General features: G+C 27.3%; 37 protein-coding genes and 1 other annotated feature. Of the genes, 8 read left to right on the forward strand and 29 right to left on the reverse strand.

The annotated features are described in order from the left end of the window. Window positions 1-405: 405 nt before the first annotated feature. The 5 genes from TY07_RS17405 to TY07_RS13095 form a co-directional block, all read right to left on the reverse strand. Entirely contained in the window at window positions 406-2,724 is a 2,319-nt protein-coding gene (locus tag TY07_RS17405) for a HAMP domain-containing sensor histidine kinase (protein ID WP_052330728.1), read from the reverse strand. After that, window positions 2,699-3,409 (reverse strand): response regulator transcription factor, encoded by a 711-nt coding sequence (locus tag TY07_RS13080; protein WP_042400751.1) that lies wholly within the window; start codon window positions 3,407-3,409, stop codon window positions 2,699-2,701. Before TY07_RS13080 ends, TY07_RS17405 begins: the two co-directional genes overlap by 26 nt. Window positions 3,410-3,817: 408 nt before the next feature. Continuing rightward, a complete protein-coding gene (locus TY07_RS13085) occupies window positions 3,818-5,026 on the reverse strand; it encodes a NupC/NupG family nucleoside CNT transporter (protein WP_042400753.1) in 1,209 nt (402 codons plus the stop codon). Between the two features lie 145 nt (window positions 5,027-5,171). After that, window positions 5,172-5,678: a flavin reductase family protein gene (locus tag TY07_RS13090; RefSeq protein WP_042400756.1), complete on the reverse strand. Its 507-nt coding sequence runs from the start codon at window positions 5,676-5,678 to the stop codon at window positions 5,172-5,174. 156 nt (window positions 5,679-5,834) lie between these two features. Continuing rightward, window positions 5,835-6,197, reverse strand: a complete 363-nt coding sequence (locus tag TY07_RS13095; protein ID WP_042400760.1) for a YccF domain-containing protein — start codon at window positions 6,195-6,197, stop codon at window positions 5,835-5,837. 361 nt (window positions 6,198-6,558) lie between these two features. Further along, window positions 6,559-6,891: a binding site (T-box leader), on the forward strand. A gap of 206 nt (window positions 6,892-7,097) precedes the next feature. Here TY07_RS13095 and leuS point away from each other — a divergent pair. Then, window positions 7,098-9,548 (forward strand): leucine--tRNA ligase, encoded by a 2,451-nt coding sequence (leuS, locus tag TY07_RS13100; protein WP_042400762.1) that lies wholly within the window; start codon window positions 7,098-7,100, stop codon window positions 9,546-9,548. Window positions 9,549-9,990: 442 nt separating this feature from the next. On the opposite strand, the gene TY07_RS13105 is transcribed toward leuS, so the two are convergent. Next, window positions 9,991-10,599 carry a VanZ family protein gene (locus tag TY07_RS13105; RefSeq protein WP_042400765.1) on the reverse strand — a complete coding sequence of 203 codons (609 nt, stop codon included), beginning with the start codon at window positions 10,597-10,599 and terminating at the stop codon, window positions 9,991-9,993. Between the two features lie 248 nt (window positions 10,600-10,847). Between TY07_RS13105 and TY07_RS13110 the strand changes: the two genes are divergently transcribed. Continuing rightward, window positions 10,848-11,387 (forward strand): GNAT family N-acetyltransferase, encoded by a 540-nt coding sequence (locus TY07_RS13110; RefSeq protein ID WP_042400768.1) that lies wholly within the window; start codon window positions 10,848-10,850, stop codon window positions 11,385-11,387. 43 nt (window positions 11,388-11,430) lie between these two features. Here TY07_RS13110 and TY07_RS13115 read toward each other — a convergent pair whose 3' ends face one another. The 3 genes from TY07_RS13115 to TY07_RS13125 all read right to left on the reverse strand — a co-directional run bounded on the left by TY07_RS13115 (window position 11,431) and on the right by TY07_RS13125 (window position 13,298). Further along, entirely contained in the window at window positions 11,431-11,739 is a 309-nt protein-coding gene (locus TY07_RS13115; protein WP_042400771.1) for a hypothetical protein, read from the reverse strand. Window positions 11,740-12,040: 301 nt separating this feature from the next. Further along, window positions 12,041-12,403: a DUF5658 family protein gene (locus tag TY07_RS13120; RefSeq protein WP_042400774.1), complete on the reverse strand. Its 363-nt coding sequence runs from the start codon at window positions 12,401-12,403 to the stop codon at window positions 12,041-12,043. Window positions 12,404-12,551: 148 nt separating this feature from the next. Further along, a complete protein-coding gene (locus tag TY07_RS13125; protein ID WP_042400777.1) occupies window positions 12,552-13,298 on the reverse strand; it encodes a polyamine aminopropyltransferase in 747 nt (248 codons plus the stop codon). A gap of 269 nt (window positions 13,299-13,567) precedes the next feature. Here TY07_RS13125 and TY07_RS13130 point away from each other — a divergent pair, with 269 nt between their 5' ends. Then, the gene (locus tag TY07_RS13130; RefSeq protein WP_042400781.1) at window positions 13,568-13,900 is read left to right on the forward strand and encodes a HesB-like protein; all 333 of its coding nucleotides are present in this window, start codon (window positions 13,568-13,570) and stop codon (window positions 13,898-13,900) included. Window positions 13,901-13,969: 69 nt separating this feature from the next. On the opposite strand, the gene TY07_RS13135 is transcribed toward TY07_RS13130, so the two are convergent. The 8 genes from TY07_RS13135 to TY07_RS13170 form a co-directional block, all read right to left on the reverse strand. Next, window positions 13,970-14,626 (reverse strand): hypothetical protein, encoded by a 657-nt coding sequence (locus tag TY07_RS13135; RefSeq protein WP_042400783.1) that lies wholly within the window; start codon window positions 14,624-14,626, stop codon window positions 13,970-13,972. A gap of 210 nt (window positions 14,627-14,836) precedes the next feature. Continuing rightward, a complete protein-coding gene (gene yjbM / locus TY07_RS13140) occupies window positions 14,837-15,631 on the reverse strand; it encodes a GTP diphosphokinase (RefSeq protein WP_042400786.1) in 795 nt (264 codons plus the stop codon). A 78-nt stretch (window positions 15,632-15,709) separates the two neighbouring features. Beyond that, entirely contained in the window at window positions 15,710-16,399 is a 690-nt protein-coding gene (locus tag TY07_RS13145) for a metallophosphoesterase (RefSeq protein WP_042400790.1), read from the reverse strand. A 129-nt stretch (window positions 16,400-16,528) separates the two neighbouring features. Beyond that, window positions 16,529-17,749, reverse strand: coding sequence for a tyrosine--tRNA ligase (gene tyrS, locus TY07_RS13150; protein WP_042400793.1), 1,221 nt, complete (start codon window positions 17,747-17,749; stop codon window positions 16,529-16,531). 225 nt (window positions 17,750-17,974) lie between these two features. Beyond that, window positions 17,975-18,388, reverse strand: a complete 414-nt coding sequence (locus TY07_RS13155; protein ID WP_042400797.1) for a hypothetical protein — start codon at window positions 18,386-18,388, stop codon at window positions 17,975-17,977. Window positions 18,389-18,518: 130 nt separating this feature from the next. Beyond that, complete coding sequence (locus tag TY07_RS13160; protein WP_042400800.1) at window positions 18,519-19,664, reverse strand: AlbA family DNA-binding domain-containing protein; 1,146 nt, start codon at window positions 19,662-19,664, stop codon at window positions 18,519-18,521. 370 nt (window positions 19,665-20,034) lie between these two features. Continuing rightward, window positions 20,035-21,159, reverse strand: a complete 1,125-nt coding sequence (locus tag TY07_RS13165; protein WP_042400801.1) for a Ger(x)C family spore germination protein — start codon at window positions 21,157-21,159, stop codon at window positions 20,035-20,037. Next, window positions 21,149-22,570, reverse strand: a complete 1,422-nt coding sequence (locus tag TY07_RS13170) for a spore germination protein (RefSeq protein WP_042400805.1) — start codon at window positions 22,568-22,570, stop codon at window positions 21,149-21,151. The genes TY07_RS13165 and TY07_RS13170 overlap by 11 nt, the downstream gene beginning before the upstream one ends. A gap of 229 nt (window positions 22,571-22,799) precedes the next feature. Here TY07_RS13170 and TY07_RS13175 point away from each other — a divergent pair, with 229 nt between their 5' ends. The 3 genes from TY07_RS13175 to trpS all read left to right on the forward strand — a co-directional run bounded on the left by TY07_RS13175 (window position 22,800) and on the right by trpS (window position 25,408). After that, the gene (locus TY07_RS13175) at window positions 22,800-23,870 is read left to right on the forward strand and encodes an endospore germination permease (protein ID WP_042400808.1); all 1,071 of its coding nucleotides are present in this window, start codon (window positions 22,800-22,802) and stop codon (window positions 23,868-23,870) included. Window positions 23,871-24,051: 181 nt separating this feature from the next. Further along, window positions 24,052-24,216 carry a zinc-ribbon domain-containing protein gene (locus tag TY07_RS13180; RefSeq protein ID WP_042400811.1) on the forward strand — a complete coding sequence of 55 codons (165 nt, stop codon included), beginning with the start codon at window positions 24,052-24,054 and terminating at the stop codon, window positions 24,214-24,216. A 193-nt stretch (window positions 24,217-24,409) separates the two neighbouring features. Continuing rightward, the gene (trpS, locus tag TY07_RS13185; RefSeq protein WP_042400844.1) at window positions 24,410-25,408 is read left to right on the forward strand and encodes a tryptophan--tRNA ligase; all 999 of its coding nucleotides are present in this window, start codon (window positions 24,410-24,412) and stop codon (window positions 25,406-25,408) included. A 142-nt stretch (window positions 25,409-25,550) separates the two neighbouring features. Here trpS and TY07_RS18385 read toward each other — a convergent pair whose 3' ends face one another. Continuing rightward, a complete protein-coding gene (locus TY07_RS18385) occupies window positions 25,551-25,766 on the reverse strand; it encodes a hypothetical protein (protein ID WP_172676185.1) in 216 nt (71 codons plus the stop codon). 10 nt (window positions 25,767-25,776) lie between these two features. Between TY07_RS18385 and TY07_RS13190 the strand changes: the two genes are divergently transcribed. After that, window positions 25,777-26,682 carry an O-antigen ligase family protein gene (locus TY07_RS13190; RefSeq protein ID WP_172684749.1) on the forward strand — a complete coding sequence of 302 codons (906 nt, stop codon included), beginning with the start codon at window positions 25,777-25,779 and terminating at the stop codon, window positions 26,680-26,682. A gap of 94 nt (window positions 26,683-26,776) precedes the next feature. Here TY07_RS13190 and galU read toward each other — a convergent pair whose 3' ends face one another. Further along, window positions 26,777-27,646: a UTP--glucose-1-phosphate uridylyltransferase GalU gene (galU, locus tag TY07_RS13195; RefSeq protein WP_042400815.1), complete on the reverse strand. Its 870-nt coding sequence runs from the start codon at window positions 27,644-27,646 to the stop codon at window positions 26,777-26,779. Window positions 27,647-28,048: 402 nt separating this feature from the next. On the opposite strand from galU, the gene brnQ reads away from it, so the two are divergent. Continuing rightward, entirely contained in the window at window positions 28,049-29,302 is a 1,254-nt protein-coding gene (gene brnQ, locus TY07_RS13200; RefSeq protein WP_042400817.1) for a branched-chain amino acid transport system II carrier protein, read from the forward strand. A 90-nt stretch (window positions 29,303-29,392) separates the two neighbouring features. Here the strand turns inward: brnQ and TY07_RS18850 are convergent, their stop codons facing one another. From TY07_RS18850 to TY07_RS13250, 10 genes are all read right to left on the reverse strand, one after another. Further along, the gene (locus TY07_RS18850) at window positions 29,393-29,608 is read right to left on the reverse strand and encodes a hypothetical protein (protein ID WP_341349579.1); all 216 of its coding nucleotides are present in this window, start codon (window positions 29,606-29,608) and stop codon (window positions 29,393-29,395) included. 2 nt (window positions 29,609-29,610) lie between these two features. Then, a complete protein-coding gene (locus tag TY07_RS17840) occupies window positions 29,611-30,141 on the reverse strand; it encodes a reverse transcriptase domain-containing protein (RefSeq protein WP_341349580.1) in 531 nt (176 codons plus the stop codon). Between the two features lie 525 nt (window positions 30,142-30,666). Continuing rightward, window positions 30,667-32,532 (reverse strand): polysaccharide biosynthesis protein, encoded by a 1,866-nt coding sequence (locus tag TY07_RS13215; protein WP_042400824.1) that lies wholly within the window; start codon window positions 32,530-32,532, stop codon window positions 30,667-30,669. Window positions 32,533-32,743: 211 nt separating this feature from the next. Continuing rightward, entirely contained in the window at window positions 32,744-33,718 is a 975-nt protein-coding gene (locus tag TY07_RS17410; protein WP_052330730.1) for a glycosyltransferase, read from the reverse strand. 10 nt (window positions 33,719-33,728) lie between these two features. After that, window positions 33,729-35,147 carry an O-antigen ligase family protein gene (locus tag TY07_RS13225; protein ID WP_042400827.1) on the reverse strand — a complete coding sequence of 473 codons (1,419 nt, stop codon included), beginning with the start codon at window positions 35,145-35,147 and terminating at the stop codon, window positions 33,729-33,731. Between the two features lie 14 nt (window positions 35,148-35,161). After that, complete coding sequence (locus TY07_RS17415; protein ID WP_052330731.1) at window positions 35,162-36,187, reverse strand: glycosyltransferase family 2 protein; 1,026 nt, start codon at window positions 36,185-36,187, stop codon at window positions 35,162-35,164. 23 nt (window positions 36,188-36,210) lie between these two features. Further along, window positions 36,211-37,251: an alcohol dehydrogenase catalytic domain-containing protein gene (locus TY07_RS13235; RefSeq protein ID WP_042400830.1), complete on the reverse strand. Its 1,041-nt coding sequence runs from the start codon at window positions 37,249-37,251 to the stop codon at window positions 36,211-36,213. Further along, entirely contained in the window at window positions 37,252-37,959 is a 708-nt protein-coding gene (gene ispD, locus TY07_RS13240; protein ID WP_042400833.1) for a 2-C-methyl-D-erythritol 4-phosphate cytidylyltransferase, read from the reverse strand. A 45-nt stretch (window positions 37,960-38,004) separates the two neighbouring features. Further along, complete coding sequence (locus TY07_RS13245) at window positions 38,005-39,168, reverse strand: CDP-glycerol glycerophosphotransferase family protein (protein WP_042400836.1); 1,164 nt, start codon at window positions 39,166-39,168, stop codon at window positions 38,005-38,007. Window positions 39,169-39,196: 28 nt separating this feature from the next. Then, window positions 39,197-40,615, reverse strand: coding sequence for a lipopolysaccharide biosynthesis protein (locus TY07_RS13250; protein WP_042400839.1), 1,419 nt, complete (start codon window positions 40,613-40,615; stop codon window positions 39,197-39,199). Window positions 40,616-40,747: the final 132 nt, after the last annotated feature.

Raw genomic sequence — 40,747 nt, forward strand, 5'->3', positions numbered from 1 at the left:
CTATTCCTCCTAAAATCTATTCGATATATCTTTAATTTTCTTAATTTCTTATTTACTTGCTCTTTTGTTTTTGTGCTCTCTCGAATCACCTTACATCTATTATTATATAATAATAATTATTAATTACAAGTCTTTTTTGAAAAATTTTTTAAAAATTTTCTAATTGATAATATATATCAGTTAGCATTATTACTAGCTTTATCTATTTATATATAGATATTGATTATCAATTGATAAATTTCTCATTAAATAAAGAGCTATACCTTTTAGTACAGCTCTTCACAAATTTCACTTAAATAGTTACTAGAGATTTATTGATTAAATTCATGTTAATCTTAACTTGAAAGTCACTTATTAGTTTTAATTTAAATATATAATTTTCATTAACTATTATATAAAAATATACTACTTTAATCTTATTATAGATTTAAATAAATCTCCATCGACTTCAATATTAAAGCTTCCACCATGAAGCTCTACTATACTTTTAGCTATAGCAAGACCTAATCCTGACCCTTCTGTGCTTCTTGATGAATCTCCACGTTTAAATCTATTTGTTATTTCATTAGTATCAAAGCTTAATTCATAAGCTGATATATTTCTCATCACTATTATAACTTCTTTTTCTTCTTTATACATATCAATATAAACTCTAGTATTACTTAATGAATATTTAACTATATTAGAAATAAGATTTTCAAACACTCTATATAATCTCTTTCCATCTCCATTAATAAATATCTTTTCTTCTGGAACATTTAATTTAACATTTAAATTGCTATCTTTAAATCTTTCATCATTTTCACCTAATGCTTGCTTTAATAATTGCCCAATATCTATTTTAGCAATATTAAGTTCCATAGCTCCACTTGCTGCCTTAGATGCTTCAAATAAATCTTCTATTAAAACTTTAAGTCTTTGAGATTTTTTATCTAATATATTTACATAATCCATAGCAGTTTCTGGTTGTATATTTTCTCTCTTTAATAAATCAATATAATTAATTATTGAAGTTAAAGGTGTTTTTAAATCATGAGATACATTGGTAATAAGTTCTGTTTTCATGTTTTCGCTTTTCATTTCATTTTCAACAGACTTCTTTAATCCATCTCTCATATTATTAATATCATGAGCCAATTCTCTTAGATGTCCTCTTCCCTTTTCATCTATTTTATAGTTTAATTTACCTTCTGCTGCCGCCTTTGATCCAACCATTATTTTATCTAAATAAACTAAATCTTTAATAAATATTATAATATATACAATAGTTAATATTATTCCTGCAATTATTCCTATTGGCCATATATAAAGCATTGCTGATAAGAAAAATAATACTAATCCCATTGCTACATATAAAGCTGTCATTATTAAGAATGTTCTTATTATAGACCCTCTATTCATTACATCACTTAAATAGTTCCAAACCTTAATTGTAATATTATTTTTTAATAAAGTTCCTTCATTGTAGCTAACAATTATAACTCTAACTAATAAATAATATATTACAACTACTATAGATACCCATATTATTGATGATAAATTTAATCTTCTTATATAATTATTTGAATTATAGTAAATGTGTGGCCCAATATTCCAAATTATCCACCCTATAATTCCAACTCCAATTTTATATTCGATAGGATACCCTTTAACCTTATTTATTATTTTTTCTATTAACGCTACCTTTACTTTATATTTAGCTAAGTATAATAAACAAAATATTGTTAGAACTAAAAATATTACAAATGTAATACAACTTAAATAAAAACTAGTAACATTATGTTGCACCCCCTTAAAGCTTTCAGAAACTACATCCCCTGATTTAAGTTCCTTAGGCATCCATATATATAATGTTATATTATGTTTTTCGCTATAATCATACTTAAGTTGGGCAATAGACGTATTTTCATAACTATAATTAGAGAATCTAGTACTATAGCTATAATTATCAATAAATTTACCTAATATATTATTCTTATCTATTTCCTTACCATTAACATATATTTTTTCAATTATGTTTCCATTATAATCAATATTTATTTCTTTGAAATATCTACTATTTTCTATAATCTCAGTAGAATCAATTTCACTTCCACCAATCCAAACATCATTTAATTTATCATAAGCTCTAAAATTTAAATTAACATAAGATTTTATTTTATTATTTAAATTACTTGCACTATTGCTTTTTCTATTTAAAATATACTCATTCATTTCTTCATCACTTAAAGTATATTTTTCATCTATTTTTTCTCTTTGTTCCTCTAATATCTTTTCTTGCTGTTCATAAGTTAAACTATTAAAGCTATCATCATTATATTTAGAAGTTCTATAATTATCGTATTCATTATTAGCCTTATCTAATAATTCAGCCTTACAAATATCTATATCATTTTGAGTTATATTATCCTTATCCTTAGCATAACTAGCTGATTTATAATATAATGAATAATCCTCTACCAAACTTGTATAATCATTTATATCATTTGCTACTTGAGTTTGTAAATATACTCTCTCTGGTATAACATATCCCAAGTTATCTTTAATTTCTATGCCTAATAGAAATGTACATGCTAATGATATAACAGTTAAAATATAAATTATATATTTGCTATTATTACTACTTAAAATATTTCTTTTGTTATTTTTTATCTTTTTATCTGAAACTATTATTTCTTCTTCATTAATATTTTCTTTACTAGTATTTTTCGATTTTATATCCAATACCCCACACCACCTTTAAATATTTAGGATCCTTAGGATTGATTTCTATTTTTTCTCTAATCCTTCGTATATGTACTGCTACTGTATTTTCTGCATTATAACTAGGTTCTTTCCATACATTTTCATATATTTCATCTATAGAAAAAACCCTTCCTTGATTTCTTAATAATAATTCTAATATGCCAAATTCAGTTGCTGTTAATTTAATTGATTCCCCATCAACTAATACTTCTTTTGTATCTTGATTTAATGAAAGTCCTCCACTACTTATTATTGAATTACTTTCCTCTTCCTTTTTCCCACCATAGTTTCCAAAGACAGTATACCTTCTTAACTGTGACTTAACTCTTGCTATAAGTTCTAATGGATTAAACGGCTTAGTTATATAATCATCTGCCCCCATATTAAGACCTAATATTTTATCTGTATCCTCTGATTTTGCAGAAATTAATATAATAGGGATATTCTTTTCCTTCCTTATTTTCATTGTAGTTCTAAGTCCATCCATATTAGGCATCATTATATCCATTAATATAAGATATACATCATTTTCCATTAAAGCTTCCAATGCTTCTAATCCATCATAAGCTTTAATTACATTAATTCCTTCATTTCTTAAATATATATCAATAGCATCAACTATCTCTTTATCATCATCTACTACTAAAACATTATTTTTCTCCATACCTAAATTGCACTCCCTTCATAATGTATTATTATACCATGCTACTTAACTTATATTTATATAGTAACAAGAAAGTCTTACAAAAAAATTATTATATTTATTACAAATTTATTAAGAAAGCCTCCAAATTTTCAATTTTGCTCCTTGAAGGTACACTTTAGTGTACTCAGCGACCGTTAGGGAGTCGAGTTTCCTTTAAAAAATTATCATGGTAATACGAAAAAAATAAATGGAATATCTACAGGAATCAATATAATCTTCCTTCCGATACTCCATTTATCTTTTTCTTTATTACCAGATGTACGGCATTGAGCCAATTTAATTTTAATTAGTTAATGCTTGTGCTATTAATAATTGTAGCTTGGTGTTAGGTTTAAATTATTTTTTCGTTATTACTCATCAAAAAAATTATATTGTTAATAAAAGTCCTGCAATTGTAGCACTAAGAAGATTTGCTAAGGTTCCACCTAATACTGCTTTCCACCCTAAACGAGCTATATCATGCTTTCTACTAGGTGCCATTCCTCCTATACCTCCAATTAAAATTGCTATAGAAGAAATATTGGCAAATCCACATAATGAAAAAGTTACTACAGCTATTGTTTTAGCTGATAATGTACTCATTATTTCAGAAAGACTTGTAAATGCTACAAATTCATTTAATATTATTTTTTGACCTATTAATGAACCTGCAACTACTGCTTCCTTCATTGGTACTCCTATAATAACTGCTACTGGGGCAAAAATATATCCTAAAATAGATTGTAAACTTAAGTTAGTTATTCCAAACCATCCACCAACCATTCCAATAACACCATTTACAAGCGCAATTAATGCTACAAATGCTAATAATATTGCTGCTATGTTAAGAACTAGTCCTAATCCATCAATAGCTCCCTTAGATGCTGCATCAACAACATTTGCTGAATCATCCTTTACCATTTCAATTTCTTCATTTACTTTAGCTTCTTTTATTTCTGGAATTATTATTTTAGAAATTATAAGTCCTGCTGGAGCTGACATAAAACTAGCAGATACTAAATATTCAATAGGAATTCCTAATAATGAATATCCAACTAATATTGATCCAGAAACGGAAGCAAGGCCTCCAACCATAACTGTAAATAATTCAGATTCTGTTAATTTTTCAACATATGGTTTAATTAAAAGGGGTGCTTCTGTTTGCCCTAAGAATATATTTGCTGACGATGATATAGTTTCTAACTTAGATGTACCTAAAAGCTTCGCTAACCCTCCACCTATAAGCTTTATAACAAACTGCATAATTCCTAAGTAATATAATACTGATACTACTGCTGAAATAAATATAATTACGCCTAAAACATTAACAGCAAAAATACTTCCATCATTAGCTAATGAGCCAAATAAGAATGATATTCCTTCTTTTGCATAATCAATTACAGATTGAACCCCTAATGCAATCTTACTTAATACATATTTTCCAACACTCCATTTTAATGCAGCAAATGCAAATGCAAATTGAATTATAAATCCAATAATCACAGTTCTCCAATTTATTTTTTTCTTATTATTTGAAAATAAAAATGCTACTAGAAATATAAAAGCTACACCTATAATACAATTTAATATTGCCACAAGATACACCATCCTTTGTTAAATACTTTTTCTCATTTAGTTTTATCCAAAATGTAGTCTTATATTCTTTTGCAAATAAAAAGACACCTCTGAAATCAACCCAATATTTAGGTTTATTCCAGAGGCATAAACTATTTCTGTATAATTATTTAATTATATAACTCGATACTATTTCTCCAAAATATATTGTATGATAATCTTCTAAAGGATATTTACTATTTTTTATATCCTCATTTAAATTCTTATCACTCATTGTAGTTTTATAAAGAACTCTACATTCAAAATGCATACCTTCCATATTTAATACAGGAGTATTTATTTTTTCCGATTCTCTAGTATCAATATTTAATTGTGCTAATTTATTAATATCTTTACCACTTTTAGTTCCTAAAAATGCTATTTCCTTATCCACATTTTTATATGGTATTGTAACTGTAAATTCATTTGTTTTTTCAATTATTCCATATGTATATCTTTGTGGTCTTACCATAACTGTAAATACAGGTTTACCCCACATGAAACCAATACTTCCCCAAGCTATAGTCATTGAGTTCACTTTACTTCCACTCTTAGTTGTTAAAAATATTCCTTTACTTAAAAGTTCAATATTTTTTTCTAAATTCTCATTATATGATACAAATCTTTTAATCATTTAACTCGCCCCTTCAACTTATTAATATTAAAACTATATAATATTATACCAATTTTTAACACCTTTTAATACCACTAACCTATTATCAACCTTAAATATAGATAAATTGCCACATTATGATTTAAATATTTAAAATTTCATACCTATATATTAATTTTATATAACTTCTTTTCCAAAAGGCATTAATGCTAGCTTGGCCATTTTAAATGATTGTGCTGCAAATGGAATTCCTACTATTGTTATACATAAAATTAATCCACTTACTATATTTGTAATACATAACTCTAACCCACCAAATATCAACCATAATATATTCATTAGTAAATTCCCACTACTATCACTTACTGTAACAACTTCTTTACCAAATGGCGCAAGCTGTAGTCTTGCCATTTTAAAGCATTGCATTCCTACTGGTATTCCAATTATAGTAATACACCATATTATCCCTATAAAACACCATCCTATTGCACCAATAAGGCCCCCAAATATTATCCAAATAATATTTCCTAAACACGACATAAACATTACCTCCATTAAATTTACTTACATATGATTCTTACTTAGTATATAAGGAAACTTTCCTAATTTGAAATCAATTTAGTATTCTTAAGAATATTTTAATAATTAATTTGATTTGTAAATTTCTTATTTATCAACAACAAGTTAAGAGATAATATTAACTCTAATTTTCTTTTTATTCCACAATGTGTATTTATTTGCCCTAAATAAAAATAAGTTTCTTTTATAATATGTTTTCTATTTTAAAAAGGAACTCTTTTATTTTAATTCATAAAGTAAATATAATATTTACTCTTATTGACTTATTATAGTAGACTAATATATAATTAATAAATATTGAAATCTTTTAATAAATTTAATATTTATTGCATTGAAAAGGAGTAGTACTATAATACTGTAATCTTTAGAGAGCTGTTGGTTGCTGCAAAACAGTGATACATTTATAGGAACTTGCCTTGGAGCTTACTTGTTAAAAGCAAGTACGGAATCCCCGTTACGGATTTGAGTGAGAACCTTTTTAGTTAAAAGTTAGTAGTTTTTAGTTAGTAGTTAATGTTGAAACTCTTAATCAGTTTCTTAAATATATATTTTTTTAATTCAGCTACGACGATTTTATTCAACACCTATTACCTTTTAACTTATAAAATAGTTCTAATAAGAGTGGTACCGCGAAATATAGCTTTTCGTCTCTTAATTGAGATGAAGGGCTTTTTTTATATATTTTTATAAAATTAGGTAAAAATTATAAATATAATTAGTTAGGAGTATTTCGTTTTGAATTGATAGTCTTGAATTAGTAATTGAGGATAAAATATTTCTAAATTCAGCTCAGCTGAATTTATTCCTTAACTATTAACTCTTAACTATTAACTCTTAACTATCCAAAGGAGTGTTTAAACTATGAGTAACTACGGAACTGCCATTGATAAAAAGTGGCAAAAAAAGTGGCAAGAAACTGAACTTTACAAATTTAATCCAGATGCAGAGGGTGAAAAACTTTATGTTTTAGAAATGTTCTCTTATCCATCAGGAAGCCAATTACATGCTGGTCACTGGTTTAACTATGGACCTGTTGATTCATGGGCAAGATTAAAGAAAATGCAAGGATACAATGTATTCCAACCAATGGGATTTGATGCCTTTGGTTTACCTGCAGAAAACTTTGCAATTAAGACTGGAATTCATCCATGGGATTCTACTGAAAAGAATATTAAAACTATGGAAGAACAATTAAGAGCTATGGGAGCTATGTTTAACTGGGAAAATGAAGTTATAACTTGTACTCCAGAATATTATAAATGGACTCAATGGGTATTCTTACAATTATTAAAGAATGGCTTAGCTTACAGAAAGAAAGCTCCTGTAAACTGGTGTCCATCTTGTAACACAGTTTTAGCTAATGAGCAAGTTGTTGATGGTGCTTGTGAAAGATGTTCAACTGAAGTTACTAAAAAAGACTTAACTCAATGGTTCTTTAAAATTACAGAATACGCTGATGAGCTATTAGAAAAATTAGATACTTTAGATTGGCCTGAAAAAACTGTTGCTATGCAAAAGCACTGGATTGGTAAATCTACAGGTGCTGAAGTTAACTTCAAAGTTAAAAATTCAGATATTAACTTTAATGTATTCACAACAAGAGTTGATACTTTAAACGGTGTTACATATGTTGTTTTAGCTCCTGAAAATCCATTAGTTGATGAATTAACAACAGATGAAAATAAGGCTGCTGTTGAAGAATATAAAGAAGCTGCTAAAAAGCAATCAGATATAGAAAGACAATCTCTTACAAGAGAAAAAACTGGTGTATTCACTGGTTCATATGCTATAAACCCTATAAATGGTAAGGAAGTTCCAGTTTGGGTTGGAGACTATGTTCTTGCAACTTATGGTACTGGTGCTGTTATGGCTGTTCCAGCTCATGATGAAAGAGACTATGCTTTTGCTACTAAATTTAACTTACCAATAGATCAAGTTATAACTAGTAAAAAAGGTGAAGAAGTTGAATTACCATACTGTGAATACGGTGTTTTAGTTAACTCTGGTGAATTTGATGGATTAACTACTGAAGAAGCTAAAGAAGCTATTGTTGAAAAACTAGCTAAACAAGGTTTAGGCTCTGCTAAGGTTAATTACAGATTAAGAGACTGGTTAGTTTCAAGACAAAGATATTGGGGTGCTCCAATTCCAATAATCTACTGTGAAGATTGTGGTGCTGTTCCAGTTCCTGAAAAAGATCTTCCAGTTGAATTACCATACAATGTTGAATTTGCTCCAGATGGTAAGTCACCACTTGCTAAGTGTGAAGAATTCGTTAATACTACTTGTCCTTGTTGTGGTAAACCAGCTAAGAGAGAATGTGATACTTTAGATACATTCGTTTGCTCTTCTTGGTACCAAATGAGATATGTAGATAATAAAAATGATAAAATCGCATTCGATAAAGAAAAAGTAGATAAGATGCTTCCAGTTGACAAATATGTTGGTGGACCTGAGCATGCTTGTATGCACTTATTATATGCAAGATTTATAACTAAGGCTTTAAGAGATATGGGTTACTTAAGCTTTGATGAACCATTCAAGAGCTTAACTCACCAAGGACTTATCTTAGGACCAGATGGATTAAAGATGTCTAAATCTAAAGGAAATACTATATCTCCAGATGATTACATCAAAGAATATGGTGCAGATGTATTTAGAATGTACTTAATGTTTGGATTTGCTTACACTGAAGGTGGAGCTTGGAGTGATGATGGTATTAAATCTGTTGCTAGATTTGTAGATAGAATTGAAAGATATCTAACAATGTGCAGAGAAGCTATTGAAGCTGGTACTAACAATAAAACTACTATGGATAAAGCTGAAAAAGAATTAAACTTCTGGTTAAATAACGCTATTAAAGGTGTTACTGAAGATGGAGAAAAAATGCAATTCAATACTGCTATTGCTAGAATGATGGAATTCATCAATGCTTTATCTAAATACATGAAAGAAGAAACTAAAAACTTAGATTTCTTAAAGAATGTATGTGAAAGCTTTATTAAGATTTTAGCTCCATTTGCACCTCACTTTGCTGAAGAGCAATGGTCATTATTAACTGGTAAATACTCAGTATTCAATGAATCTTGGCCAGCATTTGATGCTAAAGCCCTAGTTAAAGATGAAATTGAAATAGCTATCCAAGTTAATGGTAAAATTAAAGCTAGAATCAATGTTGCTTCAGATTTAAATGAAGAAGGAATTAAGGCTGCTGCTTTAGCTGACGAAGCTGTTATAGCTGCTACAGAAGGAAAAACTATAGTAAAAGTTATCGTTATTAAAGGAAGACTTGTAAATATAGTTGTAAAGTAGTATAAGCTAAGTGAGAATCCAAATTTTAATTTGGCTATTCGAACTTACTCCGCGAGTGAAGCGAGTGGAGTTTCCTTAAATAGGAATCCAAATTTTAACTGACACTCTAAATCTTCGATTTAGCTAGTGGAAGTTACCTACTTGGTAATTTGGTTATTCGAACTTGCCTAAAAGTCGAAATTAAAATTTCGCTTCTTGAAGGTACACTGTGTGTACTCCGCGAATACAGTGAGTGGAGTTTGTTAATTGAAATTAAATAGAGACTATATCAAAATAATTTACACACCCGTAATATTTGATATAGTCTCTTTTAATTTACTCATATTAACCATAAAAAAATAATAATTTTAATATAAATATATATTAGCTAATATAACAAATCTTATATTTACTTAATTATAGCTATATAATATATAGATTTGATTATCTGAAATCTTTTCTTCTAACTAAAAAACACACTAATAACTGCAATTCCAATATATAAATAAGGCCCATACTTAATAATTGAATCTTTTTTATTATACTCTTCAACCATAGTTTTATTTGAAAGTTTCTTAAATATAATGCTAAGTATTTTAAATAAAATAAAACCTAAAATAGTTCCTAAAGTATTCATTATTAAATCATCAACATCTGTTGCACGAATAGTGAATAATTGTCCAACTTCAATAATAAGTGAAAATATAAAACCTGCAAATACTGTAGGTATAAACTTTCTAAATTTATTCCATAATGTTGGTAGTAAAAATCCAAATGGCATAAAGAATATTATATTAAGTATTGTTGAAATTTCTATTCCACTGCTGAGTGGTATAAAATTTAATACTGGATCAAATATAGGTACCCCTAACATTACTTTTCTTTCCAAATCACTTAAAGTTGGAAACCCAACTATATCTTTTAATGAAATAACAAGATATAAAATTAAAAAATATCCAAATAAGTAATGTTGCCACTTTATCTTCCCACTGCTCTTTTTATTTAAAATTATATTTATTATTGTTATTAAAACCATCGATACTAATATTGCTAATAAATAACTCTCCATCATAAGGCCAATCCCCTCTTTTGATTATTGTTTTCTACTAGTAATATTATAATCTTAAATACTTAAAAGTAATTTTCAATTTTCTTAAGATATTATTACAAATAAATTCTAATTAACATTTTTAATAATATTATATCAGATTATTAAATCATTAATACTCGTGCATATACTAATCATCTTTAAATAATTGGAAATACAATTTAAAATCTGCTAATCTTAAATTATAATATATAAAAACTGGGGGATTAGTAATGAATATTAGAGTCGCAAAACCTGAAGATGCAGAAGAACTTCTTAACATCTATAAATACTATGTTGAAAATACAACTATAACCTTTGAATATGATACTCCAAGTGTAGAGGAATTTAAAAATAGAATTAAAAATACTTTAGTTAGATATCCTTATTTGGTTGCTGAAGATAATAATAAAATTTATGGATATGCTTATGCAAGTGCTTTTAAAGTAAGACCTGCTTATGATTGGACTGTTGAAACATCTATTTATGTACAAAATTGTGATTCAAGAAGTGGTATTGGTACTTTGCTTTATAATGAACTTGAGAAATATCTTAAACTTCAAAATATAATAAACCTTAATGCTTGCATAACTTATCCTAATGAAAAAAGTGAAAACTTCCATAAAAAATTTGGATATAAAACTGTTGCTCATTTTACTAAGTGTGGCTATAAATTTGGTAAATGGAATGATGTTATTTGGATGGAAAAATTCATTGGAGAACATAGTGCTGTCCCTAATGCTATAATTCCATTTTCAAAAATCTGCCTATAAATTAAAAGCAGCAAGTACATTACTTACTGCTTTTAAAACTATTTTATAATTTTCTTAAAATAACTTGTCCATTTGTATTAACATTAGGTAATGACTTTATATATTTCTCTTCCTCCTGTGGAAAAATTCTTACACTTCCCTCTTCTTCGTTTTCTTCATAACTTTTAACCTTATTATCATCACTTTCAACAATTAAGTTACTTTTATGTTTTTCTTGAATCAACTTACTATTATTATCTATAGTAACTATATTATCTATAGCTTTAAAATTATTTGATAAAACAACAATTGAACTTAGTATAAAAAACATAATCACAACTAAAGCTAAATATTTTCTACTTTTTAAATTCACTAATAATCACCCCTTTTTATACAAGTTTATTAGCATCACATATTAATTATTACATTACTTTCATAGTATAATTTAAATAACTATACTGTTTATTTATATAAAAAGCAACTCTTAATATTTACATTTATATCTAATAAACTAAAAAATAATGAGATTAGAAATAACTATACTTCTAATCTCATTATTTAATATCTTAATTTAAATTTCTTTCTTAAACTATAAAACCTTGTCTTTGCTTAACCTTGTTTCTTTAACAATTATTTTTCTATAATCACTAACATTGATTCTATTTAAAAGTCAATTAACTTACTTTTAAATATATTATCATATTTATTAAATGCATAATATTGATTATAGCATATGCTCCTATCAGCACTTTCCCTACAAATATTGATCTCTTCATTTGAGTTAGATTAGATTTTTCACTTCTCCAATACCAATATATTAATACTAAAGCAAATACACCTATTTTCAAAAAATATGGCTCAATTCCATTTATAATTAATTTCATAAATGAATTTGCTTCTCGAAATAAATCAGGTGCTTTCCATAATAAAAATTTTGTAAAGAATAAATCAGTTAAATTTAATATATATAATGTAATTAAAAAGTTCCCTAACTTTTTTCTACTTTTCCCTCTTATATCAATAACTGCACATTTCATAACATAAACCCCAACAAAAATATATCTTATATATACATTATTTACATTTATTGGTAATAAGTCAATGCTTTTTAGATTATTTTTAACAAATAATTATAAGAGCATCTAAGCATAATTCAAAATATGAACTATTCCTGATGCTCTTAATTTAAATATCATTTAATACTTCTTTGAACTCTTCTAAAACTTGAGAAACTAAATTTTCATCAAGCTTTTCATAATAAGGTAAAAGATTTGATTCTTGAATTGCTTCAAAAGCTCTTCTACTTGATTCCATCCAATTTTCTGGTATATAAACCCATACTATTTCTGTATAACTACAACTTAATAAGAAATGTTCCATTCCAAAGAAACTATATTCTTCGATATTATGAAGTTCATTAAACTTTTTATAATCTTCAACTATTTGTGAAGTTATTTTATATTCATATATATCAGCATAAAAGAAGTCAAATTCTTTTCTTTCTGCTTCATAAGCATTACAACAGACTATATTAATCTTGGGATTTTTAGGAAAATTACTATAATATAAGTCTACAACTTCTTGGCTTATTTCATAAACAGTTATTTCTTCCACCTCAGGCTTTTTAGCCATTTCTTCAACAGCATACCCAAGTCCAAGTCCAACTACCCCAACTTTTCCTTTTGCCATTTTTATAGCAAAATATGAGGCTTGTATCTCTAATGGCGTCAATCTCATCCATACATGTTCTGGTGCATGTAACTCTAATATCCTAACATTTAACTCATCTTCTTTAGAGTATAAATATCCCTGGATCGTTCCTTTTAATCCATCAATTGATTTTATTTCAAAGTCACCTATTTTGTTATTTTTTATTTTATTATTGTATTCTTGTATTTTATCTAAAACATATTCTCTATCAAAAGGCTTCAAAATTAACAATCCTCTCTTTTTAACAATTCATTTGCTAAATTAATAATTAACTATAATATTAATAGTTAAATTTGGTTATATTAAAATTATTATAATAATAGTATCTTCAATACCTTTTATATTATATTGACAATTTATTCAAAATTCAATATGTGATATTTTATTCATTAGGAATATTTTTACATTATGTCCTAAAAAATATATTGCTATTTCCGAGTAATATGGTATACTATAAACATAATTTCAAAAAAATTCGCGAGGTGAACATAATGAGTAAATTTTTAGTAAGTGAAGAAGCATACAAGGAATTCAAAGCTTTCCTTGAAGAAAATGAAGTAGAAAACTACAGCATAAGAATAAACTTAGCTGGATTTGGTTGCAGTGGCCCAGCTTTCAATATAACTGTTGATGAAGCAAAAGAAGGAGACATTTCTGAAAAGATTAACGACATCACTTTAATTGCTGAAGAAAAATTAGTTGATGAATTTGGTGGATTTAGATTACTTTCATCAGAAGAAAACGGTGGTAGAGGATTATCATTAAAGCCTGTTATCGAAGTTGAAGGTGGATGTGGTTCTTGTGGCGGTGGATGTCACCACTAAGATAAAGTAAAAGCTAAGCAGCTTAAACTGCTTAGCTTCTTTTATTAAATTTATCATAATAAATATGCTCTAATAAACAAATTCATATTCTACATATTTATTATTAACTTCTTGCATTCCTTGAAGTATATCTACCCAATAATCTTCCTGTATCATAGTCTTTTCTTTTTTGCTATCAGGTACATTACAATTTTTTGAGTAGAACTCTGTAAAGTAATTATTTAAATCTGTTGCCATATCCTTTAGCTGTTTAAAATCTGTTAATACTTTTCCTTTTAGCTCTATTACATCAATTTTTTCTGTCATATCATTTTGGATATATGAATATAGTAATTCTTCAATCTCTGAATATAATTCATTTTTACTTGTGGTGTTTAAAACAATATTTTTTGAATTACTTCTCTTATTCATAAATATACTATTGTCTGAATTAAGGTAATTACTCCATAAGCTTAACTCGACTTCTGATATCTTACTATAATTTCTATATAAGGTGAATAAATCAATATTGTTTACACTTCCTGCTGAAACACAGCTATCTAATATTGATAGTATAGATTCATTTCTATATCTTATTTCTTCAATTTTATTATAATTTTGCTTTCCAAGCTCATATGTATACTTTTTATTTTCTATGGCTTGATAAATGTTCATTGTAAAGCTTATCATTAAAATAAACACAACAATCAAAAAACAATTGTCTTTGATATTAGTTCTTGATTTCATAAGCCACCCCCATTACCTTAAGTATACCATACAAGGTTACAAGTGGCAAATTACCTTGATAATATCCTATAATTAAAAAGAATTACTTATAAAGTATTAGTTCTTACATATTTAAATACTACTTTCGTATTAAATTATTATTTTTATTTATTATACTAAAATATTCTTTATAAATATAAAAATAAAGTCAGCTTTACGCCAACTTTATTTTTAATTATCTTTATATCTGATAATATCACGTTTAATAGAGTCAAGTAAGTTATTTAATTCCCAAACTTCTCCTTCCTCTATTAACTTATTTAACATTACTTGATATCTACTTGCTTCTCCAGTCTTTCCTAAAGACATTAATGTCATAATATTATTCATTATATTTGTAATAATATCAGACTTAACTTCAAATAATCTTTGAGCATCCTTAATTTCATCCTTTATTTCTAGCATTTGCTCATCTAGATTAAAAGCTGAATCTGCTGCTAATTTAAGTTTATCCTGAATCTCCTTAGGTATATGCTGCTTATATTTATAATTCAATGAATGCTCTATAGTTGCCCAGAAATTCATTGCTAAAGTTCTTATTTGAAACTCTGCTAATATAGGTTTAGGACCATCTGCCATATATACAGTATACTTAATAATCATATGGTAACTTCTATATCCACTTGGTTTAACATTTCTAACATAATCTTTTTCATAAAGTATTTGCATATCTTTTCTAGCTCTAATTAACTCTATAACTGTATCTATATCATCAACAAACTGGCACATAATTCTTATACCAGCTATGTCCTCCATTTCTTCACCTACTCTATCTAAAGGAATTTCAAATTTATTTGCCTTTTCTAAAAGGCTTGAAACTTCTTTAACTCTTCCAGTAACAAATTCAATTGGAGAATATTCATTTCTTTTTCTATACTCTTTTCTTATACTCTTAAGTTTAACCTTTAGCTCATCTACTGCCTGTTCATAAGGCATAAGGAAACTTTTCCAGTTTTGCATCGCCATACACATCACCCTTAATTTTTATACAAATACATTATATCAAAAACACTTAAAACTGTAACCAAAAATTACAAATTCATATTAATCTAAAACTTTAATTGGATCAAAATCTATAAAATCACATGATGTCATTATATATTCAATTCCATTTATTACTCCCTCTATTGCCTTAACATTAGATGGTCCATGTAAATGTCCATATATAACTTTTTCAACATTGTACTCTTTAAATATTTTCATTAGTTCAGATTCCTTATTTTCTTCACCAAAAGGAGGATAATGAATCATAACTATAAATTTATCAAATCCTTGTTTCTTTGCTTCATCTAATGACAGTCGTAATCTAATTTGTTCCCTTGCATATATTTTTGCATCTTTAGAATTAAACTTATCACTACTTGGATCAAGCCATCCTCTTGTACCACAGATAGCATAATCATTATATGTATAAAAGTTATTTTGTAAGAACTTAGTATTATCATACATTGCATTTAACTTCGAAATACTATTCCACCAATAATCATGATTTCCTTTGCTTATAATCTTTTTACCTGGAAGAGAATTTACCCAATCTAAATCCATCTTACTATCTTCATGCTTCATAGACCAAGAAATATCTCCAGCAATTAGTACAGTATCTTCTTCTGTTATTTTATTTTCCCAATTTTTCTTTATCTTCTCATCGTGATTAACCCAATGACCACCAAATATGTCCATAGGTTTATCTGTACTTAATGCAAGATGTAAATCAGAAATAGCATATAGTGCCATAATCATCCCCCTTATCTCGTGTCTAAACTTATTCCTTATATATTATAACCACTTAATCTTAAAATAAAAAGCCTTCAAGGTCAATCCATATATTGGATTAGTCCTTGAAGGCAAATATAGTATTTATAACTATTCAACAACTATTTTATGATAGTTTTTCTTTCCTCTTTTAATTAAAGCAGATCCATCTTGAATGTCTTCTTCATTTAAAGTTCTAGTTACATCTGTAACTTTTTCTCCATTTAAAGATAAACCACCTTGTTGGATTAATCTTCTTCCTTCAGCTTTTGATGGAACGATTTTATTTTCTGCCATTATATCTAAAATAGTAGCTCCTAATCTGTCTTTAGAAATAGTAACTGTAGGAACATTACTCATATCAACTCCACCAGCAAATAATGCTTCTGCAGCTGATTTAGCCTTAGCAGCTTCTTCCTCACCGTGAACAAGCTTAGTTACTTCGTAAGCAAGAACAGCTTTAGCTTTATTGATTTCAGCACCTTCTAAAGCTCCAAGTCTTCTTACTTCATCCATAGGTAAGAATGTTAGTAATGCTAAACACTTCTCAACATCAGCATCATCTACATTTCTCCAGTATTGATAGAAATCGTATGGTGATGTCTTTTCTGGATCTAACCATAAAGCTCCACCTACTGTTTTACCCATCTTTTGACCTTGGCTGTTAGTTAATAATGTACAAGTCATTGCCATAGCTTGCCCTTGAGCTTTTCTTCTAACTAATTCAACACCTGCAATCATGTTTGACCATTGGTCATCTCCACCTAATTCCATCTTACAATTATATTTTTGATTTAATACATAGAAATCATATCCTTGCATTAACATATAGTTAAATTCTAAGAATGATAATCCCTTTTCTAATCTTTGTTTGAAGCATTCTGCCGTTAACATTCTATTTACTGAGAAGTGAACTCCTACTTCTCTTAAGAAATCAACATAGTTTAAGTTTAGTAACCAATCTGCATTATTTACTAATATAGCTTTATCATCTGAAAAGTCTATAAACTTTTCCATTTGTTTTTTTATACAAGAAACATTATGCTCAATTTGCTCTTTTGTAAGCATAGATCTCATATCAGTTTTTCCTGATGGATCTCCAACCATTGCAGTTCCGCCACCAAGTAAAGCTATTGGTCTGTGTCCAGCCTTTTGCATGTGAGCCATAAACATCATTGCTATAAAGTGACCTACATGTAAGCTATCAGCTGTTGGGTCAAATCCTATATAAAAAGTTATTTTCTCCTTTTCTAGCAATTCTCTAGTTTCTTCTTCATGAGTAAATTGCTTTATGTATCCACGATCTAATAACTCGTCTAAAACGTTAGCCATATCCTTACCTCCAATAAAAAATCATATCTTTAGTATATATTTATTAAGTTGTTTTATCAAGAAGATTTCATGAATTCAAACTTCTTCAACTATAGTTAAACTACTAATAAGTTAAAATATAAAATTTTATGTAAAAAAAAGCTACTATAAAGATTTTAGCATTATATAATACTAAAACCTAATAGCAACTTTTTACTATTTATCTAAATTTAATTATTTTCAACCCTATGCTACATATTCTTTAATACAATCCGGTACTTCTTCACTTGTATCAACATTAATATTAATATAAACGTTAATACTAAATCTATCTGTTAATCCAGCAATCTTTCTAAATAATTCAGTGGCATCCTTCATAGTACAATTAACAATATTAGATAATCCATCAATATAAATATTTTCAATATCATAATTAGATGAAATTATCCCACATAACATTCCGTAAAAGCTTTGGCAATCTTCAACATAATATTCATTAGTATCTATAAATCTTATTCCTCTAGATAATTGTAGCATTGGTCTTGAATCATCATCAATATAAACTGAATCACCTTTAGCATCAACCATTTGGTTATTTGCTAATTCAATTAATCTTTTTGTCTTTCCAGAACCTCTTCTTGCACAAAAAACTTGAATCATTGGAACCACTCCTTTTTATATAAAATTATTTATAACATCTTTTTCATAAGAAAAAGATGTGCATTTAACATAAGAACATAAACAATTTACCCATATTTTTATGAAGTTATTATTAGCTTTAAAAAATATATTATTCAGTGTTCATCGGTAATATAACCTTAAAACAATCCTCTAAAGTAGAATTGATTAACCGAACCTTTCTTTTCCCCTTAAATGCTTCCTTTATTCTAACTATTCCATTTCCATCATTAATAAATCTCTTTCCCTCATCTAAAGATATAAGCTTATCGTAAATCCACATATTTCTTTTACTATATCCCATATCTCCAAATATATTATTTCTATCTACTAATTGACCTGGACTAATTACTATTATTGAATTTTTAGTTAAAATAATTTCAATAATCTTATCTATTTTAGAATATTCTCTATACATTACTGAGTTTTTAACTGCTTCCATAACTGCATAAACGGGATATTTACTTGGTAATAACGTATACATTTCTTTCTCAACAATATCTATCATACTTAGTAAATTTCCATTAATCATTTTAGACTTAGGATATTTATCATTATACTTATTTATAATTCTAATAGTATTGTGAGGTATACATATACTATTATTATCAGAAAATACAAGTAATCCTCCAAATGTACATCTAACCTTTCTTGTTCTTTTATCTAAAAAAGTTATCCCTGCACTTTGAAGTAAAAAGCTTTCATTTTCCTTATTAACAATTATCCCCTTGTTTTTAAAATATCTTGCAACTAAATCCATATTTAAAAATTCAGCGCTACTATTGATCATTTGGCAAGTCTCAACTGTCATTAATTGATTTTCTTCAAATGCTGCTACTAATTCTGACTTTCTCATTGTGTCAGTAATTGAACCTCTCCTAATATGAAATGCCCCTGTTTCCTTTATTTGATAAGGTTTTTGTCCCCCATCAAATATAGTTATTATTCCTATATCTTTGCCTTCTATATTAACTATTTCAACAGTTATAGGAATAGGAGGTTCACATCTTGAGCTTACAACCTGTTGAATTTTTTCCTCATCTAATGATTTAAGCTTATTAATTCCAATTATTCTTTTAGTTCTGTCCTCAATTCCAATTATAAGATATCCTCTTCCCCCTCTAGAATTAGCTATAGCACATACATCTTTAGCAAGTTCTTTTTTCCCAGATTCAGATGAAATATCTATTTGTAATTTAAAATCTAGCTTAGTTCCTTCACGTTGCTTAATTAAAGATAGTAGTTTCTTCTTATTCATAGTCCCTACCTTAAATTCTCTCTAATATATCTTATTCAAATCCAAGTCAATTCGTTAACCATATTGGACATATTCACATATGTCTATTTAAAACCTACCTTTTATCTATAGTAAAATTGCTTTTGAAGCTAATAATAAGTCTATAATATAGTATATTTATAGTAATAAAAAAAAGAACAAGGAAAATGACTTTATAACTATCTTTTCCTTTGTTCTTTAACAATGGCTAACTAAATTTTAAGCTAAAAACTATAAATAAGATTCTAACTTTTAATTAATTATATATATAAACTATTCATCTTTTTATAATATATGATACTTTTTATTAATATATTAAATAATTAATTAATAAAGGCTTTTTATTTATTATTTAAAGACTATCTTTAGCAACTCCAGTTCCCTTAATAGTTAATTTAGTTCTTACTTCTAAATCAGCTATACTTAATGGATCTTCTATATCTTCCTTTGGAAAGTACATTTCTGCTAATCTTTTAATATCAAAAATATCTAAATCCTTCTCTTTGTACTTATTAAAAATATATTCCATATATCCATTAATATATTCTTCTTCATTATAAACAATATAATCTAACACTGATTGATCAACTACTAAATTCCCTTGTATTTCACTTATATCTACATCAACATTAACTTCTTTTATTAATTTAAATTTTCCATCTTCGTAATTTAAAGTATCTTTAACACTGCTATCTAATATTTCTAAACTAATAAAATCTGATTTACTATTTGGATTAGTTGCTTCTAATACCCCACTTTTAGCTCCACCCATTAACATATTATACATTAAAGTATTTTCTACATCTATTTTTTCAACCAAAACATTATCTTTGAAAATAGATGCTCCATTTATTTCTATCTTTTTATCTAATGCATCTTCCTTTAAATCAATAGATGTTAATAATGCTGTATTTCCTCCCATTAATGTATTACTTAAATAATAATTAATATTAGATCTTACTGACTTAGAATTATACTTCTCCTTACCAACTAAATCATTTAAAAATAATCCTAAATATTCTTCATCTCCTGATACAGTATCTAATAAATCTTCAACATCTCCATAATAAACAAAAGCACTTGGCTTAATTTGAAAATCACTATTATTATTAATTAAATCTAAAAACTTTTTTATTCCATTTCTTGCAGCCTTTTCAGTAAATATATATGCTCTAGTTTGACTATAATCAAGTTTATAACTAGATACCCTATTAATATCCTCTAAGGCCTCCATAGCTGTTTTTCCTTCACCTTTATAAATAATACGTCTTCCCTTATCTGAACTATCATTAGTACTTCTATAAGGCTTTATACAATCTAAATATAAAATACTCTTTCCTAAATCATCAACATCAAAAATCACACTTGTTGGAAATGTGACTTTATTAATATCATGATAATTAAAACATCCTGTTAGAAGTAATGGCAATAAAATTACACAACATAAAACCCAAGCCTTTATTCGTCTATTTTTCATTAGCCTTATTACCTCCTGCTCCTATTATTTTATTAGAAATTCTATTTAACTTTCCTCTAAAGAATACATCCTTAAATCTATATTCACTTACAGTGCCAAGTGGAAATAAAAATGGATATCCTACAGAATCAAGTTCTACTATTTGAATAACATAAATCATTGAAGCACATAAGAAACCTGGCAAACCTAATAATGCTGATGCTAACATTATTACTATTGACCAAAATGAAACTGCACCATAAATTTTAGGAATTAAGAAATAACTTAATGTACTTATTGCAACTACAATTATAGTAATTCTTGATGCAATTCCTGCCCCTACAGCCGCATCCCCTAAAATAAGAGCAGATACTATACTCATTGCTCCACCAATAGGGTGTGGCAATCTCAAGCCGGCTTCCTTAATGAGTTGAAATGCAAGCATCATTACAATTACTTCAATAAAAGTAGGTAATGGTACTCCAGCCCTTGATACCGCTAACCTAAATACAAATAGGCTCGGAATCATTGAAAAATGATATGTAATTATTGCAACATAAAGTCCTGGCAAAAATGAAGCCATTAAAAATGCAATCCACCTTAAAATCCTGTTAAAATTTGTATAATACCTATTTATATAGTAATCATCAGGCATTTGAAAGTTTTCTAAAAAGAAATATGGAGCTGTTATTACAAAAGGTGTGCCATCTACAATAAGTGCTATACGCCCTTCAAATAACTTTGCTGCCACCTCATCTGGCTTTTCAGTATACCCTATAGTATCAAAAAACGAATGCTGCTTTTTTAAATTTGCTTCAATATAATTAGAATCTAATATAAATCTCATATCTAAATTTTTAATTTTATTTTTCACTTTATCTACTAATTCATTTGGAGCAACTCCTTTAATATATGCAAGTGCAACAGCTGTTTGCGATTCTTCACCAACTACAACAGCTTCAAATTTCAAATTAGGATTTTTTACACGTCTTCTTATTAGTGCAACATTATCTACTATAAGTTCATTAAACCCTTCTCTAGGCCCCTTTAAAACAGCTTCTGTTTCAGGTATTCCTATTCCCCTTCTTGGAAAGTTTTTAACCTCACAAAAGATAATTTCACTAAAATCTTTTAAAACTAATATAGCATCTCCTGACAAAACATGCATAAGTGCATCATCTAAATCCTTCGCCACTCCAGTTGCACTTATATCTAGCACCTTTTCCAATAAATCATTAGGGGTTTTTATAGAAGTTCCCTTTAATTGTCCAAATCCCCTTAATGGTAATATTAAATACTCCATCATCCATTGACCATTACATAAATCATCTATAAATACAATAGTACCATCACCAATTATTGTATTTACATCTTTATACTTTACATCAAAATTCCCTTCAAATCGTTGTTTAATATAACTTAAATTATCCATTTACATCACCTAAGGATATTATTCCTCTACACATGTTTAATATTCATTTTTTTTGAGAATAATAAAATAGACTTAGCTTATCTTATAGTGAATATTATTAATTTCAAATTATATATTCTGGAGTTAATAACACTTCACTCTTAGATAACTTATTCTATGCTTTAGTTTTGATTAAAACCTTACTTAAAGTTAAGAAAGTCAGTTTATATTTAGTGTTGGAGGAATAAAAATGAATAAAATATCAGCAAAACACTTTATACTCTTTATATTTAGTGTTACATATATATCATTAAAAACATATCCTTCTTTGTTTATTAAAGAGGGGGGAAGGGACACTTGGCTATATACATTAATTATATATTTAATATTTTTTGCATTTGCGATGTACTTAATTTATGTTATGGATTCTAAAAAAGTTTATAATATAAATGAGATATTTACCATTGGTCTTTCTAAGACTTTAGGAAATATATTTTTGCTTCTATTTGCATTTGGATTATTTTTAGCCTCATTAGAAGCTACTTCTGTAGAAGCTAATGTTATTAAGTCTTGCTTTTTCCTAGAAACTCCTACGTGGTATATAATAATATTTTTCCTTTTACCATCAGTATTTTTAATAGGAAAAAGTATGAGTACATTATTAACATTTGTAATAATATTAATATCTTCATTAGGTGTTAATACTGCCTTATTAGCTATTATTACTGAAAAATATAAGGATATTAAATATATAATGCCAGTACTATCTGGCAATATCAGTAGTGAATTTTTCTCTACCCTTTTACTTGTTTTATGTTCATTATCTGCTTTTGTTATTGCCTTACCTTATTTAAAATACTTAAATAGTGGAAAAGACTTAAGAAAGCATAGTGTTATTGGATTAGGTATATTAGGTGCCGTCTGCATTTATGTTTTAATTGGTATATTATCTAGTTTTGGACCTATTAGAGCTGCGAATTTGTTTTATCCTGAATTTACTCAAAGTCAAAGAGTTCAAATTGGAGGATTTTTAGAATTTGGAGAATTCTTTTTCTTATATCAAACAGTTGCAGGATTTTTCTTGAAATATATTCTTTGTACTTATGGAATATACATAATATATAAAAAGTATATTAAAAATACTAAATATTTCATAACAGTTTATACACTGGCTGTATTTATATTTTCAAGCTTTATTTCTAGGAATAATTATATTTTATTTTTTATACTAAAGTATTATCAATACATTAATCTAGTATTATTTATAGTAATTCCATTAATTGCTTATATCGCTTTTCAAGTTCGTTATAAAAAGAAATAATTTTACCTTATTTCAACAGTATCTTTGTTGCATTTTTGGTAAATTATGCTATAATAATAGTGTAATAAAAATCATTAGGAAATTCTATGATAATATCATTAAATACCCCTTTTTTCCTTAGTGGGTTAAGTTAGTAGTTTTATCAAGATTAGCCCTATGGATTTTAAGGAGGTAAATGAAAATGGAAGATAAGAAGATCATTTGTAAGGACTGTGGAAAAGAATTTGTATTTACTGTAGGAGAACAAGAATTCTACAAAGAAAAAGGATTTGAAAATGATCCTGTAAGATGCCCAGACTGCAGAAGAGCTAGAAAAGCTCAAAAAATGAATAGAGACAGAAGATAATTATTTAGAATTAAATGTAGGAGCTACTAGTGTAGCTCCTTTTTTATTATACTTTATCATCATATAGCATAATTCATTTGACATAAAATTTTGGTAATTTTATAATAGTAACTATAATTAATCATGTACGACTGAAAAGGTCAAATTATTACTAGCCTTAAAATTTAGAAAAGGGGTGCTATCTTTGGAAAACATAGCAGATAAGAAAAAGATAATTTTCAGCGGAATTCAACCTTCTGGAAATTTAACTTTAGGAAATTATTTAGGAGCATTAAAGAATTGGGTTAAGCTTCAAAATGAATACGATTGTTTTTTCTGTGTAGTTGATTTACATGCAATTACAGTTAAACAAGTTCCTGCAGATTTAAGAAAAAGAACTTTAGAAGTTTTAGCAATCTATATTGCTTGCGGTATTGACCCAAATAAAAATACATTATTTATTCAATCACATGTGCCTGCACACTCAGAAGGTGCTTGGTTATTAACATGTAATACTTATATGGGTGAGCTTTCAAGAATGACTCAATTTAAGGATAAATCTAAAAAGCACGGTGACTCAATCCCTGCTGGTTTATTTACTTATCCTGTTCTTATGGCTGCTGATATATTATTATATAACACTGATTTAGTTCCTGTTGGAATTGACCAAAAGCAACACTTAGAACTTGCTAGAGATTTGGCTACAAGATTTAATAATGCTTACAGTCCAACATTTAAAGTACCAGATCCTTATATTCCACCAGTTGGAGCTAAGGTTATGAGTCTTCAAGATCCTACTAAAAAGATGTCTAAGTCTGATGATAATCCTAATAGCTACATCTTAATTATGGATCCTCCTGAAGTTATAAGAAAGAAAATTTCTAGAGCTGTAACTGATAGTATTGGTGTTATAAATTATACTGATGAACAACCAGGCGTTAAGAACTTACTTGATATTCTTATTTCAATTAAGGGATATAGTAAAGATGAAGTTGTTGAGCTTTACAAAGATAAGGGATATGCTGATTTAAAGAAAGATGTTGCAGATGCAATTGTTGAAGAATTAGCTCCTATTCAAGAAAGAGTAAACAACTTACTTAAAGATAAAAAAGCTTTAGAAGAAATTTATAAGCTTGGTGCTGAAAAAGCAAATTATGCTGCTATTAAGAATTTAAGAAAGATGCAAAAGAAAATAGGGCTTATACCTAGATAAAAATGTCATATATTCTATTATTAAGGATATAATAATAATTATTATATCCTTATTTTTGAAAGGTGTTTAACATGAAAATTTACAGAAAAGTTGTATATATACTATTATTACTTTACATAACAATCTATCCTATACTACCAACCTATGGAATTATCAGTGCTGATACTGTTCTATATCTTTTAGCTTTATTGTATATATTGTCATTATTACTATTTAATGAAGAAAGAATAGAACTAATATCACTTATTAAAAATATTGTTAATAATCCCTGTATTTTAATAATTTCTTGTATCAATATTCTTATGTATCTATCTACTTTTATTGCTACTGATAAGCATATTGCTTTAACAAATAGCATTAGATTCTCAATGTATATATTTGTATTTTATTTAATTGCATATAAACTAAAAGAACTCACTGCTATTTTTAAGTGTCTTATATTTACAGGTTTTTTATCAGGTATATTCAGTATTTCACAAATTATTTACACATTGTATCTAGGCTATTCAATAGATCCTAGCATACGTATACCTTCGTTTTTAGAAAACCCTAATAACTTAAGTGCATATTCTATTTTATTGATTTTTATAGTTATTTCACTATTAATTAATACTAAATATAAAAAGAAAAAATTCTTATATCTAGTATTAATTATATTACTTTTAATAAATATTATTTTTTCTCAATCTAGAAGTGCACTTCTATCAATAATAATTGGATTTATGTTATTTTATATCTTATGGAATAAAAAATATTTAGTGATATCTTTATTTATTCCGATAATATTATTCATTATTCCTCAAAGCAGAGTGAGATTCCTTCAAATTTTTGATACTACTCAAAACAGTTCACGTTTCAAAATTTGGGAAATCACCAAATTAATGATAAAAGATAATTTATTAACAGGAGTCGGTTACGAAAATTTCTCCGTTGATTATCCTATATATATAAATAATTATCCTGAATATTCTGTTCATGATGAATACTTAGCGCTTCATCCTCATAATATCTTTTTAAAAATACAAGTTGAACTAGGCATTTTAGGAAGTATTCTATTCGTTCTTTTAATTCTTTCAATAATTTATACCTTTTATAAAATTATTACTAACAGTGTAAATAATGATATAAAAGTATTAACTATAGGTTTTGGTACATCATTTATAAGCTTTGGATTGATGAACTTAATTGATTGCTATATTGGAGCCTCAAAAGTAATCATTACTTTCTTTATACTCTTAGGAATTTTGACTTATATAAAGAATAATCTTTCCTAAGTTTATTAATAAAAAAGATATAATCAATATAAGTTTGACTTTTCTATTCTCTAAAGTAATCAAACCTTATTGATTATATCTTTTAAATATTTAACTATCTTTCCCAAGGTTTAGTATTTAAATACTCTATAAATGGTTCTCTAAGTTCTTCCCTCTTCATTGCAAACTCAACAGTTGCTTGTAAGAATCCTAACTTATCACCAACATCATATCTTTGTCCTTCAAAATCATATGCATACATAGCTTCATTTTTAATTAATGTTTCTAATGCATCTGTTAATTGAATTTCATTTCCTTTTCCTGGCGCAGTATTTTCTAATATTTCAAATATTTGAGGAGTAATAATATATCTTCCTAATATAGCTACATTACTTGGTGCCTCATCTACTGCTGGCTTTTCAACTAATCTTTTAACCTTATATACTCTATCTTCTATATGAATTCCATCAACAATACCATACTTATCAACATTTTTAGGATCTACTGTTTGAACTCCTAATATAGTAGTCTTATACTCATTAAAGCAGTTAATTAATTGCTTTAAGCATGGAACTTCACTATCAACAACATCATCACCTAACATTACTGCAAATGGTTCATTACCAACGAAAGATTTTGCACAATGAATTGCATGACCTAAACCTCTTGGTTCCTTTTGTCTTATATAGTGAATATCCACCATATCAGAAATTCCTCTAACCATCTCAAGCATTTCTTGCTTTCCTGCTTTTTCAAGTTCTATTTCTAATTCAACTGATTTATCAAAATGATCTTCAATAGACTTTTTATTTCTTCCTGTAATTATTAGTATTTCTTCAATCCCCGATGCTACTGCCTCTTCAATTATATATTGAATTGTTGGCTTATCTACTATTGGAAGCATTTCCTTCGGCTGAGCTTTTGTTGCTGGTAAAAATCTTGTACCAAGTCCAGCTGCTGGTATTATTGCCTTTCTTACTTTCATATTATTCCCTCTCTTACACAAGTAAAATTTTAGTATACTTAACTGAAAATATAAATTTTCAATTTGGCTATTTCAAATTACTCCTTCAACTGTAATGAGAAGGAGTTCTCTATAATATTATAATATCATAATAGGCTATTTAAAAAAAGAATAAAGTAATTTATCCCAATGCCTTTACAAAATTCATATCTACTTCTATTTTATAATTTTTATTATTCCCTATAAAATAACCATTAATAGCTTTTTATGTATAGTTATTTTCAAATATATATAGTTTATTTATTTGAAAATAGCTATAATAAATGTTATTATTAAGTTTGCAATTAATAATTATTAATTTATTAATTAAATCTTATATTAAATTAATAATTTATAAATTATTCTTTAGAAAGAGGTATACATATGAAAAATAAAACAAGAGATTCTATTGTAGTAGGTTTTGCCCTATTTTCAATGTTTTTCGGTGCCGGAAATTTAATCTTCCCACCTGCACTTGGAAATATGCTAGGTGACAAATACTTATTAGGTATAGTTGGATTTGTTCTAACAGGTGTTGGACTACCTTTACTTGCTATACTTGCATGCTCAAGAGGTAATGGTACTTTTGAAGGTATAACAAATAAAATAGGTGTAAAATTCACTTTAATTCTTACAACTGTTTTATTCTTTGCAATAGGACCACTATTAGCAATTCCAAGAACTGCTGCAACAACTTTTGAAATTTCAATATTTCCATTTTTCCCTAATTGGTCGCCAATAATAGTAATGGCAATTTACTTTATTATTAACTTATTCTTTGTATTAAGACGTTCATCAATTATTGATACTATAGGTAAATTCTTAACACCAGCATTAATAATAATATTAGCTATAGTAATTGTAAAAGGGGTAATAAGCCCTATTGGTGAAATTGTATCAACTGATGCAACTAATGTATTATCAACATCTTTACTTGAAGGATATCAAACAATGGATGCATTAGCTGCTTTATTATTTGCAGGAGTAATAACTTCTTCTATAATTGATAAGGGCTATAAAGGAAAAGAAATTAATTCTGTATTATTAAAAGCTAGTATTATTGCAGTTATTGGATTAGCATTTGTTTACGGTGGATTAACGTATATAGGTGCTCATACTGTAAACTTAGTTGATGCAAACATATCAAACACTTCATTATTAGTGTTTATTGCTGGAAGAATTTTAGGTACTTTTGGTGTAGGTTTAATCGGAGCTGCCATCGGTCTTGCTTGTTTAACAACTTCTATAGGACTGTTAACAGCTGGTTCTACTTTCTTTGAAAAAGTAACTAATGGAAAGTTATCTTATAAATTCAATGCAATTGCTATTTCTATAATGAGTTACATAATTGCTTGTCAAGGTGTTGATAAGATTGTTAAGTTATCTGTTCCAATATTAAATGTTTTATATCCTGTGGCTATTACTATTATTATAGTTACTATGTTTAATAAGATTTTAACTAATATAATAGCTATTAGATTGGCTGTTTATACTTCATTAGTATTTGGATTATTATTTGCACTATTTGGTAGTGCCTTAAACTTCCTTCCTTTAGCTAGTGTTGGATTTGGATGGGTTATTCCTACTTTAATTGCTTTAGTTATTGGATGCTTTATAAAACCTAAAAAAGCTGAATAAATTACATCGAGTAGGAGGAAAATAATTATTTTATTTTCCGTCCTCTCACACCACCGTACGTACCGTCCGGTATACGGCGGTTCCTTAAGTTTAATGAATTTTAATATATTGACGCGTTAGGCTTTTCAAGCCTAAGTCGTTAAAGAATTTATTTGTTAGTGTAGTATTTAATATAACACTATTTGCTACTCGCCAATATCCTTTACGGGTGTTGGCGAATTTTATTGCTTGATAGTGATTAAGTCCTAATTTATTAAGGTTTTTATATCTTGTTTTAACCTTCTTCCATTGTTTCCATACACACATTCTTAATCTCCGTTTAATCCATTTATCCAAAAGAATTTCTCTAAGTCTATGTCTACAACCCATGTATAACCTTCGTTAATATAACTTTCAGCTTTCCTTATTGCATCTTTTACACCTCTGCGAGGGCGGAATCCAAAGCTATTCTCTGATAAATTTTCATCATAAATTAGATTTAATTCCTGTGAGATTGCTTGTTGGATAAATCTATCTAAAACCGTAGGTATTCCTAATAATCTAGTTCCTCCATCTGGTTTTGGGATTTCAACTCTTCTAACTGGCATTGGTTTATACTCATTATTAAATATATCTTCTCTAATTTTGAGCCAATTCGTTTGTAGAAATTGTTTAAGTTCATAAACTGTCATTCCATCAACTCCATGACTTCCTTTATTAGATATTACTCTATTCATTGCTTGAAGTAAGTTTTGTCTAGATAATATTCTTTCTAATGAGCCATATTCAAATTCATCGGTTTCTCTTTTTGAAGTTGCCGAGAATTCTCTATGCACTCTTTGCCTATTTTCGAGTTCCACTCTATCTTTGGCACTAGGGCCTAAATATTTAGTTTTCTGCAATCTTTGATTATTCTGCGAAACTTTGAAACTTCAAAACCTCCTTAAGGTTCAGTCCTTCGTCCGCTATCGCGATTAGCGGAGTTACTATGACTTCTGCTGACTTCTGATAGTTCAGCTACATATCGCTATGTAGGTTATTACTTTAGAAATTCATCTTTATTAGTAATATATCTATCAGACCTCCCCAGGTAAGAACAACAACCTTCATCTCATATATCTGCTACATTTACTCCTAAGATTTCGGGTAGTGTTGGACTTTGTTTTGTTATGCAAACTCGTCCGACCTTAGTAAGCCTTGTATGTAGTTCGTATTCCTCAGACCGAGACTTTGCCTCCGACTTCCTTCAGATTCTACCTCACAGTAGACACCCTTGTCATTGGCTAGTGGTTCCCACTACCAAGCCCACAACGGACTTTCACCGTCAAGTTGTTGCCCATGCTGGGCGCACATAAAAAAATGTGCCAGCAATAGCTGACACATCCTTATTCATCTTTTTCAATAGCAACTTCTTTCTCTTCCAAATTGGTATATGTTGGAACTATCGACTTAAGCTTAGCTCTTATTAAGTCATTATCCCCTTGAATTGCTATATTATTAATTTCTTCGATTTCTTCTTTTAATTTATCTAAATCAAAATTTGCAGGCTTTCCTATAAATATTTTCTTATGTGCTGTTTTTTCTAACCCTTCCTCATCCATTAATAATTCTTCATATAACTTTTCACCTGGTCTTAATCCTGTTATCTTAATATCTATATCTTTAAATGGCTCAAATCCAGATAATTTTATTAAGTTTATAGCCAAATCATATATCTTTACTGGTTTCCCCATATCTAATACAAATATTTCTCCACCTTTAGCATAAGTTCCAGCCTGAAGAACTAATTGAGCCGCTTCTGGTATAAGCATAAAATATCTAACTATATCTCTATGTGTTAATGTTACAGGACCACCTTCAGAAATTTGTTTTTGAAATAATGGAATAACTGATCCATTACTTCCAAGAACATTTCCAAACCTTACAGCCACAAAATCAGTTTTGCTTCTAATATTAATAGCCTGAACTATCATTTCGCACAATCTCTTTGTTGCTCCCATAACATTAGTTGGATTAACTGCTTTATCTGTAGAAATCATTACAAACTTATCGCTTTCATATTTATCTGCACATTCAGCAACGTTTAAAGTTCCCTTTACATTATTTTTAATTGCTTCTTGTGGACTTCCTTCCATTAAAGGTACATGCTTGTGTGCTGCTGCATGGAATACTACCTCAGGCCTATATTGTTCAAAAATCTCTTCTAATCTCATTTTATCTCTTACAGATGCAATAATTACTTCCTTATTTACCTTAGGGAATTTTCTAGTTAACTCATTCTGTAAATCATATGCATTATTTTCATAAATATCTAAAATCAATAATTTTTTTGGATTAAATGTTGCTATTTGTCTACAAAGTTCTGAGCCTATAGATCCTCCTCCACCAGTAACAAGAACAACCTTATTAGTCAAATAATCGCTTATTCCACTCTTATCTAACTGAACTTCTTCTCTACCAAGCAAATCCTTTAAATCTACATCTCTTACTTGCTTTAAATCAATTCCACTATCAATAGACTCATAAAAGCTTGGTACTATCTTAACTTTAGCTTTAGCTTCCTTACAAATCTCTAGTATTTTACTTTTTTCGTCTGGTCTCATTGATGGTATTGCTAAAAATATAGTTGTTACTTTTGTTTCCTTAACAATATCTAAAATATCATTCCTATTTCCCAAAACCTTTATACCTTTTAAGTAAGTATGATTTTTATTTGGATTATCATCTATTAATCCTACTATCTTATAATTAAAGGACTCATCTTTTCTTATTTCCTCTATTAATAATTGTCCACAAGCTCCTGCCCCTATTATTATAGCTCTTTCTCCATTACCTATATATCCTCTACCATATATGCTTATTCTTCTTATAATCCTATAAGAAAGCCTTAATCCTAGAATAAATACTATTATAAAGAAACATGAAAGTATAGTTACTACCCTTGGAATTCTAAAAGACATAAATTCTGAGATAACAAAATTTAAAACTCCTGCACTAAAACATGCTGTTGCTCCATAAATTACTTCATCTATTCCAGCTATCCTCCAAATACTCCTGTACATTTTAAATAATGCTAGCATTCCTATATACGTTATTAAAATCAATGGTAAATATCTTACATAAATATCATTATAAATTTCATTATATACTGAGCCAAGCCTTATATAAAAGCTTATTAAATACGCTACATTAATAAGAATTATATCTGCTATTACTAACAACATAACTCTTATCTTTTTTTCACTTCCCATAGCTCCTCTTCCTTTCATAATTCATTGATATTTTATACATCCAAAATTATCATATTAATTATATCAATATATAATTCTATAATCAAATTAATATTTTCTTACATCCTTATTAAATAAATTAATAGTTATTATTTATCTATTCAATATCTTTTATATTATATTCTTATATATAATATAAAAGGGAGTATTATTTATTAATCCCCCTTTTATATTATCTACTTATTTTATTTCTAATGCTCAATAACTTTGAAGTAATAGGTATTCCAAAGAATTTAATTGCCCACTTTATTACTGTAGCCTTTTTACTATTATAATCATCTATTAAGTATAAATTTTCCTTAAGAATCTTAAATAATTTCTTTCTTTCTTCTTTTGAATATTTACTATATTCATTTAATATGGCTATATAATTATGTAATATCCTACTATTTAGATATTCAATCATATTTTTTGAAAAATCACTTTTTTTACTTATATTATATAAACTATTACATATTATAATTTTATCATAACTTTTCTTTGGGTTAACCATTCCCATTATTGAATTAGAATTTCCTAATCTGTAATTATATATTGTTGGCTTTATTACTGAAAAAGTTTCACTCGTACATAATACCCTTGGAGTCCACTGTTCATCTTCATGATATATACCTTCCATAAATCTTAAATCATATTTATAGATAATCTCTCTCCTTATTATGAATCTTACCGCAGCATAACTCACATTACCTAACTGATAAAAATATTCATAAGGCTTCATATTTTCCTTTATATCAAATTTAAAATCTTGATAAATTTCTCTATTTCCATTTGGATAAAAAACTGAATAATTCCCTATTATTAAATCAGTACTCTTCCTTGCTGCATCAAGTATATTTGAAATACTACTATCAGATATATAATCATCACTATCAACAAACCATATATACTTACCTTTTGCTTTATCTATTCCAGCATTTCTTGCTGATGATAATCCACCATTTTCTTTATGAATTACAGTTATAAAGTTATATTCTTTAGCATATTCATCACATAAAACACTACTATTATCTTTAGATCCATCATCTACTAGAATCACTTCTATCTTTTGATCATAATTTTTAATAATACTTTCTAAACATTCGTCCAGATACTTTTCAACATTGTATACAGGAACAATTATGGAAAGTACAATATCATTTTTCATATATATTCTCCTAATTTTCTAATAACTTTTTATCATTAGCTAATGCAACCACAAAGCCCATATATATCCAGAATACAGTTGCCATGAATGAGTTCTGATAAAAGATTTCAGTTAAAAATACAGCCGTAATTAATAAAGAACCTATCAATAATGACATAATACTATATATATAATAGCCTCTATTATATCTTTTATTTCCAAATACAATCTTTACAATATTAATCATTATTAATACCAATAAAGTCATCATTATACTTACTGCTACTATCCCACCAGATAAAAGCATATGAATAAAACCATTATGAACAAATTGCTTTTCTAAAGATGATCCTGGTGTAAATTCTGCTGCCTTTGAAACAATATTTCTATCTCCAAATCCAAATATTGGTGAATACTTTATTAATCTAAATCCATCTCTCCATAATGTCAATCTTCCATTTGATGAATCTATTCCTCCTCCTACATCTGGTCGTTCAACAGTAATATTCCCTGAGTGAGATCCTACATCCGTTCCTGTTGTATTACTTATAAATTCTTGTGTACTAATTGTTAATCTCGGTATATTAGCCAAAAGCTTTCTACTATTTTCAAAAGAAAATACTATAGTAACAGAAATAATAAGTCCACATAACAATCCTACTATAGTTCTTATAACAATTGCTTTTATCTTATTTTTTAATAAATAATCAGTTAAAAGATATATTAATCCAAGTAAGACAAAAATAAAGGCGATTTCTCCCCCCCTTGATCCAGTTAAAATAATAAATATATATTGAATTATAATATTTATTATATTAAATAACTTTATCTTACCTTTAAAGCTTTTATTAGCAAAAATAATAATTATTATTGAACATATTAAAGATACTATCCCTATACTACTTCCTTGATTAGGATCCACATATATTCCCCATAATCTCGCAGCATAATATCCCTGTGGTATTAGTGCTCCATCAGCTCTATTAACCCAATATGAAATGTCTAAACAAAACATTGCAACAGAAATAACTGATATAATAAAAGTACTTATTACTATTACTGATGAAACTTTTATTATATCATTATATACCTTTTTATTATCTTGTGAATACTCATTAATAAACATAACAAGCAACATTATTGCTGACCATATTAGTGTTTTTGTATTTCCAAAAATATTAAGAGAGCTATTAACAACTATCGTAATAACATACGCCGCTAAAAATGCAAAAATTATACAAAAATAACTTTTCTTGATATTCTTTCGTTCCAATACTAAATTTTTAAATAGTATAAGTAATCCCCACAATAATATTATTGGAGAAAAATACCCTGTAATTCTAGGTCCAAAGCTTAATGTATGTACTAATGCCCACGTCATAAATACAATTTTATAATAAACACTATCACTTAATAACTTAGACTTATATACATTGTTAATTATATTCATATTTAAAACTCCAATCATTTATATAGTATTTGTCTAAACTTAACTTTAATAATAAAAATAAATTTACTAATAATCCACACTAATAATGGATATCTTAATGATACCTTTAATACCTTAATCATTGTTCCCATATTATAAGTATTATTTATTATTTCACCATATTTCTCTGTAGACTTTTTTATCAATCTAATCTTTTCATTAAGGCTTAATGCACAATCTTTATTATGCAAATCTATAAAACAAGAATACATCCATTTAATAAAGAGATTATTCAAATTTACTAGTTTTTCATTATTAATATTACACTCTTTAAAATAATCATTACATTTACAATAAATAAAATACATTAAGTCTAGCTTGTTTTCTCTATACTTAAACGTTAAATTTTCTTCAACTTTCATACAATAATGATAATAACATTTATCATCAAAAATAACTTTTTTACAATTTTTTAAATACTCTAAATTAAACAATAAATCTTCACCTAAATCAATTGTTTTATCCATATAAATATTATTATCAATTATTATTGATTTTTTATATATTTTATTTACAGGAGAGTTAATATATGTTCCGTTCAGTCTATCCATTACAGCAACTGCAATATTACTATTTCCTTCTTCTATCTTATATTCAAAAGTTTGCTTTGATGATTTTATCTCATTCTCACTTTCAATATCCAAATATAATCCTGTTATTACTGAATCAGCTTTATTTTTCTCAATCTCTTTTAATGTCTCTTCAATCATATAAGGATCAATAAAGTCATCAGCATCTATAAACTGGATATATTCTCCTTTGGAAGTTTTTATTCCTATATTTCTAGTTTCCGATACACCTTTATTTTTATTGTCTATTACCTTAATTCTCTCGTCTTTTTCTTTATATTCATTAATAATATCTATGCTTTTATCCTTTGATCCATCATTTATAAGTATAAGCTCAAAGTTCTTGTATGATTGATTTAAAATACTATCTACACACCTTTTTAAAACTTTTTCTGCATTATAAATAGGAACAATAATACTTATTTTAGGCATAATAATCCCTCTTCATATATATTCTATAAATTTAACTTCATTATATGCTTACCTAGCTCTCTATTTTCAACTTCCTTCTCAAAAACAGAGTAATAAGCAGATATATCATTCACTTCATTAGTTGATAATACTAATCTCTCTAATTCATCTAATAAATTAGTATTCTCTATTAAATCTACTGCTGTTTTAAAATCTCTTACTGTACTTCTTGTAGTTCCTGTTATTCTAACAGCCTTTTCTAAAATTCTTCTAGTATTAATTAAAGCTCCATTCTCTGATACTCCTGTTAATACTATATCCCCACCAAACTTACACTTTTCAATTATTTGATTAATAGCATTTTCTGCAGCATTTCCTCCAACACATTCAAAACATAAATCAAATACTTCTTTATTTAGCTCAGCAGAGTTAACTAAATAAGTTCCATCAATATTAAATTTATTCAACTTATACTCATTGTTACCAATACAATATACTTTGCTTTCTGGAAATAATACCTTAAGTGTATTTGATAATATATATCCTAGTATTCCATCACCCCATACACCTATTTTCAATCCATTTACATTATCAACTCTTCTAATTGCAGCTACCGCTACAGATATTAACTCTAAAAATACATATTTTTCACTATACTTTTCATTATCCAGCTTAACCATATTCTTACTTGGATAGCTAAGACACTCACATGAAAAGCCATCATAATTACTTGAAGCAAACTTAGCCTTAGGACAATAATTTTCACCTAAAGCCTCATTATCCTTACAATTAAAGTCACAGTTATCGCATTCACAAATATTAGGTACTAAAACAACTTTATCTCCTACTTTAAACTTACCAGTATTATCTTTTAATATGGTTCCTGTAGCTTCATGAATTAATCTCATTGGATATTTTAATCCTAATATTCTTTCATCTCTTTTGCCTAGGTAATATCTTAAATCTGCTTTACATACAGCTATATAATCTACCTTAACAATTGCATTACCTATTTTACTTTTTACAGTATCTACATCAATTTCAAATGTTTTAGGTGAAATTATCTTAAACCCTTTGCTTAACACCTAAATCACCTCTATCTTACTTATCTTTATTACTGATTTTAATAATAATAAATCTTCAAATGTAGTAATTTTAAAATTTAATTTATCTCCATTTACTAAATACACATCTTTATTTAAAGCTAAAACCAGTTGACAATCATCTGTAGCATCTTGAGTTTGTCTTTCTATTGATACTTCATGAGCTTCTTTAATTAATTTATACCTAAAACTTTGTGGTGTTTGTCCTAAGTATAGTTCACTACGCTTTGGAATTGTATCTATAGTTTCATTATTTATGCTTTTTACAATAGTATCAGCAGAAGGTATAACTGTATCTACAGCTCCATGTTCTTTTGCTCCACTAATATTTTCATTAATTATTCTTTGAGATATCAGTGGCCTAGCTGAATCATGTATAACAAGAATATCATCCTCAGTACATTCTCCATCTAAAGCTCTTATTGCATTATATACAGATTCCTGCCTAGTATCTCCTCCATTAACTATACCTCTTACCTTATTTAAACCAAATTTTCTTATCCATATTTTAAGGTCCTCTTGCCATTCACTCTTGCAAACTACCATTATTTTATCTATTTCTGGATTTACATCAAAACTTTCTAATGTATGTATTATCATAGGTTTTCCATATATATCTATAAACTGTTTCGGTATATCACTCCCCATTCTTGTTCCTGATCCACCAGCTAAAATAATTGCTATATTCATTTTTATCACCCTTCTTATATTAATATAGTTTTAATTTCTTTACTCTTATTTATTACTGCTTAACAATAATTCCACAGCTAATTGTGATGAGCTTTTTTCTTCCCTTTGATTAAATTTCTTAGCGAAATTTTTAACCCTATTACTATTTCTAGATTTTAACTCATCGTAATTTTTTATCTCTTTTATTAATTGATTTTCAGTTTTTACTATTGGTCCCGGAACAAAACTTTCATATTCATAATAAAAACCTCTTATCTCATTTTTATACTCGTCTAAATCATAGGAATATAAAATTATAGGATTACCAGTTAAAGCAAAATCAAATATAACCGATGAATAATCAGTTATTAGTAAATCTGCTGCTAATAATAATTCTTGCATTTCTCCATAATGAGAGAAATTAAATACAAAATTACTATACTTCTCATCTATATTAATTGCATCATCCATGATATTGGGATGTAGTTTTAATAAAATTACATACTCATCCCCTAATTCCTTATATAACTTATCAAAATCAAACATTAATTTAAATTCTCTATTATCTCTAAAAGTTGGAGCATATAATACTATTTTTTTGCCTAAATTATTTCCTATTTGTGAATTTATATATTTCTTTAATTCTAATATTTTTTCCTTATCATAGAAACAATCATTTCTCGGAATTCCAATTGGATATATTATATCTTCAGATACACCAAACGCATTACTATAAATTTCTCTAACTTCTTCACTACTGCAAAGTAAATAATCCCAATTTTGGGCCTCTTTTCTCCATGCTAACTTTTCATGATCCCTATCATCTTCACTTTCAATTATATCTAATCCAAATTTTTTAAAAGCTCCTGCAGCATGCCAAGTCTGCATGTAAACCTGATTTTTTTTAGGCTTTAATTCACCCATTATATGACTATTTGCTACCCAATACTTACTTGTACATAAATAATATAAATAATCTATACTTCTTATATTTACATATTTAACTCTATTATTACTTATTTTATCTTTTCCATTATAAACAACTATGAATTGATAATCATTGTATCCATTTTCTATCATATAATCCATCATAGCCTTCGGATTACATGATATGCTTTTACCCCAATATGCTTCAAATAATATTCTTTTATTATTAACTTTTGTAAATATACGTAAAATATAGTAGATTTGTATAAATACTTTCATTCTAATTTCTTTAAAAAATTTCATTTTACTATTCTATCCCCTTAATTATTTATTAATTCTTATCAATACTATTTCTTTTTAAATACTTCAAACCTAAGTATGCACATACACAAATAATTAAAAATATAACTCCCCATCTCACAAACATATTATTTAAGAAAATGTAAAATATACAACTTATTATTATAATAACAAAAACGCCTAGCAAATTGTATAAAAACGGAAAATCTGCATGTCTAAACTTAAATTTAACTATTATAAAATGCATTGCAAATAAAACTATATATGCTATTAAAGTTGATAAAGCAGCTGCATACATACCTATTTTTTTAATAAATATATAATTTATAATTATGTTAATAATTGCTGATATAATAGTTCCCATGGCTATAAAGTTTGTTTTCTTCATATAAAATTGAAAATTTGACGGGAATGTATATAAAAATACAAAATAGTATCCAGCTATTATTATAGGTAATAATCCTATTCCTGACCAATATGACTCTGGTGATAATATCTTTACAATTTCAGGTGATCCTAAAATAAACATCGAAGTTAAAACTGTAAATATCCCTATATATATTGCTGATACTTTTTTAATCTCTTCACTATTTTTTTCTTTTAATTTCTCAAAATACCATGGCATCCACGCACTGTTAAGTGCAATCTGTATGGTATTTATTAAAGCTCCAATAGTATAGGTATAGCTATATATCCCTACAATATCATCATTAGTATATTTTTGTAACATAATTTTATCCGCTTGATTTAATACTAAATGTGATAAATTATGAAGTATAAGAGGAATAGCTATAGGCAAAGCAAACCTCCAGTACTTAATATTAATAAATGTTCTCCCCTTAAGAATTATTTTTATGTACAATATAACTCCTATAACTATAGTTGCTATAGCACCACCGTAAATTCTTCCAAGATATCTTTCATTATTCATTGATAATATAAGTAATACTGATGCACTTACATTTATAATTGTGGATATTGCAGAAGTGAATAGAAACGCCTTATGATTCCTATCGAATGTAAAAACTGCAGTTACATAATTAATTACAAAAGCAAAAAAGCTTTCAAATAATAATATTAAAATTAATGAACTTTTTAATCCAAATATATTAGCTAGTTCATTCTTAAAAAGTAAACTAACTATACAAATTACGGCGAAACTTATTGTTCCAAGAAATAATGTACTAGATAAATATTCATTATATTCCTTATCACCTAAATTTGCTTTAGCACTACCTATAGTTCCATTCATACTTAATCCAACTATTATTGCAAATATTGCGCTCCAAGTAGAATAAATTGTTATTATTCCAAACTCCTCTGTACTTAGTAGATTAGTAAATATAGGTGTTGTAAAGAAGTTAATTCCTTTTAACAAAAAAGTTCCTACAGTATACCAAATTGCAGAATTTAAAAGAGTATTTCCTTTTAGTAATGATTTAATCCTCATATGTGCTCTCCCTACAGTATTTTAATTATATAAACTTCTTGTAATATATATTCTATGTATAACGTATTTAATTATTATAACTCAAAATAGTTTATTATAAAACTTTTTTATAATAACTTATTAATATATTAT

Origin of the sequence: Clostridium saudiense (assembly GCF_000577815.1) — a bacterium.
GTDB lineage: Bacteria > Bacillota > Clostridia > Clostridiales > Clostridiaceae > Clostridium > Clostridium saudiense.

What these genes read in the sequence shown, in the direction of transcription:
- TY07_RS13080 (WP_042400751.1), bottom strand. Translation starts at nt 3,409, where the DNA reads ATGGAGAAAAATAATGTTTTAGTAGTAGATGATGATAAAGAGATAGTT.
- TY07_RS13090 (WP_042400756.1), bottom strand. Translation starts at nt 5,678, where the DNA reads ATGATTAAAAGATTTGTATCATATAATGAGAATTTAGAAAAAAATATT.
- TY07_RS13095 (WP_042400760.1), bottom strand. Translation starts at nt 6,197, where the DNA reads ATGTCGTGTTTAGGAAATATTATTTGGATAATATTTGGGGGCCTTATT.
- leuS (WP_042400762.1), top strand. Translation starts at nt 7,098, where the DNA reads ATGAGTAACTACGGAACTGCCATTGATAAAAAGTGGCAAAAAAAGTGG.
- TY07_RS13105 (WP_042400765.1), bottom strand. Translation starts at nt 10,599, where the DNA reads ATGATGGAGAGTTATTTATTAGCAATATTAGTATCGATGGTTTTAATA.
- TY07_RS13110 (WP_042400768.1), top strand. Translation starts at nt 10,848, where the DNA reads ATGAATATTAGAGTCGCAAAACCTGAAGATGCAGAAGAACTTCTTAAC.
- TY07_RS13120 (WP_042400774.1), bottom strand. Translation starts at nt 12,403, where the DNA reads ATGAAATGTGCAGTTATTGATATAAGAGGGAAAAGTAGAAAAAAGTTA.
- TY07_RS13130 (WP_042400781.1), top strand. Translation starts at nt 13,568, where the DNA reads ATGAGTAAATTTTTAGTAAGTGAAGAAGCATACAAGGAATTCAAAGCT.
- TY07_RS13135 (WP_042400783.1), bottom strand. Translation starts at nt 14,626, where the DNA reads ATGAAATCAAGAACTAATATCAAAGACAATTGTTTTTTGATTGTTGTG.
- yjbM (WP_042400786.1), bottom strand. Translation starts at nt 15,631, where the DNA reads ATGGCGATGCAAAACTGGAAAAGTTTCCTTATGCCTTATGAACAGGCA.
- TY07_RS13145 (WP_042400790.1), bottom strand. Translation starts at nt 16,399, where the DNA reads ATGGCACTATATGCTATTTCTGATTTACATCTTGCATTAAGTACAGAT.
- tyrS (WP_042400793.1), bottom strand. Translation starts at nt 17,749, where the DNA reads ATGGCTAACGTTTTAGACGAGTTATTAGATCGTGGATACATAAAGCAA.
- TY07_RS13155 (WP_042400797.1), bottom strand. Translation starts at nt 18,388, where the DNA reads ATGATTCAAGTTTTTTGTGCAAGAAGAGGTTCTGGAAAGACAAAAAGA.
- TY07_RS13160 (WP_042400800.1), bottom strand. Translation starts at nt 19,664, where the DNA reads ATGAATAAGAAGAAACTACTATCTTTAATTAAGCAACGTGAAGGAACT.
- TY07_RS13165 (WP_042400801.1), bottom strand. Translation starts at nt 21,159, where the DNA reads ATGAAAAATAGACGAATAAAGGCTTGGGTTTTATGTTGTGTAATTTTA.
- TY07_RS13170 (WP_042400805.1), bottom strand. Translation starts at nt 22,570, where the DNA reads ATGGATAATTTAAGTTATATTAAACAACGATTTGAAGGGAATTTTGAT.
- TY07_RS13175 (WP_042400808.1), top strand. Translation starts at nt 22,800, where the DNA reads ATGAATAAAATATCAGCAAAACACTTTATACTCTTTATATTTAGTGTT.
- TY07_RS13180 (WP_042400811.1), top strand. Translation starts at nt 24,052, where the DNA reads ATGGAAGATAAGAAGATCATTTGTAAGGACTGTGGAAAAGAATTTGTA.
- TY07_RS18385 (WP_172676185.1), bottom strand. Translation starts at nt 25,766, where the DNA reads ATGCTATTTGTTAAAGCAATATGCTTATCAGTAGCAATAAAAGTAGAT.
- TY07_RS13190 (WP_172684749.1), top strand. Translation starts at nt 25,777, where the DNA reads ATGTATATATTTGTATTTTATTTAATTGCATATAAACTAAAAGAACTC.
- galU (WP_042400815.1), bottom strand. Translation starts at nt 27,646, where the DNA reads ATGAAAGTAAGAAAGGCAATAATACCAGCAGCTGGACTTGGTACAAGA.
- brnQ (WP_042400817.1), top strand. Translation starts at nt 28,049, where the DNA reads ATGAAAAATAAAACAAGAGATTCTATTGTAGTAGGTTTTGCCCTATTT.
- TY07_RS18850 (WP_341349579.1), bottom strand. Translation starts at nt 29,608, where the DNA reads ATGTGTGTATGGAAACAATGGAAGAAGGTTAAAACAAGATATAAAAAC.
- TY07_RS13215 (WP_042400824.1), bottom strand. Translation starts at nt 32,532, where the DNA reads ATGGGAAGTGAAAAAAAGATAAGAGTTATGTTGTTAGTAATAGCAGAT.
- TY07_RS17410 (WP_052330730.1), bottom strand. Translation starts at nt 33,718, where the DNA reads ATGAAAAATGATATTGTACTTTCCATAATTGTTCCTGTATACAATGTT.
- TY07_RS13225 (WP_042400827.1), bottom strand. Translation starts at nt 35,147, where the DNA reads ATGAATATAATTAACAATGTATATAAGTCTAAGTTATTAAGTGATAGT.
- TY07_RS17415 (WP_052330731.1), bottom strand. Translation starts at nt 36,187, where the DNA reads ATGCCTAAAATAAGTATTATTGTTCCTATTTATAATGCAGAAAAAGTT.
- ispD (WP_042400833.1), bottom strand. Translation starts at nt 37,959, where the DNA reads ATGAATATAGCAATTATTTTAGCTGGTGGATCAGGAACAAGAATGGGG.
- TY07_RS13245 (WP_042400836.1), bottom strand. Translation starts at nt 39,168, where the DNA reads ATGAAATTTTTTAAAGAAATTAGAATGAAAGTATTTATACAAATCTAC.
- TY07_RS13250 (WP_042400839.1), bottom strand. Translation starts at nt 40,615, where the DNA reads ATGAGGATTAAATCATTACTAAAAGGAAATACTCTTTTAAATTCTGCA.